Source organism: Ktedonobacter robiniae, assembly GCF_016587375.1.
Taxonomy (GTDB): domain Bacteria; phylum Chloroflexota; class Ktedonobacteria; order Ktedonobacterales; family Ktedonobacteraceae; genus Ktedonobacter; species Ktedonobacter robiniae.
Genome location: NZ_BNJG01000005.1, coordinates 57,672 through 115,342, shown reverse-complemented (window position 1 = coordinate 115,342; position 57,671 = coordinate 57,672). Strand labels below are relative to the sequence as shown.

The window sequence follows — 57,671 nt, the reverse complement described above, 5'->3', positions numbered from 1 at the left end:
GTTGGCGTGTTGCTTTCCTACGTATGCTCCATACCGCTCTGCCTCGTGTCCTGCAGGCCGGATATTCCCCGGGTTATTACTGATCCATGCCAGTGAGCCTCCAGTCTTGACCTCGTTGTCATACAAAATGTGGGTTTTGCCCTGGACGCTAAAAACATCGCCAGGTTGGAGAACGAAATCGGGATGTAACATATTAAAACTCCTTTTCCCTCAATTGGGATCGCTATATCATTTGGCTCAAACAGACTTATTCAATATATGAATACCCATCATCACAGCACGCTTCGCCACAGCACATTCTCATTTTTGGATGTATATGCTTGATAGCCATCATGCCTGGGAACCATTGGGCGGCAAATCGGGCATCTTCTGGAGCATCCAGCCAATGATCTGCAACCCTTCATGAGAAAGCGTGTTGTTCACAATGCCCGTTGTTACCTTGAATGGTCCAAAACTGGTCGCCTGAGATGCATTTGTTCTATCTTCTTCTGTCCAGTTAGCCACAATGCTAAGATTCCTGATTGCCACAAAACCGATTGGTATGAAAGGAAAATTTCCAGCTGCGCCACTCGACGTCACCTGACCCTTTGGCACCGTGGGAATATACCAGGATCTGGCATTGATAAACTCGTCCATATACCAGGGACGACGAATATGTATCAGGCAATAGTCGAAAGAAATTGAGATGCTGGAGGTCTGAACGGAGTTTGTGGGAGCATACGCGCCCAGGTATTGGTTAACAAGTAGCTTATTAGTCACAGCTAGCGTGTGACTCTGCTTCAGATAGCTATCGTGCAGTGTAGAGTTCTCAGACTTGATTACGCCAGGACGGGAGATCAGATTGCCAGAGGCAAAGTCGATATTCTCTTCCTTTGCGAAGGTGGGCTGAAGGATTGGTGCATCTCGTATCGATAGAGTGGAGATCTCTGGCTCTATTGGAGTGGCGGCGAGACGCTCCGTCTCTAAGCTTGAAGGCTGGAGGAGAGCTGAGTCTCTAAGCAATCTATTGTGGAGCGCATTCTCCTGGGTAGGGATAGTAAGGCGCTTACTCCCTGCTTCTGTGATCCGTGAGGGAAGAGACCTCCCACTGTTTTCTATCACGTCTGGCTGTGGTTGGTCGGGGTGTTTGTGTAGCTCCAAGATACGATCAGCGATTCTGATAGGCGGCAGTTCCGTTGGGTCGGGCTGATCAGGCTTCACCTCTTTCTTCAGTTCTGGCATCTCCAGAATGTTTGCCATGGTGTCATCGTGGATTTTCAAGGTCCATAGCTTATCAATCGGCTCGGTGCCTGGATTTGTCTTTGCCTGCGTCTCTGTTACTTGAAACGCATGGTGCGTCCAGAGTTCTTTTTTTGTCCTGTCATACCAGTTCTGCGGAGTTGCCAGAGAAGGCTTGTACTGCAACATCAGACCGGTGATCGATTCGGCCTTCACATTGTCCCAGAGCTTTACAGCATTTGCTTTTACCAGGTTGAAGGCATCAATCATCGCCTGTTTTGTCGCATCATCAGTACCGGGAGAAAGGTATGGCAGCGCTGGCGTTAGGAGGCGAAAGAAGTATGCGCTGTCGACCGTATCTGCGGAGAGCAGGATGTCTACATTATCGTGGGTATCAACAGGAATGTGATTCACCAGGTCGGAAAACTTCTCCATTGCCAGAGCGGGCAGGTAACCGAGCTCAGGGTGATTGGGATCGATGAAGTCTTCATCAGACACGACGGAGCCAAATTTATCGAAACGAAAGAGCAGAGGACTTGTAGCATTCGTTTCGAATAACTGCAAGAAAAACTCGGCAATAGGTTGATAGATGGCGTCGAGTGAGAGTGCCATGCGCAGTTTCCTCCTGATTGATGTGGTCAATCATCAATCGTCAACCGTCTTGCGCTGTTTGTTTCCTGCTCTTCTGTGAGAGGAACAGGAAACAAACAGCGCAAGATGATTTATATCGACCTCGGCTACTTCGGTTTTGTTAAAAATTGGGATGAATCTACCGCAGGAGATAGAGGATTGATCGTTGACACATAACCGATCAGCTGGATACCAGGAACCCTCAGAGACTCACCATCTGTATCGGCTGAGAAGTTGCTCTGCTGGCCATGATGAGAATAGGTGCCATTGATAGAGAATGGTCCATATCCAACCGACACGGATGCAGATGTTGTTTCAGAATGAGCATCCCAGTGCTCCTTCCAGTTGCTCCACCGGATGGACAGGTCCTTGATAAGGATCAGGCTTGTCACAATTGAGGGCAGAAAAGTAGGCTCAGTGGCGTGTGCAGGAAGGTGCTGGCCCATCGTCCCATCCGAAATGCAGCCCTTCTTGTAATCACCCATGAGAAACCAGTTTTTCAAATTCAGCAGGGAGGTATCCAACCAGGGACGCTTGATATCGACCGTGCAGTACTTGAAAGATATTTCAAGGTCGTTCGCTTGCATATCAAGCGAACTCTGCTGGTCGGCATGGTTGAAAGATGCGCCAGCTGACCAGAAGCCAATACTGAATCCACCACCACCTCCATAGGAGGTTGAAGAGGACTGGTAGTGACTCTCAGAATGGGCGTCATCGCTGGTGTACTCGTTCCAGCCATCGTCATTGTCAGGATCGTACCACGTGCGTGGTAACATGACGGTATAGGGGATCTCCCCCACGCTCTGAAATTCGTTGAGGCTATTGATATAGTGCTTTTTAGCTCGGGAGATCAGCGCGATCGCTGGATCGGTCCCTTGAGCCGCCAAGGTGGCGAGAGCATGTTCAATCTCCTCTTTGTGCCCCAGGCTCACCCATCTATCAAGTGCTTCATCGGCATCATCATGATAGAGAGTACCGTCGATAGGCCAGTTCTGAAGCTTCATCGGATTGGTAAATGCATCTGAATAGGCTCTATGCCAGGCTTTGACCTTGTCTTTGTATTCTTGCTCGTATTGCATGTATGCCTGGTAATGAGGAGTTGGATTGTCGTCTTTATCCATCAATACAGCCTTTGCCTTTTCGTAGGCCGCTTTCATCTCATCGTTCAGCTCTGATTCAGTGGGGACGCCGTTAGCCCCGGTAATCAGGGCCCACCACGCGTCGCTAACTTTGCTTGAGCCTGGCATGACAGCGTACTGATTGTTCATCACTAACTTGTCATCGGTGAGCTGAAAGGTGTCGAGGTAGCTTTGCTGCGATTTCGCAATGGCGGCGCTAAGCTGCCTGTTCTCATCGAGCTGAGCGCTACCGGTCTTTGGCGCGTTCGCCGGATCAGCAGGCTCAGTCTTTGGAATGTCTTTTTCGAGATTGACGCCTAGAGGAGACCACGGATTTTGAAAATCCTCTTTGTGGATCGGCAATCCAGCGCTGCGGAAAGAGACAAAAAAACCCTCCTGCATTTTATTTGTCTCTGGATCGAGTCCAACACTTTTGAGTTCCAAATCTTTCAAAATTTTGAAAACATCAGGCATAAATTTCTCCTTGTCGAATACAATTAAAATCTATTCTTTGCCTTAAAGGTTGAGTGGAAGTGCACTAGGCGTTCACATCAGGCTTGGAGGCCAGATGCCAGCACAGGTAATCAGCGTTTCTTCGTAGCAAACGATCAACAATGTTACGCTATCAGCCGACAGACCTCTGTGACACCACCAAACTCTCCAGAACAAAAACGCATGATTTCACGGGGCTTAAGATGGCAATGAAAGAGCAAGTAAGCCAGACGTTGTTCACGTCGATCAGGAATGATGCTGCATATGGCTTCCCACAAACTTCCGAGTCATCATCCTGTTCTTCAACGTACGGCTCTTCGCAGGCCGAAAATGGCTGCGTAAGGCAGTGGCGCATCGTTTCCTTGTGAAGGAAAAATGTTGGGTACATCAAAGATAATGGAGACCGGACCTCCAATAAGCAGCGCTATTCCACTTAAACGCAAAAGATTTTGACTTGACATACCTTCTTCTCCTTTACAGGCTTTTCCTGCTTCTTCTCACAGCGGATAGACTGGTGCCTATGGCTGAGCTCAGATTGCTCTTACGAGAACAGAGAGGTCTAAGAAGAGTGTAGGTGATCACGGATCTGAAGACCATGAGGGAACCCCACATCTTTCTCACAGCTTTCTCTCCTGTGGCCTGGCAACCAGAGACAAAAACTTGAACTATGCATCGTTTATCGCTATAGAAATAGTGATCTCTTCGTTGGGAGGCCTATGAAAACACCTTCCTTTGGTACGCTTCTCAAACAGTACCGTATTGCCGCAGGGCTTTCTCAAGAAGCACTGGCTGAGCGTGCCAATATCAGTACCCGCGCTATTAGCGATCTGGAACGCGGTATCAATCGGGCACCCCGCTCCGATACGCTTGATGCTCTCTTACAAGTTCTTGTCCTTTCAGAAGAGCGACGACAGGCATTGATTGCATCTGCCCGATCCGTTATGGTGACAGGCGCTCCTTCTATTGGCCCGCTGTATGTGCTACCTGTTCCTCCGACGCAACTGGTTGGTCGAGAGCAAGAAATGGTCCGTGTTACAACGGTGTTGCGGGGGGATAGAGCGCGATTGCTGACCCTGGTGGGACCTGCTGGTGTCGGCAAAACCCATCTTGCGCTGGAGATTGCTCATCGGCTTCGCTGCGACTATAAAGATGGTGTTCTCTTTGTTTCGCTGGCTACTACTTCCGACGCTTCCCTGGTACCCTCACTGCTGGTTCAGGCGTTGAAGTTGCGTGAGTCTACTGGCTCCTCGCCTTCACAACAGATCATAGACCTGCTGGCGGAGAAGCATCTTCTGCTTGTTCTTGACAATTTTGAGCAGGTTGTTGATGCTGCACCTGATGTTGCTCATTTCTTACAAAGCTGTCCGCACTTGCGTCTACTTGTTACCAGCCGCACCCCGTTGCGTCTGCGGGGCGAACAGGAATTGCTGATTTCACCGTTACCCGTTGAAGCAGCTGTGACGCTTTTTCTCCAGCGAGCACAGGCCATACGATCTGATGTGGCCAGCGATGATCCAATCATTAGCGCTATATGCGAGCGGGTGGACTGCTTGCCGCTGGCGATTGAACTGGCGGCGGCTCAGATCAAAGTTCTTTCTTTGCAACAACTTCTGCAACGCCTGGAGCGCCGTTTGTCTCTTCTCCAAAGTGGAGCCAGGGATTTACCGAAGCGCCAGCAAACGATGCAAGCAGCGATTGCATGGAGTGATGATCTGCTGTCACCTCCTGCTCAGCAGATCTTGCGCATCGCCAGTGTTTGTGAAGGGGCTGTAGCGCAGAGGCGTTGGATTTTCTCAGTGCTGAAGGCGAACCAGTTGCCACTGATCTGTTGACTCATCTCAGAGAGCTGGTTGATGTGAGCTTGATACAGAGTGAGGTGGTGGAAGATGGAACGATGCGTTTTTACATGCTCAAACTCGTTCAGGAGTATGCGCAGGAACAATTGCGCAGAACAGGAAAGGAAGCGACCTATCGCTGGCGGCATGTCGAATATGTTACGCGCCTGGTGGAGAGGGCCATTACACCCGGTAGTCGCCATGAGTGGATAGAACCTGAGCAGCCTAATCTGCGAGCAGCATTACACTGGGCCTATGAGCAGCGGAAGGCAAGAGCAGGACTACGATTGGTCGCGGCTTGTGGAGCCTACTGGATCAGAAGAGGGCAGATGCGCGAGGGGGACTTGTGGCTTTCAAAGATACTAGAGCTGGATAGTCAGGTGGCTAAAGAGGACAAGGCACCGACTTCGGTGCGGCTCGCTGCGCTCTACTGCGCTGGAAGGATAGCCAGGCATCTGGGACAACCTGAGCGTTCGGCTGCCATCGCTCGGGAAGCACTCTTGCTGGGTAAACGAACGGATGAGCAGGTGGGGATGAGCAATGCACTGGCTTTATTGGGGCATCTGGCGCAGGCTCGTGACAATCTCGAAGAGGCAGCATCCTATTTCGAGCAGAGCTATCAGTGTGCTCGCCTCGGAGGGACAGGAGACGATGGGGTTGTGTTGCAAGAATGAGTGGGCGATGATAAACTCTTCCTTATTTGCGAGGAGTTCTCTTCATGAGTCATCATCCCCCGTTCAAGTGGCGTCATTTCCAGCCCGACATCATTCTGCTGTGTGTGCGGTGGTATCTACGATACACGCTCAGCTACCGAGATCTTGAAGAGATCATGCTGGAGCGAGGGTTGCATGTTGACCATACGACGATCTATCGCTGGGTTCAGTGGTATGCCCCAGAACTGGAAAAACGCTGTCGGCCTCACCTGAAAGCGTTCAATGACTCCTGGAAAGTGGATGAGACCTACATCAAGATCAAAAAAGTGTGGATGTATCTTTATCGAGCTGTCGATTCTGAGGGAAACACGCTCGAGTTTTTCTTGAGTCCGACGCTCATCGCCGAGGCCGCCTCGCGCTTCTTTCTCAAAGCCTTGTCATCACCTCCTGGTACTACTGCTCAAGCCATCAAAGTGGTACCACGTGTCATCAATGTGGATAAGAATGCTGCGTATCCCAAAGCAATTGCGGAGCTCAAAGCCGCTGGAGTCTTGCCTATACAAGTCGAACTGAGGCAGGTCAAGTATCTCAATAATCTGATCGAACAGGATCATCGGTTCATCAAGCGGTTCTGTCAGAACTGAGAGCGTAGAGACTCATCAGAGTTCCTGAGAACTTACTACACGTCTCTCGCTACTAAGCTGCTTGTATCAAAACTTTCAAGGCAGCAAGTCGTTGAAGGAAAGCTCGTCGCTGCTCTGAGAGTGTGGCTGACTCTCCTACAGCGGAGCGCGGACGAAGATAATTTCGTAATTCATCGAAAGCAGAACAGAAACGGGCAGCTGAGTTGAAGCTTCCAAAACCATGCATGGGATAATACCGTTGCTTGACTCCCCGATGGTCTTGCTCCAGGCGATTATTGAGGTATTTGTTGGTTCGATGTTGCACCTGGTTGCCCAGTATTTCACGCACTGCTCGTGGATAGGAGGTATGTCTGTCCGTTGTCACTCGTTCCGGAGCATGGCCAACAACGGCAAGAGCGTGCTTAAAGAACCGCTTGGCAGCATCCATATCACGCTTCTCACTCAGTAGCGAATCAACCAGATAGCCATCAGCATCAATGGCTCGGTAAAGGTAGCACCACTTCCCGTGGACCTTGATATACGTTTCGTCCACATACCAGGACCGCCCTGCTTGCCCATGCCGTTTGACTCGTAATTGCTCTGCGATGAGTGGAGCAAAGCGCGCTTCCCATGCTCGAACCATCTCATAAGAGAACACGAGGCCCCGCTCCAGAAACATTTCAGCCAGATCTCGCAGGCTCAACTTATACCGAAGCCTCCACAGGACTACCAGCAGGACTACATCGGTGGGATATTCCAGAAAATTGAACGGCGTCCCTGTACGCTCGTTGAAGAGGTGCTTACAAGCTGAGCAACGGAACGTCCGATAGCCGAGCGTGGTCTTCTGGGCTTGTTCTTTGGTCGTGGTTGAGGCGCAGTGTGGGCAATGCATGAATCACTCCTTCTCCAATAGGTAATGGTTCCCATCATACCTCGCAAACGATCTCCAGGACAAGCCTCTCTCCGAGTTCTGACAGAACCAACCTGAATAGTTACTCCTCCTCTTGTACAAGTTGAGCATAGAGCACGTGTGTAGCAATTGTTGTGGGATGATCAGTTCCCAGAACCTGTGAGCAAATCTTCAGAGCGCGCTCGGCAAGGCGACCTGCGCGAGGCAGGTCGCCTTGCTTTTGAGAAAAGATGGCAATATCATACAGCGTTTGGGCCAATGCAGGATGCTCCTGACCCAGATGCTGCTCTCGAATGAAGAGGGCGCGCTGATAGAGAGACTCTGCCTCAAAGTATTGGCCCCGGTCACGGAAGAGATTTGCCAGCCCATGAAGTGGTTCTGCCACCAAATGATGGGCACGACCTAATGTGTGCTCCCGAAGAGAAAGCGCGCGTTGATAGAGTAGTTCTGCCTCCGCATCCCTACGCTGCATTCGATAGAGTTCAGCCAGATTGTTGAGCACATTAGCAACCTCGGCATGCTCCGAACCCAGATGCTGCTCCCGAACGCACAAAGCTCGCCTGTACAGCGGTTCCGCCTCCTCGTACCTTCTCTGAGTTCGATACAATTCCGCCAGATTATTGAGTGAATAGGTGACAAGAAGATGCTCAGGCCCCATTGTCTGCTCCCAGATACGTAGAGCTCGCTTATACAGCGGTTCCGCCTCTGTGTATTTCCCTTGGCTCCAATACAGCAGCGCCAAATGATTGAAAAGAGCGCCAATATCGGGATGATCCACCCCTAGCACCTGCTCTCCAATGCGCAAAGCTCGCTTATACAGCGGTTCCGCCTCCTCATATCTTCCCAGCCTCCAGTAGAGAAGAGCCAGATCGTTGAGCGTCATGACGACAAGAGGGGTATTCTCCCCCAGAATCTGCTCATGGATGTGTAAAGCACGTTTGCTCAATGGCTCTGCTTCCGAGTACCTGCCCTGCTTCCAGTAGAGGTTTGCCAGATCGTTGAGAGTATTCGCTACCTGCGGCGTATTCTCTCCCAAAGCCCGTTTCTGGATCCGCAAAGCGCGCTGATAGAGCGGCTCCGCTTCCACATATCGTCCACGATCACGACACAGGTTCGCCAGTCCATTAAGCGAGGCGGCAACGGGAGGAGCCTCTGGGCCGAGAATCTTTTCCTGAATGTGCAAAGCCCGCCGATAGAGCACCTCCGCCTCTCCATATTGCCCGCGTTCCAGTACATATTGAGCGACCTTGTACGCGACTGACGCCAAGGGAAGGGAACGTACAGTAGCTTGGGCGCGTTGCACACAAATCAATACATGAGTCACGAATCGCTCACACTGCTTCTGCCAGGATATATACTCCTTCGTGAGACGTTTTTCGGGAAAGACAGCATCAAGTGCGCCAAGGATTCGTTGCATCTACTCGTATCGTTCGTCCTCGTCCATGGCATCCAGGAGCACTGCCTGCATCAGCCGATGGATCGAGAAGGTTTGTGTTTCTGCCTGGCGTGAGAGTAAGGAATAGGAACATGCGATGGCAATCATCTGGTTCCACTCCAGCAAATCACGACACACAGGCCCCAGCGCCGCTCCAAGATGCGCACTCCCCTGGCGAAAGAGCTCTTCAGGAATGGCGTCCGGCTGAAGTAGGGCACAAACACGCAACAGGTCACGCACTGCCAGGTGGCGGTCGGCTGCAGCGGTGATAGCGAGCGCGAATGTGGTAGACACGGGCGACGGATGATCCTGTGCCCCCTCGCCTCGGTGTTGAAGCAGGGCGGCACGCTGTGTACGGAAAAGCTCCACATAGGCAGACAGACCACACTGCGTCGCTTCCAGATAGGCACCTGCCTGGTCAAGCGCCAGAGGGAGCCCTCCCATCACTGTGACAAGCTCCGCTGCTGCGGCATACTGAGAAAGCTCTCGCACAGCAAACAGATGCACATGTTCACTGGTTGCTTCCGCTTCCAGCACTCTCGCACGGCGCAACAAGAAGAGCTCCCCTTCCTCCTGCTCCATGGGCAAGAGGGGAATGCTTCGCGCACGTGTCCCCAACGCCTGCAGGCGCGTTGTAAGCAGAACTGACCCATGTCGAATAGACGGGAGAAAACGATCCAAGATGTCCAGGTCTTCCACGTTATCACAAATGAGTAACCACTGATCATGCGTCATGAGCCAGTTATGAACAGCTGTGATGACGCGTTGCTGATCCTTGTCATCCCGTTCAGGCAATTGGAGCGTCTCGGCAAGACGCAACAGACTCAAGACGAGATGCTCTGCGTCCTCTGCCCCGATCCACAAGACCGCCCTATATTCCTGGGCAAATCGATAGGCATACTCCAGAGCAATCTGCGTCTTGCCAACACCACCAAGTCCCTGGAGCGCATACACACGGGTCAAAGCGGTCTCCTGATGCGTTACGAGGAATGTATGGAGGACCGTGAGGGTCTCCTCTCGTCCAGTGAAGAAGGGATTACGGGGCGAGGGAATACACCAGAGAGGGAGACTCTTGGCTTGGATTTCCTGCTCTTCAAACAGCTCTTCGAGGCGCAATCCCAAAAAGCGGCATAGATGGGGCCGAACAGAGGCTTGCGGGAACGCTTGTCCCTGCTCCCAACGACGAATAGTCCTGGCGGAGAGAGAAAGTACTTCGGCGAGCGCTTCTTGTGACAAATGACGACGTACTCGTTCCTCGCGCAAACGGGTGCCAAAACGCATGGAAATAGGTCTGCCCTCCTTCATTGCTCGTATGTACCATTCACATTGATTATCAAATACAGTGTAAACGAACAAAATTAGCAAGTAAAGTGGTTCAGGCATTTGGACCGGAAAGCGACTGTTTATCGAGCGCTCTTTCGCGGGTTGTGTTGCAAGAAAGATGAGACAAACAATTGGGCGTGGGATGAATTTCTCGCTCCTTCTTAGGCGGCCACTCCAAACGGTTGTGTTGCAAAAAAGGAAGCTGATCTGCTAGCGTAGAGGGAAAAAGCGAAAGAGGTCTCCTTTATGCGTATCCAAAGTCAAAATCCCTTTAAATGGCACCACTTCCAGTCTGAGATCATTTTGCTCTGTGTTCGCTGGTATGTGCGCTATGCGCTGAGCTATCGAGACCTCGAAGAGATGATGATGGAGCGAGGCTTACACGTTGATCACACGACCATCTACCGCTGGGTTCAGCATTATGCGCCAGAATTGGAGCGGCGATGTCGTCCCTATTTGAAAACCACGTCGGATTCCTGGCGGGTTGATGAGACAGTGGTGGACTGCTGTGATTACCTGCTGCTGGTCCTTATCGTCTCGCCCAGGCACCTGAAGGGACTCGGCAATACATAGCAGACCGAAGACGATGCTCTCGGTGGTCTCTGCCCCGATCCAGAAGACCGCCCGGTACTCCTGTGCGTAGCGATAGGCATATTCCAGTGCAATTTGTGTTTTGCCAACTCCGCCAAGCCCTTGGAGGGCATACACCTGAGTGGATGCAACCAACGCATCGACGGAGAGGAACGTATGGAGCGTCGTGAGGATCTCTTCTCGACCCGTGAAGAAGGGATTGCGCGGATAAGGAACGTTCCAGAGAGGCTCCCTGGGTCTCCTCATCCTCAAAAAGTGCTTCGGGGCGCAGGCCGAAAAAGCGACTGAGTTGAATCCGGACCGACGCTTGAGGAAGCGCCTGTCCTTGTTCCCAGCGACGAACACTTCTGGCGGAGATAGCCAGAGCCTCCGCCAGAGCTTCTTGTGATAAGTGAAGGCGCAAGCGCTCCTGACGTAACCGTTTCCCAAAGTGCATGAATACGTGTCCATCCTTCTATATAAGCAGCATGGGCTGACAACATTCAAGATTACTACTACAGTATAAGCAAAGGAAATCGGCACGTAAAACTCTTGGGGCAAAATGTCCAAAAGTGTCCTCCTCTTGTCCTGGTCAAAACCGCCCTTTCCCCGTATACTTGAGGTGTTACGTGTTCTTCAGTTTCTCCACAAAAGGGAGGAAGTGAGTATGACGTTGAAGAACAAGAATCTCCGTGATGACTGTGATGTGTTGGACGTGGATCTCGATCAAAGTGATGATGGCTTTGAGCTAGACCTGCGGGTCTACCATCTTCGTCCGAAAACAGCGCAATTGGTTGGTATACATGTGTCCAATCTGCTGGGTTTTTCTTATCCATTTCAATGGATTCATCCATGTGCGACGCTCCTAGAATGAAGACGATCAAGGCCTCCTCTGCCTTCAGGGAGATTCCTTACCACATCACGTCTCATAGATAAGCGCGAGAAAGTGGTGCTGCAGGTTGGGCCACGATCAGATTACAAACAGTATCGCCCATCTTCTCAACTTATCGAATACCTGCAAGACATTTTTCATTTTGAGGAGGAGATTTCTGCGGTTCCTTGGTGGTCGCTGACAAGCAGGACGGGCAATTCATGGGCATGCCTCCTGAAATTATTTGTGAGATGATCAGTCTATCACACCTTAGAGTATTGATTGAAGGCGGCGTGCCAGGGCGGCATGAATCGCTCAAAAGCGATTTATGTGAGGAATGTAGTATTTTTGACGTAATAAATACTATATAGAAGATGCATTTTATGTTAGTTTGATGAGAGGAACGTCAGAATATGGATGCGTTGGATCCTCAACATTCAAAGACGCCACAAGACAAACATGAAAAACAAGAAGCGAGCGTAAAAGGAAACAATAGCGTAGCGCTGAAGGCAGGCACTGTAACCATTGCTCAAGCAACCTCGACCAACGACAGAAAGCCTCTTAGCCCATCGCGTGAAGCTCTCCAGCGTTTTGTTCGAGACAAACGCGCTCTGATGTGTCTGTTGGTGCTCCTCTTTTTTATTCTTCTGCCAATCGTTGGTCCCCTGTTCTATCAGCATATCGGAGTCCCCTATCACAGTACAACTTATGGAGTCATTAGCCCCGATCAATACCATAATCCCTTTCACCAGGAGCTTGATCGTCAGGAGGAGGGACCTTCTCCTCAATACTGGCTCGGCACGGATAGCCTTGGGCGTGATCTGCTCGCGCGTTTGATGCAAGGGCTTCTCATTTCTCTCTGTGTCGCTGTGCTTGTAGAGATTGTTGACATTGTGATGGGCGTTTCTGTGGGCATCATTGCGGGCTTTTATGGAAAATGGGTTGATCAATTGCTGGCTCGCTTCACCGATATCATTTTCGCCTTTCCCGGCCTGCTCTTCGTCATTCTTCTCGCCGGTATCTTTGGTTCATCGGCTGATTCAGTCTTCAGCAACCTCCCGCTCATTGGCGCGAATGGGGAGGCGCGTCTCGTGCTCGTTTCCATGGCTCTCGCATTTGTGAACTGGCCATTTATGGCTCGCCAGGTGCGTGGTCTGACACTCCAGTTACGTGAACAACAGTTTGTCGAAGCCGCTACATCAACAGGAGCACCTGCTTCCAAAATTATTCTGCGTCATATTGTACCAAATGTAATAAGCATCGTTATTGTCCAGGCTACATTGAATATAGGAGGCACTATTGTGAGCGAGGCTGGTCTGAGCTTTCTCGGTTTGGGTGTGCAAGCGCCGGGTTCCAGTATTGGCCTGATGATTAATGATGCCGCCGACCTAATCGACTCCAAACCCTGGCAGGTATTAATGCCCTCGCTGGTTCTCACTGTTATCGTTCTCTGCTTCTCGTTCCTTGGCGATGGTGTACGTGACGCCTTCGATCCACGTTCTAGAGATTAAGTAGAGAGAGGCCCAGGATATGGAAAAATCGCTCATAATGATAGATTTTTACGTGTACCGATGAAGTACCCTTGTCAAGGAGGAGAGAGGAAACCGGTTGTGTTGCAAGAAATTTAAAGAAAAGAAGATGAGTAAGAAATATCCCTTTCTGCTTTGTTTAAGCGACCACCCCAAACAATTGAGTGACGAATGTTGCTTGGGCTTCTGCATCCCCTTTGTCTACCCCTTGCAACTGTCCTTTCCTGTTCATCGTTTCGTACCCTTGAAGGGTTCGCCTTGCCGTCTCGAACGAGAAAAAGCCCATCCCGGGCTTGGCTAGGCGTTTAATAAAACGATGGTCTTGTTCAACCGGATTGTTAAGATATTTGACTTGTCTCAACTCACAGCTTTCGGGGAGGTGTCCTCTTGCTTTGAGCTCGTTGAATGCTTTGGGATAGGCTGCGTTTTTGTCCACATTGATCACTCGTGGTTCAGCAGTATGAGGGGCGGCAAGGGTTTTCAGAAAGAAACGCCTGGCGGCTTCTCCGTCTCTGGTTGGGCTGAGTACGAAGTCGAGTGTCTTTCCCTGCGCATCAACCGCTCGATACAGATAGACCCATTCTTTTTTCACTTTGATGTAGGTCTCATCAACCCGCCAGGAATCCGACGTGGTTTTCAAATAGGGACGACATCGCCGCTCCAATTCTGGCGCATAATGCTGAACCCAGCGGTAGATGGTCGTGTGATCAACGTGTAAGCCTCGCTCCATCATCATCTCTTCGAGGTCTCGATAGCTCAGCGCATAGCGCACATACCAGCGAACACAGAGCAAAATGATCTCAGACTGGAAGTGGCGCCATTTAAAGGGATTTTGACTTTGGATACGCATAAAGGAGACCTCTTTCGCTTTTTCCCTCTACGCTAGCAGATCAGCTTCCTTTTTTGCAACACAACCCCCGCGCCAGGCTTAGGCATCGTAGGCACGCTCTGCGTCACTGTTTTCTTCATGCTGGCTACGCTCTTTAAGTTTTTATGCTGAGATCACTAAGCTGCTCGGCTCGAAACACCCATAGAGTAGGAGACAAACTCACTGTGCTCCTCTCTTCGCTGTTCACACGTGAGCTTAGCCATTATTCAGAGCGCAGAGAAAGAGGATACCCATCACAAGCCCACCGCCACCAATTCCCATAAGAGCCCCGGCCAGGCGCTTTTCCCACCGGACTGGCAGATTGGAAAGCTGTTCATCCCCTGGATGAGGGTTCGCTTCAAGACGTTGTAACACCCCTCGCTTAAGCCACGACCAGAAACAAAGAATGATGCATCCAAGAACACCACTCCCATAGGCTGCCGTATGGGCCCATCCGTCTGCTAAAAAGAGCACTTTTTGGGTTGGTGGTACCAACGAAGCCAATGGCTCCCTCAAAGTGACTCCGCCTCCTCGAGCCATGAGATATCCTGCCACTCCTGCCACAAGGGTCATGCCTGCCATACCTATGAGAATCACAAGCAGTGGCCGAAGCAGATGAGAAGCCAAAAGCCTGGGGCGTTGTGGGAAAAGACGCGCGCTTAGGGCCACTGGAATGCTCGCACATAATCCCGCCCACCACGTAGCGATCACTCCCCATTCCAAGGCAAGTAGCGTAGGATCTTGTAGATTCCAGTAATCAATGTGACCAAGCGTAAAATACTCCACGCAGAGATGGGCTGTCACTTGATCCATAAAAAGTCCATACGCAACCACCCCTCCAATAGTAAGCAAGACAATCTGTATGCTTGCACCAATGCCCTCGAGAAGCTGACGAGCACCACCAGATCGCTGCCACTCCATGTTCTTCGAGCTACTTTTCTGTTTGTCTCGATCCTCATCCCCAACCGTTGGAGGTTTCTTATGGCGCTCCATCACCCATCCAATCATGAGCAGAACTCCTCCAAGGAGAACGAGAAGACTCCCCAAAGGCACAACAATCACAAGTAAGAAGAGAGCAATATCTCCTTGAAGCGTATGGAAACCATACGGAATATTTTCAGCACCGATGAATGCTGCCAGAGCAATCATCGATCCGACGAAAAGGGTCATCAGTCCCGTACGAAAAACACCATTTCTTCCCTTTGGAAAGCAGGGTAGACGCATTCCTCTTTTTCTCCTTCAGCAGTTTTTAAGAACAGTTTACATGCCTTTCTTTCCAGAGAAACCTGTCATTTGTCCTATATTTAGGCTGTGTTACAAAAAAGGAAATGATCAGCAAAGGCCTGTTTGTCCTCTTGCTATGGCACTTAGGCACCCACCCCGAACATGCCGGTGATGAAGGCTGCCTGACTGAGAATATCTCCTTTGCCCACGCCTCGTATCTGCCCTTTGCGTACCATGTTCATCACCTCGTATCCTTGCAAGGTTCGCTCTGCAGTCGCAAAAGAAAAGAAACCCATCCCGGGTTTGGTCAGCTGCTTGATACACCGATGATCTTGTTCGATCAGATTGTTGAGGTATTTGACCTACCTCAATTCAACACTCTCGGAGAGCATTCCGGCTGCTTTCAGATCAGCAATGGCTTTGGGATAGGCCGCGTTTTTATCGACGTTGATAACACGAGGAGCTAACTGGAGAGTCGGGGGAACTGTGAGAAGAGAAGACGTGGTCTCTCCCTCACGCCTCGAACAGGCGTGAGAGGCTGAGCGAGCTAAGGACTGCAAGGCTTTGAGGAAGAAGCGTTTGGCGGCCTCTGCATCCCGCGTTGGGCTCAAGAGAAACTCCAGCGTGTTCCCATGCGAATCAACCACTCGGTAGAGAGAGGTCCACGTTTTTTTGATCTTGATGTACGTCTCGTCCACACGCCAGGAATCGTTGGTACCCTTGAGATGAGGCTTGCATCGTTTATTCAGCTCTGGGACATAGCGTTGGACCCAGCGAGAGATCGTCGTGTGGTCAACGGCGAGTCCGCGCTCCATCATCATTTCCTCCAGATCCCGATAACTCAATGCATAACGCAAGTACCAACGTACGCACAGAAGTATGATGTCAGCTTCAAAATGTCGCCATTTAAATGCACTTGGAGGTTGGAAACGCATTGCAAAAATACCTCATGTTCTCTCAATACACCAGAGTTTAGTACTTTGTCAATCATGTTTTGCAACATATTCGTTGCCTCTATGACTCAATTTATTGTTGCAGAACAACTTTGACAGAGCATTAGAGAACTTCTCTTATTTTTGCAACACAATCGGTTCAAGAGACCTGCTGTGTAAGTGGCTCTTGTAAGTGGCTCTAAGGAACTCAGAGTCAAAGGAATCGCAGACGCGCTGTTTGATCTCGCTGCCCTGAATCAGACCGTTGGCTCAATATGGTTAAACCGCGAACTCTCTGCTGGCAGCCAGCATAAGATAATGCACACTCACGATTGATCCGTACGAGCTTGTGGCTGGACCAACAGTTTGTGTTCATGTCACCCACGGGATGCGCAACGAGATGTACCTTTGGATGAAGTGGCTCCGCAGGACCATTCAATGCTCTCACTTTTTCTGGCAAGGACTCAGAAATATCTCTACTTATAGAAACAGGTGAGCAATGGGGGCGCTTTCAAGCCAGTTTACTGATGAGATAAAACTGGTTGCGCATCCCGTGGGTGTTACGATGAAATGGTATCCCACTCCCCAAAAACACAGCCACATCGGAGACGCTGCTCCAGTTTGGCTCTGCCATATCAAAACGTTCAGATCTCTCTCAGGAAAAGGTGGTAATCTGGGTAAGAAAGCCTTGCTTTGACCAAAGAAAGAAGGAGAAATCGATGGGTTTCCGACGTCCATATCCTCATCTCGCTGGACTCTCACCCCTCTTTTCAACATGTTGGGCTTGCTTGCTGATCGCACTGCTGTTCATAAGTTGCTCTTCCCCCAACACGGGCATTCCAAACGCCACTTCAACAGAGGCATCGGGAAGTCCACACATCACTGCCACCGCCACCGCGAGCATTCCACAGCTAACCTCAACAGTAATCACGAGCCTCGCGCCGGTGACGACATCTCTGGCTCCGCCTCCCCAGGATTGCACCACCAAGCCCCCACCGCAGCAGAAGCACCTTGACAGCCTGGGCTCCAATACCAATGTGCGTTTAGTCGGGGGTGGAGCGTTCTGGATCTATGACGGCTTCTATCAGGATGTTCTCCACTTGAGCCAATTGGGCTCTGATCAGAGATGGCCAATGACGAAATGGGTCGTTGAAGTCGGTCCAAACACTTCTCTGCCAGTCACGTTGCGCCTGCGAGATAGACAGACGAAAAGACTGGCCTGGTGGACCGATGGCCAGACTCCCCCAGAGCTGCCACTCAGACGCTGATCCTGAACCCGCTCACAGATACAGGAGATGTCGGCTCCGTACCCGGCATACCAGACATTCCACATGGCTCACCAGATCCCGGCTGGTCGGAATGGGGGCTCTTCCCCGTTTTCTCCACTGCTGGTTGTTACTCCCTGGAGGTGAGTTGGTCTAGCGGTTCCTGGCAGAGCATCATAGCTGTCGGGAGCTAGAACTGGGTCAAGAGACCTGCTGTAGAAGCGACTCAAGCAACTCGTACGCAAAGGAATCGCAGACGCGCTGCTTGAGCTCGCTTGCCATCAGCAGCCGAGCCGGTTCAACAATGGCGCGTTTGCCATGAACCCATTTGGGCTCAATGCGGTTGAGCCAGGGACTCTTGGTAGGCAGCCAGCACGGGATAATGCGCATTTCAGCTTGGCCCGTACAAGCTTGTTCCTGGTTAGCCGTTCTTTTCCCCTTTGCACAAGAGCTTTTTTGAACCTGCACTAAGTGGTGCATTCGCTAAATACACATAACTTTGACCTGGAAAGAGAATGTGTGAGACTGACGAAGTGGCTGGTGACGACGACGACGTCCCCAGCCAAAGGGATGCTTGTGCGCATTCCAATAGGCTGTGGCGGCTTCAACGGCCCTCATCACCTCCTCCCACGTTTCAAAACGTCTTCCTTTTAAGGCAAGGGAGCGTAGGGTCTTCCACCAAGGTTCAATCAAATTGAGATAGGCGGCGCGACTGGGTTGATAGACAAATTCCCAACGAGAATGGTGGATCTGGAAGAGCAGCAAATCGTGGCAATGGTGCATATCCAGATTGTCCAGGACAGCGTAGATGCGCTCAATCGAGGCATCAAGCCAGTCATCTACCTCACAGAGAAAGTCGATAAAATGAAGCAAGCAACGACGTGGATAGCACTGGGTGAAACATTCTCCTGTCGCTTCTCGTAAGGCTCCATAGACATACCCCTTGGCACGACGGCCATAATCAATCTCTTGTTTGGCTCGCTGCGCGGGACGCACGTTGATATTGACTGCCTCTTGTCCTGGATAACTCTTTGCCGCAACTGGTCCCATTTCATCGATGTCTACAATCACACTGCCTGCTGGGGTATCCTTTCTCAAGGCTTCAATAGCCCCCTTTTTTGGGCGAACTCGGGGTCGAGTCGCTCACCAAACCAGCTCTCTTGCTGCCGCCAACGCAAGCCTTCTTCGTGCAAAATTTCAAAGATGCGTGTCTTTTTCATTGCAATCCCGAACTGCTGTTGAATAGAGGTCGTGAGTCGGTCAAATATCCAACAGTTGAATGCGAGCCCCAAGTTGGCGGGTCGGGTGAGAGCCACCTCAATGATCTTTGCACGATCCAGGTCGCTGTAGTGTCTTGGGGTCCCAGGGCGCCCGACATCCTCTAAACCAGGGAGTCCCATCAGCTCAAAGCGCTTCCACCATTTGCGAACGGTTGGCTCTGAGAGGTGCAATTGCTGCATAATCTGCGGGATCGTCTGTCCCTTCTGGGCCAGTTCAATGATCTTTGCCCGCTCCACCAAGCGAGCCGAAGCCGTACGTGAGTGGGCGAGTTTGCCAATCACCCGTTCTTCTTCAGCTGTTAAGGCACGCATTCGCAATGGTCCACGCATCTGATTTCTCCTTTCTGTGCTCGCTTCTCCTTTCTCTATTCTACAACTCTTTTAGCGAATGAGCCACTTAAGTACAATCAAGCAACTTTTTTGGCATTGGAGCCGATCACAGACAGAATCTTTTCCGGACGCTGGTTAAAACGTTCGAAGCAGTCTTGGGCCGCTACGAGTAGCGCTTGTTTCGTTTCAAACAGTTCACAATGAGTGACTTCGCGCCGAAAGTGCCGCCAAAGCATTTCAATCGGATTGAGCCATGGACTGTAGGTCGGCAAATAGAGTAAGACCAGACGCCCGGCTGCTGCTCGCACAACAGCTTCCACCTCATCATCCTCATGCGTGCTGGCATTATCCCAGGCCACATAGATCGTTCCGGTTGAATGCATCTCGAGCAGTGCTTCCAGCAACTGGGCAATCTCTTGTCGGCGCTTCCGACGATGGAACTGCACTATCGTTTCTCCGGTGTGATAGTTCACGGCTCTAATCCCATAAGTATTTGTCAGGTTGCCCTGGGGTCGGGATCATCACTTGCTGACCCTTGGGGCTCCACATGGCACGCAAGGTGGGAAACCAGCTCAGATTGAACTCATCTGCATAATAAAACACGTCTCCCTCTTTTAGCCCGTCGCGCGCTTCTTCGACCGTCTTTTTTTTACCAGGTAATCTGGATCAGGGCTACTCACCTTGTGTTGAGGCCGAGAGAGCACGATTTCTCCTGCTTTGAGCACCAGACGCACGGTTTCAATAGAGGCTCGAATGCCTGTCTGCTCCGCCATGGAATCGGCAAGCCGTTGCAATGTCCACAGAGAATAGGGTTGCTCCAAGCTGCGAGGTCGACGCCGGACCACCAACAGCAAGTGCTCTCGATACTCTTCCGTGATTTTCGGCGGCGCTGCGGGCATGGGTCGATCTTTCAGCCCTTCGACCGGTTCTGTCAGAACTGAGATCACAGAAAAGCTTCTCAGACGAATAGAATGCTCGCCTCTCGCTCGTTGACTTATGAGGTTGCTTGTATCATTCTCTGGAGAGCAGATAGACGTTGGAGAAAAGCCTGCCGTTGTTCCAGGAGTGAGACCACTTCGCCCATGGTGCGGCGAGGACAGAGATAGTTGCGCAATTCGTCGAAGGCACAACAGAATCGCGCTGCTAATGTGAAGCTTCCGAAACCACGCATGGGAGAGTATCGTTGTTTAATCCCACGATGGTCTTGCTCTAGCCGATTATTGAGGTATGTATTCGTCCGATGTACGACCTCACATCCCATCGTCTCGCGTATGGCACGGGGATAGGAAGCATGGCCATCCGTCGTGACCTGATCGGGAACAGAGCCGATCACAGTAACCGCCTGTTTGAAAAACGCCTGAGCTGATTCCATATGTCGCTTCTCGCTCAACATGGAATCAACGAGATGGCCCTCGTGGCCGATCGCTCGATACAAATAGCACCACTTCCCATGCACTTTGACGTACGTCTCATCCACGTACCAGGATTTTCCGGCCTTCCCTTGCCGCTTGACGCGTAACTGATCTGTTATCAAAGATGCAAACCGCGCTTCCCAGCCTCGGATGGCTTCGTGGGTGAACGAAAATCCACGCGCTAAAAACATCTCAGCAACGTCACGCAGGCTCAATTTGTAGCGTAGTCGCCACAAGACAGCCAGCAGGACGATATCAGTGGGGAATTCGAGATGGTTAAAAGGAGTGCCAGTTCGCTCATTGAACGGAGATTGACAGTGAGGGCAGAAGAACGTGGCATAGCCACATTTGGTTTTCTTTGATCTTTCCCTGGTCTCAGCTGTGGCGCATTTGGGGCAGTTCATCGGTCAACGTTCCTCATTCCGTCAAAATAATAGCACCAGCATACCAGAAGTGTCACCCTCATGCCCAGATGGAGTTTGAGTTCTGACAGAACCGTTGAGGATGTGAAGCGTCTGTCCTGAGACAGTATCCCAGATCTGTGCAGTTCCATCATCGCTGCAAGTAGCCAGCCATTGTCCATTGGGAGACCAGGCGATGGTATTGATAGCAGTTTGATGACCTCGGAAGAGATAGAGGGACTCACCAGTGGTAGCATCGGCTACGAGAGCGGTTTTGTCCTGACTTGCGATAGCCAGCCATTGACTATTGGGAGACCAAGCCATCTGAGTAATATAGGCAGCGTGCTCCCTGAAGGTAGAGCCCGATAGGCCAGTAATGATATTCCATAGGTGAGCGGAGTTGTCACGAGAGTCCGACGTAGCCAGCCATTGGCTATCAGGAGACCAGGCTACCCTGGTGACAGAACGCGTCTTGCTGCTGGGAATCTGCAAGATCGTATCAGCGATAGCATTCCAGACATATGCAATGTCGTCACTCGCGACAGCCAGCCACTGGCTATTGGGAGACCAAGCCATTCTGCCCATAGGAATGTTATCGGTAGAGCCACTCAGTTCACGAAGAAGGAGACCGGCGGCATTCCAAATACGTAGAATGCCGTCATCGCTAGAAGTCGTCAACCATTGACCATCAGGAGACCAGATGATACCACTGACAGATCGCATATGCTTGAGAATATGGAGCAACTTGCCAGTGGAGCCTTCCCAGATCCGTGCTGTGTAATCATAACTGGAGGTAGCGAGCCATTGTCCATTGGGAGACCAGACCACACTGCTGACGGCATTACCATGACCACTGAGAATATGGAGCAGATTGCCAGTGGAGGCACTCCATATCCGGGCGGTGGAGTCAAAACTCGCGGTAGCCAGCCACTGGTTATTGGGAGACCAAACTGCGCTGAGGACAAATTGGGTATGACCACTGAGAATATGGAGCAGCTTGCCAGTGGAGGCACCCCATATTCGGGCGGTATTATCCTCACTGGAGGTAGCCAGCCATTGTCCATTGGGAGACCAGGCTACGCTAGTGACGACATCTGTATGACCGCTGAGAATGAAAGGGGGAGAAGAGTGTGATTGGGGAAGTGAAGGCATTGGGGGAAGCAGCAAACGATTGAGCGCAAAACTTCCTCCTGTCACCCCAAGTATGACTAGGCCTATAAATGCTCGTCTATTTAGAATGTTCTTTTGTTGCTGCTCCTGCCGCTTCTGGCTGGCCTGGATGAACTCGTGCTCGCTTTGACTCAACTCTTGACCCCGCATCTTCATCCAATCAAGGGCCTCGGTTAAATCGGAACCAGCAAACAGTTTATATACATCGCGTTTAGTAGGATCATCAGTACTGGTATCGACCCATGCCCGCGCACGTTGCTCTAACCCTTGATGCCAGAGCAGAAAGCGTCGATCTTCCTCCACCCACTGCTTGAGCAATCCTCATTCCCACAAGAGAGCATCATGGATCATCTCGATCGTCTCCTGCTTGCTCTCAATATCCTGACTCATCACGAGGAGGCGGGCAGCTACCAATCGCTGCACCACCTTGAACACCTCTGCTCGTTCCTCCTCATTGCGCACGAGCGAGGTGAGAACTCGACGACGGCGTGTATCGGGAATATGCTGCGCTCTATCGCCTAAGTGAACCAATGCCGTGAAGAGATAGCGTACCAGGGGCCGCTGCTGCTCTTCGAAGCGGTAGTATGCCTGATTGGCCCACTGGGTGAGACACCCGGTCACCCCTTCGATCTGCTCGTAGGCTTGACGGGTGAGCATGCCATTCCGATGTCGCTCCCATAGCTGCGTCAAGGCGAATTCAAGCAGAGGGAGTACAGTACTGCTCCCTATGTCTCTGCTCTCCATGAAGGGTGTGGTCAGGGTATCTGTGACCATTGCCTCTGCCAGTCCCCCTTCAAAGCCCATTCCGACCAGTGCTACAGGTTCCTTAGCCATTGTAATCAAGTCGTAACGGCTCACATTGGGGGAAATGTTGACCAAACCTCGTGAGAGCCAGGGCACCAGGGACTCGTGCTGTACGAAGCGGTTGTAGAAGTCGTTGCGCATGACGATGACGAGCGTGATGGATGAGGTGTTTTCCAGGAGGCGGGTGAGTTCTGTGACAGCCTCCGTGCGTGCTGCATCAGAGACCGTCGTGAAGAGTTCCTCAAACGGGTCGATGATGACAGCCGTCGGAGGGGAGTGCTGGTTCAGACCTGTGAGTATATCCTGGAAAGTAGGATCCGTCGGACGGGTGACCAGAATTGCCCAGCGATCGCTTCTGGGAATGGCACCTGCCCGCAGGCGCGGAATCAGCGAAGACTTTCCGCAGCCTGAAGGGCCAAAGACTGCCAGAAACCGTTGTTCCTCCTTTAAGCTTGCGACGAGTTCGTCGATGATCCACCCACGACCGAAGAAGAAGGCCGAATCCACCTCGGTGAAGGCTTCCAGGCTGCGATAGGGGCAGAGGTCGGATACCTGCAAGGCGGGGCAGATAGCATGTAACGTTTCGGTGGGAATTGCGAACGCGGTCTCGCCAAGCTTGCCCAGTTCATCCCTTTCAGCCGCGATGACCACCATGCCGATAACGCACTGGCGCACCTCGTCCCAGACCGGCGCCCCACTGAACCCTGCAGTGACTTCGCTCGAGCGCAATTGAAGCAGGGGTTGCCCCGCTCTGGTCTTTGCCCCATGCCCAAGGATGGTCCCTGCTCCCCGTACCCCTTCTACCTCTCCGACGCCGGGATAGACGAAGGTGACAAAAGTTTGCCCGCCTGTGCCCCAAGAAGAACCTAACGGGAGCGCCTGGACTCCTCCTGGCAGCACTCCGCTCACGCTCAACCATGCAACATCCCCGGTGTCGACTCCCCGCCAGCCTTCCGCAAGCACCTTTGCTTCTCGTTGTTCCCCGCTCTCCTGAAACACCACGAAGGCTGTTTCTAGCCTGAATGTTCCAAGGACATGAGCACAGGTAGCGATCAGACCATCGTCTGAGACCACGAAGCCCGTTCCGACGCGCTTGTTGCTTACAATACGCACAATGCCTTTGAGGAAGTTCATCCTATCTCTCTCCGACCTGTATGTTCTCGGTGATTGAATCCTCAGGAGCAGACAGCGCTAGGCTCAACCAATCACTTGCTGCTCTCAGGCTCCTCTCCCTTCCACCGCAGCGTTACCTTGTAGTTGGCTTCAGCTTAAGCGCAGAGGCAGGAGTAATTATCGCCTCTGCGCTTAAGCTGAAGCCGAACTCCATTTCGATCTCATCAGGCTTCTGGATAAGACCTCGCAACGTTGTGATCACCTTCTCGGTCGCTGGGCGAATCTTGCTCAATGCTTGTTCAAAGGTTTGCGGGGCCTTTTCCGGTTCCTCTTCCGTACCACGAGCAGCACGTCGCGTGCCTCGCTCCCTCTCTGGTTCGTTCACTTCCACCACCACGGTACTGCCATCCTCCAGTGAAAATTCGATAAAACGTTTCAATGCTGTCCTCCCTGTATGATACCATCGTGGCCTCTTATGTGTTTAAGTCAACTGGACGATGGCAACGACACAAAAACAGGCGGCAATTTCTATTTTCTCTAAAATAGCTATCAAACGATAATACCTTTTAATCTCTTTTCCTTTTTCCAACATGAGACAGGCTCCTGATAGGTCCGATAGGTCCCCTATCCTTTTCTCGCTCTAGGAGTCAAATGACAACAATAACCGTTGCTACTATCACTGTCTCCTACCTCTATTTACGAGGCAATGGGAGCTTTTTACAGGTCCTCTTCTTGCCTGATAGCATCGTCATTGCTGCTTGCCTCCCTTCCTCACCCTCTGTAGAGGCATGCATCAAGAGAACATTACCAGAGCACATACAGAGGAGACAATAATGCACAGGTATTGGAAGACAACGATGGAACCTAACTTCTCTGAAGCGTAGATAATAACTTGTCGGCTTCAAAACTGGACAGGGTTCCCCAGGCTCTTTTACCTCCTGGTGAGGCAGAGGAAGCTGCTCCTGGCATGGTTTCCAAAGGGGGCAGTTCTTGACAATACGAGAAAAAAGGGGGAAACTGAGAGAGTGTGAAAACGAAGAACATGGATGTATCGAACATATGTCAGGCAGGATTCCCCTTTTTGGGACAAGATGATAAACCAGAAAAGGGAGAAGCTGTCTGTTCTTCACCCGTTTCCCTCTTGTCTTTCCCTATATTCTTTTTAAGGAGAAAAATACGCATGTTTTTTTGGAAGCGAGCGGCGCGTCGTAGGCCCCCGGCAGACCTCTCTTCCTGGCAGGGATCAGGACCGCAGAAGAGGACTGCAATCCTGGATGATCGAGAACGCCTGTCTGATGCCCCGTATTTGTTGCCCAAAGACGCTCAAGAGCAGAATCGTTTAAACTTCCAACATCGCTGTCTCTACAGCGCCATTGGCAATCACTATCTGGTTCCGCTTCCGCCCGATGTCACCACGATCCTGGATGTGGGAACCGGCACGGGGATCTGGCCGGTGGAAATGGCCAACCTCTTTCCCCAGGCGCACATCGTCGGCGTGGATCTCTCTGCTGCTTCCCTGGAATACACGTCCTCATCTTCCTATACCTTTTGTCTGGCGGATGTGCTCAAGGGTTTGCCGTTTCCTCATCAGCAATTCGACTATGTTCATCAGCGCTTGCTGGTCGCTGCGCTGCCTGCCACCCACTGGCCATCGGTGATTCAGGAATTGGTTCGCGTCACCCGTCCTGGCGGCTGGATAGAATTGCTGGAAATTGGGGTTACCATTCAGCGTGCCGGGCCGGAAACCGCCCACTTGCTCACCTGGATGGGGGAGAGAAGCAGAGAGCGCGGTTTCGATATGGGTCTTATGCCCCGCTTAGGGGAGATGCTTGCCCAGCAAGGGCTGGAAGCCATCGAGAGTCACGATATCCCCGTTCCCCTGGGAGAATGGGCTGGCCATATCGGAGCCATGCTCAAAGCCAATGTGCTCAGCGCCTTTGATGCCCTCAAAGGCACCTACTGTACGCAGGCAAACATGCCGCTGGAACACTTCGAGGCCATGGTCACCCGCGTCGCCCAGGAATGGGAGGCCAATCACGCATCCTATGTCTTCCATGCAGCGTATGGGAGGCGAGGGAAACCGTGACGAGTTCCACTCCTCCTCCTTTCCTGCTGGGCCGCGAGCAGGCTGAGCGTTTGCTCCGATACATGCAGGACTTTCGCCGATCTGTGCTCACAAGCATGCCTCCCACGCACGAGCGAAATACCATGCTTCGCTTGGTGCAGGCTCTGCAGGGGAGACTTCTGGCACAGATTGATCTCGGGCAGGCACAGATCCGGCTGGTCCTGGACACAGAAGAGGTGTCCGCCTTGATCGCTATGACCAAAAGCTTGCTCGTGCTCTCTGAGGAGAAGCCGGATACTGTGGATCGAGCGAAGACAATCACGGATCTTGGGACGCTGTACGCCTACCTGAAGCGGATTTATGGATGAGCAATGGATCGAGGGGAACCAGACGATCCTAACGCCTCCTCGAAAAGAAAGGCTAAATACCTCTTCATCCGTTTCCCTGGCTGAAGGGCAACTGCTATGTTGCGGAAGATTCTTGCAACATAGCAGTTTTGCCATGTCGCCATTGGGGCCACCAGCGATAGCGTTGAGGTAGAAAGACGACTCGACTAGGCTAATCCCCATGATCAACAAGACCGCGCACGCGGTAATGATGCCAATGAAACGCTTGAGCGTGTCTGTGATAGATAACACCCCCAGGATCAACATGAGTTGCAGAAACGAACCGAACACCTGGAGCCAGGCACCAGCCTCAATCAAGACTTGATTCTGCTTGCCCCACGCCATGATCTGGGGAAGCGTCGCCCCAGCAGGTGGACCAGGGTTCATCGCAAATGAGGCGGAGAGCGCGACAATACCGATAAAGCCAAGAGTAGCCAGCAAGATCCGTGCATTTCGTGTACCCATTTTTCTGCCTCGTTCTTTCAACCAGAATGTTTCATTCCAAGTTTTGCATAGAGGGTTGCTTCTTTCATAAGGTCCCTTTACAGTTCCTAGCATACCAAGAAATGCTTTTTTTCCGTAGTGGAAGATATCAGCAAAAGAGTATGACAAATGTCATGTCCCAGGGCCGCAGGTGCAAGAGCATTCAAGAACACAAGAAGAGCGGGAAAAACGTGTCAACCAAGCAAGAATAGCCCTTCAAGAGCAAGAGCAGGCATCTAGTGGCAGTAGGCGGCATTTCGGCAGGCATCACAAGGCATTACCAGGCATTTGGCGCCATTTCAGTAGGCATCACAAGGCATCACAAGGCATCACAAGGCGTTTGAGAGCATTTCAGCAGGCGTTACAAGGCGTTACCAGGCATGAAGTGGCGTTCAGGCAGGCTGGAGCGAGCAGGAGGGACGTGTTGAGGATGTGTCGCGGACGGGTTAGGGATGGGTGTCAGGCAGAACCCCCTGACGCCGCGCGCTCGGCCCTGTCCTCTCGTAGCTCAGGCGCAATACACTATCAGGTCCACCCATCGCACGCTCTCCCCCTGAAGCAAGCGGTTTCATCGCTCATTCCCGAACACATCTATGTTAGAGCCTTGCCTCACGCTCCATTGGATGCTCTTCCCCTACGTACACGTTGTGTAAACTATCTGTGAAGGATGGAAACGTTGGAAAGCTTTTACGAAGAGGAGAAGAAAATAGTCCATCGTCATCCCACGCTCTACAAGATACTAGGCCTGATCTTTCTTGGGATCACCATGGTCCTCATCAGCATCGATGTGGTTCTGGACTGGCCCGCATCAACACGCGCGGCCGTGCTCATCCTCAGCTTGTTCCCGTTTCTGCTCGCGCTCGTCTATTTTCTTCTGGCCACGCAGGAGGAACGCGGCTTCTAACGACGATCACTTCCCTCATCAGCGTGCGCGTGTAAGCGCTCAGGTCACAACGATACTCCCCCTCGTGCCTCCTTCCTCCTTGTCGTACTCGACCGGGACACACCACTGCTCGGTGAACTACTCCACCAGGGACAGGCTGGCTTCTCGGGGACATCTCCCACTCCCCTCAATCACCTTCTCCGCCTGCCCCCGGCAGATCGACAACCCATGACGACCGCAGTGGCCAACCCCAACACGCCCAGACGCTCCAAACTATTTATGACTATATGATACACAACCACACAAAAAAAAGAGCCTCCCCCCCCCACTGACAAGTGTACACAAATTACGGGGGCAGTATTCTGAGTGGTGTGTAAAAAAAAGGTCTGGTATCCTGAACTGGAAAATGTAGTGAAACTGAACCAGGAGGATAGCCATGACCCTTTACGATCACTCTAGCGAAGACATCATCACCCGTCAAGAGGCCTTTGAGCAGCTGGTGAAAGAGCGACTCCAGTACGCCGTTCGCATCGCATTCATCAATGTGCTGGAAGAAGAAGTGACGGCCTTTATTGGAGCCAAGCCGTATGAGCGCAGCCACACCGTCGAGATCAACGCAATGGACACTACAGCCGTCATCTGGACACCACCGTGGGAGAAATCGCTGATGTGCCCGTTCCTCGCACGCGAGGAGGGTATCACACGCAGTTGTTTGAGCGTTATCATCGCCGCCGCGACGAGCTGGATGGCGCCATGCAAGACATGTTCATCAAAGGAGTGAGCATGGCTCAAGTCGGAGAGATCATCGAGACATTAACCGGTTTGCATCCGAGTGCCTCAACCGTCTCGCGGGTGTTTCATACGCTGCAAGAGGAGTATGAGCAGTGGAAAGCCCGTCCCCTAGCTCAGCGCTATGCCTACGCCTTTGCCGATGGGACCTACTTCACCGTGATCTACCAGAGCGAAGGCTGCAAGATGCCCATCTTGGCGGTGGTGGGCATTGCCATCACCGGAGAGCGAGAAGTGCTGGCTTTTCGCGTGGGGGATCGGGAGAATCAGCAGGCGTGGGAGGATCTCATGGAGGACCTCAAAGCACGAGGAGTCAAGGAAATCGGGCTCTGGATCAGTGATGGCAACCGGGCCATGCTCAATGCCATCACCAAGCACTTCCCGACCGCACAGAGACAACGCTGTGTTCTGCACAAGATGGAGAACGTGCTCAGTTACGTTCCGAGCAAGCAGCGAGAACAGCTTGAACTTGAGCTCAAAGCCCTCTTTTACCAAGAAAGCCGACAGCAGGCCGATCAAGCCGTGGCTGCTTTCCTTGAGAAGTACCAGAAGGTCTATCCCACCGCGGTAGAGTGCTTGCAGCGGGATCTGGAGGCTTGTCTCACCTTTTACACCTTTCCGAAGACGCACTGGAAGACCATTCGCACCAACAATGTCAGTGAGCGGCTCTTTGGAGAAGTCAAACGTCGTTCGCACAAGATGGCTGCCGCGTTTCGCAATGAGGGGAGCTGTCTGCTGCTCTTCTATGCCGTCATTCGCGGCTTGACCTTCCACAAGCTCACGATGCCACCAGCATCGCAAGCTCAGCCAGATCTTGTCCTTTTACACAGTACTTGACATACTGCCATTACGGGTCTTCGGAATCTGTTGTGGGTTCACACGCGGTCAGGCGGATTCGCGGCTCGAATCCACAACAAAATCCGAAGGGCCAATTTCTGTAATTTATCAGTTTCGTTCTTGTAAGTCTGCGCTGGTAGCATCCTGATTGAAGTTCTCTGTTCTAGACGGCTTAAATGTGAGCAGATCAAATATTCCTCGCCCGATTACGTAAGCGAGTACAGCGAGGAATACAATTTGATAAAGTTGTAGTTGGTAAAAGTCCGGCCCATGCAGTATCAGTCCTGCAATGGTTATTCCGATGAGGGCTGCGAGTCCATTAACAAAACGAAATGTTCTGGGTCTCTTTCTTTGCTGATATGATTTTGTAGGCATTAGTTTCGTACTTGTCTCCTTTTTGTTAGCTTTTAAAAACGTTTTTGTATCGACCAACGCTCTAGATATTTTTAGATGAATAAGTTGGTGATGAGTTGTAGAAGGGCAAAAGATCATTTAGATCATGTTTCCCATTATAGAAGAGAAAATTGTTTCCTGACAGGACAGAAACCGGACACTTGCAGGCAATTTGCGTCAAAAGCTTTATTTATCTATTTTCTTCGTTAATGTTTATAGTATGCTGTTATGGCCGGCTGCAATTAACGGCAGATAATATCAGGTCAGTATGCGCTAAAAGCATTGGACGCATAAAAAGTCAATAGCTCGTAAAAAAACTGTTTGACGGTTTTCCCGTCAAACAGTCACGACATTCCTATCTCTCGGCCAGGTCATGCCGCTTCCAGCAGAGCGTTCCTGACTCCCACCTCAGAGGCTCTTGCGACGCCGGTCTAGCCAGGGCGCGCCATCACGCCCTTCCCCATCGCTGGCAGTGCCTGCTTCAACAGTCATAAGAACCTGGTCTCTGATCCCTGCTCAGTCTCCCCATAGCGGAAAGAGTAGTACATGGGTAGAAGAAGCAGACCGTCACGCCATAAATCCAATGCCAAGCGCAACAATCGTACCGACTAAGGATCATCTGGTCTCCCTGCAGCCGCCGGAGTTTAAACTCAAAACATGTATCTTCAGGATTCGCATAAAATCCAGTGTGTAAAAGCAAACAAAAAATAAGCGTCACATGTCACGATAGATCTGAGTTAAGGAGCCAGAGCTGTAATAGCACCCGTACCCCTTTGCTCTCTCTAGCTAAACTTACCAATAATATGGCGCAGCGGTAAAAGTTTTTTTACCGCTAGCTTGCCCAGGCTTCTCATATGTTAGGCAGATTGTTCTTGTTCGAACACTCTGTATACTCCATCCAAAAAACATTTGAGGTGAGTTCACAATATGTGAACTCACCTTTTCTCCCTTCTCACATGGAGAAGGCTTATGCCATGCTCTACAACAATACGCCAGGAGTTCATCTTGACCGACGCCCTACCACTGGCATCTTGGAGTTCATTAGCACGCCCACTCTATGTTTACATACGTTCACTGCTCGAAGGTCAATAGTGAAAGGCATCCCATTCAAGACGCTAACTCTTAGAGAACCATCATTAAAAACACCGCTGCTCATTACCAATGCCCAAAAGAAATCCACCACAGGTTTTCACCTGTCAAGCGGTATCCTAGAGCACCAACATCAGGCTGGGTTAACAAACAAACTTGGCTTCACATTCTTGGATAATAAGAGACCAACAGTAAGATGACGACGTTTCAGAGAAGTTCCTCCTTTTCTAGAAGTGGGGTTGTAGTCCTTTGCTTGCGTCGATTGATTTGCTCAATATGCTCAGCCAAATTTTTAAGAAAGCGACAAGTACTATTAGCCAAGGTATCGTCCACACACGTAGGATCTTTCCGGAAAGAAGCAGTTTCCAATGCCTGCCAGCGAGACCAGGCTTTAGGCGTCACTGTTTTATCCAGATCTATCGCTGTTCCCTCCAAAGCTAGCTCCGTTTTCTCACAACGATAGTACGCGTCACGAGCACCCATACATGCCAATTTGATCATTTCAAGGTCCATTTGCTCGGTTTGGCGCAGCGTAGAAATCCATTGCTCAAGCGCAGCTAGATAAAGCTCATTAGCGACCTCTGACCTAGCTGAGAAACACTCTTCTCTATGAGAGAGGGTAAAAGTTTCGCACATACATCGCTTATCAGGCCATCCACAGGTGGTACAAAACTCTCCTATGGCTGGAGGCAAGGCTTCTGGAATTTGTGTAACGTGCAGGTAAGTGGCTTCAAAAACCATCAGCCACCACTGAGATTTCTTGAAAACGATTATGCTTCCACTTGATTTAATATCCAAGTGATCCTCACTCACTGGCACATTAAATCCTAGAAGCCCGCTAAGCTGATCCGCCTCCTCCTGAGTTGGTAGTGTTGCAAAAAAATTAAATCTCAGCAAATTGAAGTGCACACGAACACATTTCACGAGGAAAAAGGTGCAGAATGTTTACCTTTTCTCTACGGAAATGATTCTTGTACCGTAATTACTTACTCTATTTTCTCAGCTCTAAATTTTTTGCAACACTACCGGTGTATCTCCACTACTACCAGGCCATGCTCCAGGCTGTACTTGATCTCCAGCTTTGCCCGCAGGACGCGGGCAAAGATCTCACACTGCTCAAAGCACGTGTGAACAGGCTAATGAGGCAAGCCAAAAACTACATCCGCACTGTCGATGCTTTGCCTTATGAACGTGTTCAAGCACTCTTTAAAGAAACACGTACCTTGTTCGGCGATATGAAAGATCTTTGCGCCGATTGCTTGGCAGCACTTACCCGGTCTATCCTCGTTAACTTCAGAAAGCATCGTGCATCGTAGCCATAACTCGTTAACGAGGCGGCCGACTCCTACCGTCGTCCGCCGCAGGTGGGGTGGGGGGCGGGGAGTGTGGCTAGCGAGCCATGTGACCCGCTAGCCACACAGCAACAATGTGGAGGTGTGGTGGGACACATCTCCACTAGCAACTACGCTCGCTTAAAGTGCTTGCGAAGCTTCTTCACAGCTCTATCATGACGCGTGTATAACGAGGAGTGTGGGACCCCAAGGCACTTCCCCATATTCCGAAAGTCCTCAGGCTCACTACCGTCGGTTGTGTTGCAAGAAGTAAGCTGATCTGCTAAAGTGAAGCGAAAAAGCAAAAGAGGATCAGACATGATCGAGCAAACTCCGTTCAAATGGCGTCATTTCCAATCCGACATCATTCTGTTGCATGCGATGGTATCTTCGCTACCCTCTAAGCTACCGGGATTTGGAAGAGATGATGCAAGAACGAGGTCTCTACGTCGATCATACGACAATCTATCGCTCTCGTCCAACGCAACGCACCTGAATTGGAGAAGCGATCTCGGTCTTATCTCAAAGCCTGCAATGCCTCGTAGCGTGTCGATGAAACCTCTATCAAGATCAAGAAAACATGGATGTACCTCTACCGAGCCGTTGATTCAGATGGTCAGACCCTGGAGTTTCTCTTGAGCCCAATACGTGACGCTGAGGCTGCCAAACTCTTTTTCTGCAAAGTGTTGCACGTTACTGCTGATTGCGTGCCTCAAGGACATCCTGTCGAGGAGCCGATGATCCAGTCCCCCACGTTGACTGACTCTCCCACCACACCAACTCCCCGCGTCATCAATGCCGATAACAATGCTGCCTACCCGAAAGCCATTGCTGACCTTAAAGCGGCTGGAATGCTTGCTGGAGCGGTGGTATTGCAGCAAGTCAAGTATCTCAACAACCTGATCGAACAAGACCATCGGTTCATCAAACGGCAGACGAAGCCAGGGATGGGTTTCTTCTCGTTCGAGACAGCATGGCGCACCTTCCAAGGATACGAGATCATGAATATATTACGCAAAGGACAAGGGATAGAAAGAGGTGCTGTGGCTGGTCTGGTGGCACTGGTTGCCAATCTATTTGGGATGGCTACCTAAACTGATCAAAGTGAACCACTCTTTCTACCCAGTTTTTCCCTTTCTCATTCTTGCAACACAACCCACGAGGGCGCTGCCCCAACCCCTACGGGCCAACCTGAATGATCATCTTGTGCTCGTCGAGGGGCAGCACATTGCCGGGGCTATTGGTGACTGTAATGCGGACCTGGGTAATCCCGGGCTGGTGCAACAGCAGATCCTGCGCCGAGGCCGCATTGAGGCCCGCGATCAAACGCGCCATCTCCTGCCGGCTCGCTGCATCAAACTGTGCCACCCACTGCCCCTGCGCCTCGATGTGCAGCGAGATCATGCCCTCTGGATTCTGAATCACAGCATTGATCAATGTCGTTTTCAGCGGGCTGGTCAGGGCATAGTGGTTGTGAAAGGTCTGCGTGGCATCACTTTTGAGCAGGTTGGTCGCCATGGCATAGGCATCATCGCGATTGAATACTTCAGCTATGCAGGTCATCGTCGTGGAGACGGTCACGCTATTGGAGCGCTCGCCCGCGCTATGGCTGGCGCTCGAACTGGCACTGCATTTCGCCTTTCCGGCCTGCTGTTCCCCGCTCTGAATCTTCCCTTGTATCGCCTGCTGTCCCTCGCTGGTCATTTCAGCTGTCAGGGTGCTGGCGGCCATATCAATATCACTCTGCTGCACATACGAGTAGGGCCGGGCATCCTGTCCGTCACTAAAGGCATCATGATTGGTCAGCGTAATGCCGGCGTGGCAGCAGGTTGTCTCTTGAAAATCCAGGGCCGGGATATTGCCTTGGGCGCCGGGAATGAGCGCGTGGGCGATACTGCTCATCGTCAGTGGCGACCTGGATGCCTTTCTTATCGACAAAGATCGTTCCGGCGGGAATGTTCTGTGAAGAGGGTAGGGCATTATAAAAGGTCAGCAAGCCCAGAGCATTGATGGCCTGAGTCATACCACGTCCGGACGTTTGCACCGTTTTTGTGTGGGGTGACGTGGTCACGCTGATAAAGTGCGCGGCTACCTGGTGCAGCGCCGGGTCAGGTACCCAGGTCGTCGCCGAAATAGCATAGACATTTTTAACTGTTTTCTTCTCAGGCGTGATGGTTACACTGGCGGAACTGCCGGGGAAGAGCCGGGCCAGCGGGCCGAATCCGACAAAAACACTCAACATTGAGCCGCCGATCAGCAGGAAGAGCGCCAGCAGCATAGCAACCAGGAGCGCACGTGTGCGTCTGTGCTTGCGTCGTAACGGTGAGGCTGGGACCAGGCTGACCACCACATCTATTGGAGCGAGCATCTGGCTGGGAACGCTGCGCGGCGTGACGGCCTCATCCACCACTATCGGTCTGGCCTCCATTGGCTGTAGTGGTACTGGTAGATCCTCTTTCTCCTTCTTCTTCTGTGCGACCTTGTCTCGTGGCGCTGGCTTCTTAGGCGGAGCGGCAGGATGTTCAAGTGGCTGAGCCGGCGACTGGTCGGCGGAGGCTGGCGCTGGGGTAGAGGTGCGTGCTGGCTTCTTAGATAGTGTTTTAAAACGGTCGCGATGGGAAAGCTGGCACGAGCGTGGTGAGCATACGGTAGCTGGCAGAGAGCTTGATAAAGGCCTCACTGCTCTGTGGGAGCCCCTCGTGATCGCGGCAAAGCCTCCTCCAGCGCACGATCCAGGAGAAACTGCGCTCAATGATCCATCGCTTGGGCTGAGGCCGCAAGCCTGTGGGAAACAATGCGTCCCAGTCCACCTCCTCCCCTTCGGGCACGAGCAGGCCTCGTTTGGGGAGCGTGACTGCATGGATGGTCTCAATCGTCCAGCCCAGCGTTTCTTTCACCCAGGTCAGAAAGGTTCCGCCGTAATGACTATCGCCCCAAATGAGCTGCAGACGGGGAAGCGCATTCTTGAGTGGCTCGAGCAGGGCAGTGCCGCCCTGGTGATCAGAGGCCTGGGCTCCTGTCACCTTCACAGCCAACAGATTGCCCTGCGTATCGACGAATGCATGACGCTTGCGGCCCCACGTTTTTTTTCCGACGTCGTAGCCCTTTTCAGGACCCCGAACCGCACTCGTTTTGATGGATTGACTGTCGATGATCGCCGCACTTGGCTCTTCCTCTCGGCCTTGCCTGGTGCGCATCCGCATGCGTAGGGTTTGCAGAATACGATCCCAAACGCCTTCGCGCTCCCAGCGGTGAAAATTGTAATAGACGCTTTGCCACGCGGGAAATTCATGGGGCAGCATGCGCCAGGGACATCCACTGCGCAAAACGTACAAAATTGCATTGACGACCTCGCGTCGCGAGACAAACGGCTTGCGGCCCTGCAGGGATGGTTGAGGGATCAGGGGTTCCAACAGTTCCCACTGCTCATCCGTCAGATCGGAGGGATAGGCTTTCCTCCCCAGTGTCACCTTCATACGCCTTCTGCACTTTCTTTCTGCTTCTTCGACTCGTTACATCAACCCCTTTCTTCTTCCTCTCGGCGAGATGACCACTTTCAAACACTATCTTAGTACTACAGCCCCACTTAAAACGTGGGGTGGCTCCACAAGCTCACTGCCACGTTACCAGTTTTCTACAAAGAAGAAGCCTACGAAGCCACTTCGTAACATACATACCTCGCTAAGTGGGGCTGTAGTATTAGACCGTGTTTGGGAAATGCATAGAGACGCCAAAAATTGATACACTCTTCCATCGGAGATGGTGTCTCAAATCGTATTCTTTGACCAAAGAGAGCCGAGCGCAAATAGTGAGAGTGAAAAATTTATGATTTGGGGGCTTTCCATATGTTCATGATTGTGTTGTCGGAGCCGGAGGCAATATATGAACCATCAGGAGACCAGGCGACGACGTTCACAGCTGAGCCCACCTGATAGAGACTGGTCGTAGATCCCTTCATTGGGTCCTCAGTGCCCCAGATATGCACTGTTCCATCTGTGGAACCCGAAGCAATGTGAGTTTCATCAGGAGACCAGGTAACGGAATGTACAGCGTCTCGGTGTCCAGTGTATGTAAGAATATTTTTCTTGTCAGCATGCTTGTCGTATGCATCCCAGACCTGTACTGTGCCATCGGCAGAGGCAGAGGCGATATAGGGTGAGCTGCCAGAGGACCAGGCAAGGTCAAAGATTGTCCCGGTGTGTTTCTGGTACGTGTTGATGGTGTGTCCATCTGTCGTATCCCAAATGTGTACTGCTTTGTGAGTGCCACCCGAGGCGATGTGCTCCCCTCGCGGAAATGGTGCCCAGGCAACGGCAAGGATCTCCCCCTCCTGGTTTTTCGTGAGAAGCGTCTTTCCAGTCTGCGCATTCCAAATGTGAATGGTGCCATCGCTTGAAGCCGAAACAATGCGTGTCCCATCAGGGGACCAGGCAACCGCATGCACAGCAGCGTTATGGCCTCCATAGGTGAGAATACTGTTCCTATTATATGTCGGGACCCCATCATATACAGATATAACCACTACTATCTTATCGTGACCAGCCCAAGCGACGCGTGTTCCATCAGGAGACCAGGTAACATCATAGACTGGCCCCGAATGGTCTAAATAGGTATCAGAGGGGCCAAAGTAAGTTTTGTTGGGAGCATCAGGATCATGAAACGTGTCAACGAGTGTCACAGTACTGTTGTTCTCTGCTGAAATGATGTGTTTTCCGTCAGGGGACCAGGCAATGCCATACACTGGACTCTTCAATCCTACGATATCATAGAGGGGACTTTGAGAAGGATTTTCAAGATCATGCCCCCATGAATTTACCGCAGGTACCACTTGAGAGCAAAAGGCTCCGAAGGTAAGCAGACTCATCCCTGCTCCGAATGTAGTGGCACCAGCCAGCCAAAGCATTTTGCGACGATCTACCGCGACATCAGCGTGAAGAGAAATCTCATCACGCCGCCTGATTCGTTGAGGAGAAAGTAGGGAACTGTCTCTGCCCTTTGTTCTAGAATTGTTCAACGTCACTCTGTCATAAGCGAACCGCTTCCGCTCAATTGCCAAAGGAGTTCCACATGCGGAACAGTGAGTACACGTGGCTTCATTCCTCTTGCCACACTTTGGACAGAAAAGGGGGGAGTGCTTCATATGTCCAGCATACCTCGAAAGCGTTTCTCAATAGTTGATCTTTTGCTCAGATTATAGGAGCAAGAGGGCGTTTGAGACAAGGACAAGAGGGGATAAACAACATTCAGCAAAAAATCCAAATGCATCTGAAAACGGGTTTTCGCTTGAGAGAGGAAATGTAAGAGTGTGTTTGGGACAGGGTTAGGCTCTTCTGCTCAGACGTGCAACCAGCAGCCGAACCATCGCCACCTGGATCAGTGTCTCGCTGGTCTGCACCTTTCGTTCGTAATCCTTACTGAGTCTCCTATTGCGGGAGATCCAACTCAATGTTCGTTCGACTACCCACCGTCTGGGTAAGACACTGAAGCCACGCGTGCCTGGTTGTCGCTCGACGACCTCCAGGTCCCAGTTGCCTTGGGTCAGACACCACTCGGCCAGTTCTTGGCCTCGATAAGCTGCGTCGGCCCAGATCTTTTTGAGGCGTGGGAGCAGTGGGGCGAGCCCAGCAAGCAGGTACCGGGCACCTTTTCCATCGTGCAGATCAGCGGGGGGATATAAACCGCCAGGAGGAGGCCAAGCGTATCCACGAGAATGTGGCGTTTGCGTCCTTTCACCCATTTGTGCGCATCAAACCCGCAGATGCCAGCAGATTCCTCGACGGTTTTCACACTTTGCGCATCGATGATCGCCGTACTCGGTTGGGCGTTCCTCCCAACTCGTTGGCATTCGGCTTCTCGCAAGATCGTGAGGAGGCGAAACCACGTGCCTTTGAGGCGTAAGCGACGAAAATGATAGAACACCGTTTGTCACGGCGGAAAGTTAGTTGGCAGGTAACGCCACGGGCAACCGGTACGCAGGACGTAGAAGATGGCATCAAAAATGGAACGCAATGAGTGAATTGGAGGCCTGCCTCGTCTGGACTGGGGAGGGAGATAACGTTGGAGACACTCCCACTCCACATCAGAAAGATCGCTTGGGTAACTTGGATAACTCGTACTCATCCTTCCAGGATATCACAGAGCCTCTCTTCTGCCATTTCCCAAACACGGTCTAAAGTTAGCGCGGACGTTTTCAATCCATTCTAAGAATTTTAGAAAAAATTCTTCCGGATTTTACGGTTTTTCTAAAGATATTGCGGACGGCACACCTTTTGAATAACATTTCCTAACCGGAAATGTGATCAGCCAGAGCCATCAGAATTGAGGCTTTTCCGCTTCATTTCTGAACGGATGTGTCAAGTACCCAGTACAGGATGCCAGAGATCTCCGTGTGTACCTTGTGTCACCGGTTGGCGTCAATCGCCGCTGGAGTTATCAGAGGTCAATTGCCACTTACTCCAATCGTATGTCTGTTGCGACCCTGTGGGAAGTTGCGCCACGATATATATATTCTTGTTGAGGGAGCATAGGCAAGGTGAATATGAAGCAGGTGCCCTGTCCCACACAACTTTCCACGGTAATACGCCCGCCATGTGCATGTACCAGTTGCTCAACGATCGCCAGTCCGAGGCCGCTACCCCCTGTTTCACGGGTACGGGAGGTATCGGCACGGTAAAAGTGTTTAAAGATATAAGGCAAGTGCTCGGCGGCGATGCCCATCCCATTGTCCCGTACAGACACCTGTACCTCTTTTTGCACAGCCTGTGCGCTCACCCGAACCACCCTTGCTCAGGCGTGTATTTGATCGCATTACTCAACAGATTGCGCAGAATTTGTCCTATCCGTTGTACATCTGCCTCGACCAATGGCAGATCGGAGGCGATATTGGCGGAAAAGGAGATCTTCTTGTTCTCTGCCTGAAGGGAGAGAGCGTTGATTGCCTTGGTGATGACATCCTCCAGCGCGATGTGAACTCGTTGCAGACGCAATTGTCCTGCTTCAGCCAGAGCCAGATCCTGGAGATCTGCGACCAGACGACTCAGGAGCATGGCTTCTTCATAGAGTGATGCAATGACTGCGGCATCTGGTGTGATCACCTGATCCTGAAGCGCTTCGAGATAACCGCGAATATTGGTGAGTGGTGTTCGTAGCTCATGAGCAACATTGCTCAATAATTGGCGGCGCAGATGCTCTGAACGCTCCAGGCTATCTGCCATTGTATCAAAGGCGTGTGCCAGATCACCGATTTCGTCTCGCCTCCGAATCTGCACTCTCTGCGTGAGATTCCCCTGCTCCAATTGTCTGGCCGCACGGGTTAAGGCGCGAACTGGTTTGAGAATGGTACCCGATAACATAATTGCCAGGATAAAGGCCACGAACCCGGCTACGAGAACGGCGAGTTCCAGCGCACGATTCACAGAATCAATAAAGTTTGTATTCGTCAGTGGCGCTGGCGGACCAGAAGCTACGATTTTCCCATCGGTTGATATAATGCGTACCGCTCTGCCGGATGGAAATGGGGCTCCGGGTAAGGGAGATTTTCCTGCGTTTGTGCTTTCAAGCGTGAGGAACAAGGGAAGCGTCAGTGTCCGACCGACAAGCTTGCGTGCCGAATCAGCGACAATGAGCTGGTTAGGGTTAATCACAAGCGTCCTGACCTTATTTTGGGTCGCGCTTTGCTCAATCAGGACTTGCAACCGCTGCGTATCCTGGGGCTGGTGATACATGGCCTGAATTTGAGAGATCACCCCTTGCTCATTCGTCTGTTCATTATCCAGGTAATGTTGAAATCTGTCTCGCGTGATCTGGCTGGCAAAGACAGCATATGCTCCTAACGCAATCATTACGACAAGCATGAACATCAGTATCAAACGTACTCGTAGGCTACGAATCCTCATCCTCATTCTCTTTTCGTAATTTATAGCCAACTCCATAGACTGTATGCAGATAGACGGGCTGATCAGGGAAAGGCTCAATCTTCTTGCGCAAGTTCATAAGATGCACATCAATGGTACGATCAAAACCCTCATAGTCAATGCCAAAAACCCTCGTGACCAGTTCCGCACGGCTAAAGGCACGGCCCGGTTCCCTTGCCAGCGTCTCCAGGAGCTTGAACTCTTTGGGGGTGAGACGAACGACAGTATGATGTAACCTGGCTTCATGCGCTTCAAAATCGACAACGAGATCGCCCAGGCGCAGCGCTGGCAGGCGATCATCCTCTTTCTGTTGATTTGCGCGTCGCAACACCACTCGCACGCGAGCGACGAGTTCGCGTGGACTGAAAGGCTTCGTCAGGTAATCATCAGCTCCCAGATTCAGACCGAGCAATGTATCGTCCTCGGTCGATCTGGCAGTCAACATAATAATGGGAATGTCACATTCAGCGCGGAGAATACGACAGACATCGAGCCCATCAATGTCTGGTAACATCCAATCCAGGATGATCAGGCTCAGTTGTTTCTGTCGGGCCAGTTTCAGGGCCTGGGACCCATCGGAGGCAATGATGACCTGATACCGCTCTTTCTCAAGGTAGATGCGGATCAGGTCTACTATCTTTCTATCGTCATCAACGACCAAAATTGTGTGCTGCATATTTCCTTCTAGAGTTCATTGAACTTGTTAGGGTAGATGCGGATCAGGTCTACTATCTTTCTATCGTCACCAACGACCAAAACTGTGTACTGCCTGGAGCTTATCGAACTCGTTCTCGCACGTTCGTAGAGAGCCAAGATGCGGCCCTCTCGCTGCGCTTAGTATAGAAGAAAAATATAAAGTTTGTATGAAGACAGCGGAAATGAAAAGAAAGACAGAGCATTGTGGCATGCTCGACGTGGGCACTTGCTGCTCCTTGCAATAAGCAAACAAACAGTATCTTGATGACTTCTTTATAAGATCTTCATAATGCTCCTGCTATAGTTGGATGTGTCGAGAAGGGAACTTGAAAAAAGCAATGCCAATCGGCATGAAGAAAAACCATCGCAATTCTCTAACTCATATCAAAGATCGGAAAACTTTTTTGCCGGTTGTCAATGCGAGTGAAAGGAGTGGCTATTGATCGAGACAGAGGAAGTTCATAATAAACAGCAAGAGACAAAAGATGTCTACAAGCCCTCCTCACGTGCACGTTGGAAGACGCATTCTCTGCAGGTAGTGCGTTTTGGTCTGGTAGGTGGTATCAACACCGGGCTGGATTTACTCGCCTTAAATGCTCTCCTCTTGCTGTTGCCAACGAACCGGAACTGGTTGATTCTGGCCTATAACGTCGTAGCATATAGCTTTGGTGCATTCAATAGTTTCTTACTAAATAAGTACTGGACATTCCGCATTAAGCAGAGTATGAGCTGGCACGAATTAACACGTTTTGCTTTCACAACCTTTTTCGGGATGGTGGTGAATACGATACTCGTCTGGGCGATACGTACTTTTCCTCATCCTTTCGTTCAAAGCATGGTCCTCTGGACGAACATTTCTAAGGCCCTTGCAATCATTGTCTCTGCTTCCATTTCGTTTCTCGGCATGCGTCTCTGGTTTTTTGTGCAAAAGCCATGAAACGTCAATTTCTGCAAGCAGACAATCTAGGTGAAGTGAGGAATTTATGTCTCATCATTTTGAGCAAATCAATAAACAAGCATCAGCGTCGGCTGTAACCACTGCCGAGCCCATCGCAGAACCCGCTGATGCCAGATTGAAAACCATCCATAGTCTCTCTGTTGTGTTGCCAGCATATAACGAAGAACATGTTATCGCGATGACTGTACATAATGTGCTCACTTGGCTTGATCGCTGGGGCATCGACTATGAGATCATCGTCATAAATGACGGCAGCAAGGATCGGACCGCGGTTCTTGTTGCCGAGATTTCCGCTGTCCATCCTCAGGTTCGCCTGATCAACCATGTCACCAATCAAGGATATGGGGCAGCGCTCGTCAGTGGCTTTGCCGCAGCATCAAAGAGCCTTACGTTCTTTATGGATTCTGATGGACAGTTTGCGATTGAGGAATTGCGTAGTTTTTTCTCCTTTATTGATACCTATGATGCCGTGATCGGGTACCGCCTCAATCGCCAGGATACCTGGATGCGCAAATTGAATGCCTGGGGATGGAAATTTCTTGTTCGTCTTGTGCTGGGTGTTTCTGTCCGTGATATCGATTGTGCATTCAAGCTTCTGCACACGCAATTGCTTCGTGAATCCCCTCTGGAGACCCGAGGAGCCATGATCAATGCCGAATTACTCTACAAGTTGAAGCGTGCAGACCATTCATACAAAGAGATCGGCGTTCATCATTTCCCTCGGCGCGCCGGTCGTGCGACTGGCGCTAAGGTCAGCGTTATCTTACGTGCTTTTGGAGAACTCTTTTCTTACGCGGCCAAATGGAAGCGTGAAGGAAGGAAGCAGAGATAACGGCATGTCAGATGATACACGCATTTATCACCTGTTAGTTGCTTGACTATCATACGTGAGGATAACATACATGCAAACGAGAAACATGTCTTTTACAGCGCATAGCCAGAGCGGTACTTCTGCGCAGGATGTGGAGCGGCGTGAAGCGATCGCACCGACTCGCACCTGGCACCGCATCGCACTCGCATTGATTGTCGTCATCGCGGCGTTTTTGAACTTCTTTCAACAGCAACAAAATAGCTATGGGAACCAATTTTATGCGGCCGCCGTCAGAAGTATGCTTGATAGCTGGCATAATTTCTTCTTTGTCGCCTTTGACCCGGCTGGCTTCGTCACTGTTGATAAACCACCGCTTGGGTTATGGATTCAGACCGCCAGTGCAGCCATCTTTGGCTTTTCTGGGTTCAGCATTATCCTGCCACAATCCGCAGCCGGTATCCTCTCGGTGCTCGTGCTTTACTGGTTGGTGCGCCGCAAATTCGGTCCGGTCACGGGCCTGCTCGCCGCGCTTTTTCTGGCCCTGACCCCAATTAGTGTCGCGATGAACCGTGATAATAATCTTGATATGCTCCTGGTGCTCTTTGTTTTGTTAGCAACGTGGGCTGTCAGCCTGGCGGCTGAGACCGGTCGTTTGCGCTGGCTTCTGCTCGGAGCACTCCTGATTGCGTTTGGCTTCAATGTCAAAACATTAGAGGCCTATCTGGTCATTCCAGCCTTGGGGTTGCTCTACCTATTGACAGCACCATTGAGTTGGCGCAAGCGAATACTCCACCTGGTTCTGGCAACGCTGATCATGCTCATTGTGTCATTTTCCTGGATTGTGGCCGTCGATATGGTACCAGCGTCGCAACGCCCGTATGTTGATTCAACCTCGGACAATTCCGAACTCAGTTTGACTCTTGGCTACAACGGTATTCAACGGTTACTGGGAACGAGTCAGGCTGGAGGAGGATCCCAGCCAGGCACGACCGACTCAAGGAGCACTTCTGCTACACCACCGACGTCTACATCCCAACCACCCTTTCCTGGGAGATTGGGCAATGGCGGAGGTACGGCGAACGGACCTCGTGGAGGAGCGGGCAATGGCGGAGGTACGGCGAACATATTCAACGGAGGCGGGCCAGCAAGTCCATTGCGATTTTTTAACGTGGATTTAGGTGGACAGGTCAGCTGGCTCTTGCCGATGGCGATTTTGGGGCTCCTGGCCTTGCTCTGGCAACATCGTGTCAGCCTCCCTCTTGATAATCGTCTGCAGGCGAGTGTGTTGTGGGGAGTATGGCTGTTAACAATGGGAACCTTTTTCAGCATAGCCAGCTTCTTTCATACATATTACATGGTGATCATCGCTCCTGCGATCGCTGCACTTGCAGCGATTGGTCTGGTCACCTTATGGAATGATTATCGTATGCGTGCTGACTGGCGTGGTTGGATATTACCGCTAGCTCTGCTGCTCACAGCGGGAGAACAGCTCTATCTGCTCTCCTCCTCTAACAGTTGGAATACAGTATTATCTCCAATTGTATTGATCCTGACGATACTTTCGGCAGCAGTACTCGTTTTTGCACGGCTACGCCCCACATTGATCATCAATTCAAATTCCTGGTTGCGTTCTGCAATCGTTGCCGGTGTAGCTGTGTTGCTCATTACGCCAGCGATCTGGTCGTTTACAACGACCCTTCACCCGGAAAATACAACGTTGCCAACTGCTGGCCCTTCAACCATGGGGGGGACGATGGCCTTTCCAGGCGGTGGTGGTGGTAGTATGTCATCCAAAGATCGCACGGGTTCATTTAGCGCAACAGATTCCAAAGGTCGCACAGGTGGTACCCCCGGCGGTTTTGGTGGTATGGGAATGGGAGGAGGTGCGGCATCAGATCAAAAGCTGATCGATTACCTGACAGCAAATCAAGGAACGGCCCGTTACTTGTTGGCGACCATTCGCTCCACATCTGCCGAGTCGATTATTGTACAGACGAATAAGCCTGTAATGGCCCTAGGTGGATATCTCGGCAGTGACCCGATTCTCACCCAGAGTCAATTGACCTCGTTGATCAAGGATGGAACGGTGCGTTACTTCCTGCTCCAGTCTCCGGGTAATCCGAATACAACGACCGGTGCTTCTCCGACTCAGGCGAGCGGGCCCACAGGGACAGGGCAAACGAGAGGGAATGGTGGTGGAGGCTTATTAGGTGATGGCCAGAATCAACAATTGACGAGCTGGGTACAGTCGCATTGTTCGATCGTACAGACAAGCCTCTGGAGCACCAGTTCTACGCAATCGAATACGGCTGCCGGTGGTGACTCTGGTGTGGGCGGCCAACAACTATATGACTGTTCCTCGCTGCATTAAATAAATATCGTTCATGATCTTCCTTGATTCCTCCAGTGTTGAGGAAGGTCAGAGAGTGTTGTTGACCCGTTTTCTGTGTACTTTGCCAGAAAGGTTTGCCGCTTTGCATCAAAGATCGACAGCGGCAAAAAGATAAAACCAGTCACAGGCTAACGAACAAAACGAAGGAGTATTAGTTGCATGGGTATAGTCTTACGCGGCATGCGAAACGTGGTACGGAATCCACTACGGCTGCTGCTCATCGTCTTGCTGTTGGGAGCAAGCTTGATGTTTGTTGCGGCCATGGTCAGCCTCAACAGTAGCGCGCAGCAGCAGCTTACCAAAGTGCGCTCAGAGGTGGGAACGGGCGTTACCATCAGTTATGTGACCGACAACCAGAGTCAAACACAAAATAATGGGAATAACAGTAACGGAAATAATAGAGGTTTCCCTGGTGGCAGTGGTGACAGTGGTGGCAATGGCAATAATGGTGGCTTCGATCTGTTCCAATCACAAAACGCGAGCACGCCGATACCCTCTGACGCTATCGATAAAGTCAAAAAGGTTTCTGGCGTTACCAGTGTCGAGGAGAGCCTGAGACGCTATGACACCGATCAGCAATTGAAGACCGCCAGCGTCCAGATGCCTAATGGGCAAAGCAGGACTATCCCAACCTCGATTTATGGGATCTCAAGTGGCTCCACGCATTTCACTATCCAGGGTGGCACGCCTACAATCACCTCTGGACGCGGCCTCCAGACGAGCGATGCTACGGCAAATGTCGCGCTCATGAGCAAGACACTGGCCGACACGAATAATCTCAAAGTTGGTTCAACTTTTACGCTCAAAAGCACCAAGCTCACAGTCATTGGCCTCTACAGCTCGGACGCGGCCACAGCCGATAATACGCTCACCTTGCCCCTGGCAACCATGCAGAAGCTCTACGCCGTCAATGGCGTCGACAGTATTACGGCCTACGCCACGACCTATGACCAGGTAGACACTGTTGCAACCAATATCCGCACAGCGCTGGGCAGCAAATACAACGTCGTCACCGAGAACAAAATGTACTCAAGCGCGATTAGTGCGCTCAGTACCGCACAGAGCAGCATCAAGCTGGCGCTCATCGTTGCCATAGCCACCTCGGCCGCGATTATCATCTTCTCGGTCTTCGTTATCGTTCGCGAACGAACCGCGGAAATCGGCACGCTCAAGGCAATAGGCGCCTCACACTGGCAAGTCATAGCGCAATTCTGGACGGAAGTGTTGGCCCTCAGTGTCCTGGCATCGGCGGTCGCGACTGTACTCCTCGTGACGCTTGGCCCCATCATTTCACAAAAGTTTGATGTCTCCACTGCGTCTAGCGATATTGGTTCTGTAGCTGGCAGAGGCCGCGGCTCATTTATGGGGGGAGGAACACCAACGGCCCAAGGCACACAGGGAGGTCCATCGTTCCAGGGCTTCCAGGGTTTCCAGGGCTTTCGCCAGGGATTAACGCAGCAACTCAGTGACATTCATCTATCAACGGTCACCCTTAATGCGCAAACACTGCTCATCATCATGGGGTTGGGAATTGGTTTGGCAATCTTGACGAGCATCATTCCCGCTCTCTATGTCGCGCGCATCCGACCCGCGGTCGTGCTGAGAAAAGGCAACAACTAGTCTGAGAAGCGAGGATAAACCATGGGAGAAGAGACCATCATTGACGCGGCCACGCCCGCAGTTCTAGAGAAAGATTCAACTGTTCAGAAAGAGCCAGTTGTTACGATTGTCGCCGAGAAGCTCAGCAAGCACTTTAAGATGCATGGTGAGGTCATCAAGGCCGTAGACGACGCAAGCTTTGTCTTTACAGAAGGACAATTCGTCACCATCATGGGTCCCAGCGGCAGCGGCAAATCGACCCTTCTCTATATCCTTGGGAGCCTGGATAAACCAACCGGGGGTGAACTGGTCGTCGATGGTGTCAATGTAATGAGCCTGACCGGGCCAAAGGAGCATAAGTTCAGGCGTCAAAACGTGGGCTTCGTTTTCCAATCATTTCACCTGATTCCCAATCTGACGGCGCTAGAGAATGTCATGCTTCCAATGGAACTGGCAGGAGGAAAGTCACGAGCCGACATGCCCGAGCGAGCGCGGACACTCCTGCTCCAGGTTGGTATCGACGAGAATCGCCACCGGCATCACCCCGGCAGGCTCTCTGGTGGACAAAAGCAGCGCGTCGCCATCGCCCGTGCGCTCGCCAACGATCCCAAAGTCATCCTGGCAGATGAGCCAACCGGAAACCTGGACTCACAGAATGGCAAGCGTATTATAGACCTGCTAAAGCGCCTGGCAAATCAAGGGCGCACGGTCATCGTCGTCACGCATGATCGCAGCGTAGCGAAGGTGGCAGATGTGCGCATTGAGATTGAAGATGGCAAGATCGAGGATATCGGAGGCGTTGTCGTACCCGCGCCTCAGCCAACCGTCAAGAAGAAGCGTAGAAGATAGCAGCTTCCTTCTGGTCACATGCACGAGAGCCGTGCTGGAAAGAATGAACTCTTTCCAGCACGGCTCTCGTGCATGTCCACTAGAGAGTAGGGCTGTTAAAGCCTACAAATATTTTTAGCGGCACGTTCGCTTGCTCGCTTGCTTACATCCCAGACAACAAAACAAACAAAAGCTTGACTGCTTCTTCATAAGATCTTCATAGTAACCCTGCTACAATTGAACATATCGAGAAGGGGAACGCTGACAGAGGTTGCGAGCTCAACGATGAGTGTACATTCTCGCTCAGGTAGCACTCACTACAACTGCTTTGCAGAGGAAATACTCATAAACACGCTATGAAAGCAGCAACTGAGATCAAGCAAAATGATCACAGGTCCTTGATCGTTTCATTGTCAGGTATGTTCCCTCATTCATATACATAAAAGGATGGAAAGAAAATGTCTATACGAACGTCACTGTCACTAAAAATAAAAACATTCGTAAGTGTTACTTTTCTCTTACTTGCAGCAACCGCAATCCTGGTGGCCTGTGGTAGCAGCAGCAGTGGAACAGCAACCGCTTCCTCCTCGGCAACAGCAGGGCACCCCGGCTTCGCTGGCGGTCGCGGACCCGGCGGCGGGGGATCCAACGCTAAGTCTGGACCGGCCTCAGGGGGAGCAACCGGCACGGTCGGCAGCGTGTCCACGTCGAGCTTCACAATATCAACATCAGCGGGTGTGAAGGTGACCGTCAACGAGGCGTCCTCTACGACATACCAGAAGGGGACGAGCTCGACCTCGGCGAGTGCCATTACAACAGGCGAAAGCGTCCTCGTACTTGGGATGACCAACTCCACGACCATCACGGCCACGCAGGTCATCGTGCAACCGACTGGCAGCGGCGGATCTGCGACTTCCTCGACGGCAGCGGTGATCCCCTTCCAGCGCGGTGCACCGACCGCGTCAAAGCAGGTCGGTCAGATCCCGGCGAACTACAGTGAGGGGTCGGGGACGATCGTCAGCGGAACGACAGCGAATAAGGCGACGGAAGCTGCGCTGGCCGCCTACCCGGGGGGCGTCGTCGACCGTGTTGTGCAACTGAGCAACGGCGAGTACGAGGCCCACAACATCGGCGTCAACTGGCCGCACCACATCTTCGTCAACCAGGACTTCAAGGCCGTCGGCGCCAACTAGCCGCCACGGTAGAGCATACATGAGGAAAGCCCAAGATCGTGTAAAAACCACTCATAGTGATAGACAGGCGGAACCTTGATTTCGAACATATGCTTAGGTAGTATTGAAATGGATAGGCTGACTTGGGACTAGCTATCTCAAGGAAGAGGCTGAAGACTCCTTTAGTGATAGTGGGATTGAGATCCCTTAAAAATCTGTGGGGGAGGCGCTTCAGGACCCTTGATAAGTCAGTGGGCCAGTCGAGGAGACTCCTTGCCTGTCTATGGGAGTGACGCCTCCACAGCCTCTGGCCTATCCGCCCAAAGCTTCCGTCGTGTGGTGTGAGAATGAAAAGGACAAACCATGGCGAAACGGACCAAAAAGCTGCCTGATCTCCAAGCCATTCCTCTCCTCAAGCTCGAACCTCTCTATATCGGTATTGATATAGGCAAGGTGAGGCACCTGGCCGGTTTTGTCTCAACAACCCTCTTAGAGCGCTACCAGCGATTTGAAGCTTGCCCCGCACTGGCCTTTGAAAACTCACGCGAAGGCTTTCGGGCGCTAGCTGAGCGCATAAGGAGCTATGCCCCCTAGAGCATTGCACCATCCTGCTGGAAAAAACAGGGCACTATCATCTTCCTCTGCTCCAATATTTACAGGACCTGGAGCTGCCTGTGTACCTGGTCCATATCCAGGCCCGACCAGCAGGGATGATGAAGACGGATAAACGCGATGCGCTTGGGCTAGCAAACCATCTCTACAATCAGCTTGAACTTGGAATGCAGGTTGCCGACAAAGCACAACTGGTTCGACGAGCTGTGCCACCCACCCCGGCTGCGGCACAATTGAAAGGATTGATCCGCCATCGATATGAACTTGTCCGCGAAAGCACCCAGCGCAAAAACAAACTTATTGCTATTTGCGACGAGATCTTTCCTGAGATCACGCTCATTTTTAAAGATCCTAATCTGCCAACAGCATTAGCAATGCGTGAGCATTTCCCCACACCGCATGCTCTTGCTATTGCGAGTTTCGCTGACTTGCAAGAAATTCGTGGGAAAACCCGCCGTCTTTCAAATGCGAAGCTCCTCCAACTGCAACAACTCGCAGCAACCAGCATTGGCATTAAGGAGCTGGTTCGGCAGCGTAGCCTCGTCTTAGAGCAAAGCCAACTGATTCAGGAGCTTCAACTCCTCCGGGGACACATCAAGCAGCTAGAGAACGAGATTCAAACCATCGTCCAGCAAGCCCGTGAAGGACAAATTCTTTGCTCGATGGGAGTAGTGCTGATCCAGGCTGGCACCATTATTGCCTCGATTGGTTCAATCCTCAACTTCCCCAATGCAGGAACCCTCAAATCGTACTTTGGCTGGGCACCAGTCCGTGATCAGACTGGATCATCATACGATCGCTCCAAGTTGACGCCTGGAGGCACCCGGATGATGCGCCATATGATGTTCCTGGTTGTTTCTCGTGTCATTCAGCGAGAAACTGAATGGGCAAAACTCTATGACCGATTGGTCCAAAATAATTGCCCATACAATGAACGTACAGGCGAGCGAACTGGGAAGAAGTGGGTGATGGGTCGTGTCGCTGGGCAAATGATTGAAACCATGTATGCCTTACTCAAAACCGATGCTGAAGCTTTGAGCAAAGTTCGACCAGGCCAGGACCCTCCTCCTCCTGCTCTCTACGATCCCGAAATACATAGAAGACACCGAGAAGGCCATTACCGATCGTCGAAATCATCTCCGCGCCCTAACATCATTGTTCTTCAACCAAATCCACAGCAATAATTCCATAAGTCAGATTTTTCCACGTATCCTGGGCTTTCCTCCAGCACTTACGGCAGAAACCGTCTTTACGCCATTCCCCTTCTCGTCTTATACCCGTCTTATATCCGGGTATAAGAACAAAGACCCCCAGGCACGAAAGCTGGGGGCATCCTGGCACGGGTTTGGTGAAAATCCTGGCCTACACGGAAACTGATAGGAATAGTGGCCAAACTTTACTATTAGTGCTGCTATTGCAAACTGGCGTCGAGCGGGCATAGAAATGAATATACATTATCTCACTTTCAAGTAAACATAGTAACCATACAAAAAGCTTACATATTCGTGATTATCTATTTAGAAATTTGTCGTATAGTATGGATAAGTTCAATTTGATGTTGAACGTCACCGACGATTACCGCTTCTGCTAAAGTAAGTAGATCAAATTGCATATGATCTCTATGAACCAACGCAATAAGCCACTAGCATGTAAAACAAAGGAGAAAAAAACTCTATGAAAAAGCTATTCTTTATCGGATTAACCAGCCTGGTACTCACTATTGCTCTACTCTTCGGAACCTCATTCACGAGTTCGCTCTCTGCGCATGCGAGCAGCATTACACCTGCCCAAACAGTCAAATCTACCTCTACGAGTCAGCCAGCCAAACAAGATTCCAATACAAACAATCACAGCCAGAAAACGCTGAGCGCTCTTGATTATCTCAAGGCTCACCGTTCCGAGCTTGTCGCCGCTGTGGCAAAAGATCTCAAGCTCAGCAGCGATCAGCTGAATCGTCAGCTTCAAGGGGGCAAGAAAGTCACCGATATTGCCAGAGCGCAAAAGGTCTCCGAACAGCAGCTTCAGAAAGATCTCAAGCAGGATACCACCACTTTGCTGAACAAAGGCGTGAGCCAGGGCCAGGTCACTAAGGACGAGGCGAACAAGTTTGAAACAAACTTCAGCAAAAATGTCAATTCCATCTACACCCTCTTGCAGAGTAAATAAACGTACCCACACCGACAACAGACAATGCGGCGAGTCTCCCTCGCGAGAGGACTCGCCGCATCTTCCTTTTAGGGGTCCCGACATTTTTCCCCTGTGTTTTTCCCGCTAAGCAGGCAGCAATACCTGTATAAGAAGATGAAGAAGTATTTCAAGATGGGTGCTGAGTCGAGAAATACCAAGTAGCTGGCGTGGGCCCTCCATTTTGCGTAGCAAAACCTCTTTTTCCTATTTCTCTAGAGCCTAAAGAGATTTTCAAGGGCCTCATTTTCTTCTCAAATGCTTTTGGTGTTATCTATTTCCTCTCTTGCTTAGCGGGAAAAACACAGGGGAAAAGTGTCGGGACCCCAACCTATGCGTAGCAAGCAACATGAATCACCAAAAGCGAGCCAGATCCCAAAGGTTAGCACTTGCCCTGAAAAGTGTGCAACTCAACCATTGACGAGCTGAAAAAGCGCTCCAGATGCGGATGGTTGCGTGCAGAAATTGTAAATTTACAAGGCCGCCAAGAATTCTGGCAAATAACAGCTATAGAGAAATGTTGAGTCTATTTTTACACGTTCCTCTGAGGGCTAAACGTCTCCTTGATGTGCATTGGCCGATAGTCCTATGAAGAGGACGAGCGATTTCACCGATAGCTACATTGTATAGCTTGCTTGTTGCTCAAAGAGAGTCCATCATTTCAACAGAATTCTTGAGGTGAGGGCTGGTACGCAGCTTCGCCACCTGGGATGGAGACACATGAAAGGGACATTACCGCACTATGTCGAATACACCACAGATCAGGCGTCTCACTCCTGCGTTGAGTGAGACACTCTTCACGCTTCTTGAGACGCTTCCTGGTGCCTTATTTCTCATCGATGACGCTGCGACGATTGTGTATGCCAATGTGAGCGCGCAGACCATCACTGGAGCACCACGAGAGGACGTATTGGGCCAGCCCTTGTGGTGCTCTGCTCCCCACCTGGTGAGTACCTCGCTCTACCAGGCCGTCCAGAAGACCACACAGACCCGAGCACCAAGCGAAGTGGAGTATGTTTCTCCCGTGACCCAGACCTGGCTGCACGTGCAGCTCGCTCCGACCGTTGGCGGGCTCCTGTTGCATGTTCACGAGAAGAGAGAACCTTTGCCTCGCCGGGAGACGTTGTTGGAAAGTAATGAGGCACCGTTAGAAGATGCACAGATCCGACGCGAGGAGGTGATTGGCCAACCGTTTGCCGAACTCCCCTGGTGGTCCTTTGCTCCTGCGAGTCAACACCAATTACGCGCCGCCATCGCGCGAGCCAGCATGGGCGAAACGGTGCGTTTCGAGACCCTGTTTCACTCCAGGGAAGGGATGAACCTTCACTTTGAGGCAACGATCACTCCTCCCCACAGGGACGTGGACCACCACGTCAAGTACCTCGCCTATGTTGAGACCGACATCACCGAGCGCAAGCGCGCCGAAGCGCAAATCCATGCCCTGGTTGATACGATCCCCCAGTTTGTCTGGATCGCCAGACCCGATGGGTATGTCACCTACAACAATCAACGCTTGATCGACTATCTGGCGATGAGCCTCGAACAGGCCGAAGGTGATGGCTGGTTGGCAAGTGTGCATCCTGATGACTGGCAACGGGTATGGGTGGCGTGGCAGACCTCCATCCTCACAAGTGCACCTTATGAAGTGGAACTACGCTTACAAGATGGTACCAGCGGAGCGTATCGCTGGTTTCTGGTCCGATGCGTGCCGCAGAGAAATGCCCAGGGCGCGATCCTGCACTGGGTTGGTACCTGCACCGATATTGAGAACAAGAAACGAGCCGAACAGAAGCTCAAAGAAAGCGAGGAGAACTGGCGCGTGCTGGCCGAAACGGTGCCACAGTTGGTGTGGACGACGTCGCCAGATGGCCGTGTTGACTACTGTAATCAGCGCTTTCGTGAGGTGATGCAGGCCGATTTTGAGCAGGTACGGGACTATGGATGGCGTCAATATCTGCATCCTGAAGATGCTGAACGTGTGCTCACGCTTCGGCAACATTCGCTCACAACGGGTGAGCTCTTTGAGAGCGAACATCGTCTCAAGGACGGTCAAACTGGAGCCTATCGCTGGTTCTTAGCCCGCGGCATGCCGGTGCGCGACGAAGCAGGCCAGATCGTCAAGTGGTTTGGCACCTGTACCGACATCGACGAGCAGAAACAAACGGAACAAAGGCTGAAAGAGAGTGAAGAACAATTTCGGGTGTTGGCCGAAACAGTGCCACAGCTCGTGTGGGTGGCACGACCAGACGGTCAACACGAGTACATGAACCAGCACTGGTGTGACTACACCGGGTTCGCGTTAGAGAACGTACAAAGCGACCGATGGGCTCATCTCCAGTTCATCCATCCCGACGATCGTGAACGCAACAGAGCTCTCTGGCAGCATGCCCTGGAGACGGGAGACATGTTTGAGTATGAAGAGCGTCTCGGACATGCTCAGACCGGGGAATATCGCTGGTTCTTAGCCCGCGCGCTGCCGGTACGTGATGAAGCAGGCCAGATCGTCAAGTGGTTTGGCACCAGCACTGACATCGACGAGCAGAAGCGGATAGAAGAAGCCTTACGCCAGAGCAAGGAGCGCATCCGCGCCCTTATCGACTCCAATATTATAGTTTCGAGGGGGAGGAGGACGTGCTGGTGGAAGCCAATGATGCGTATCTTCAACGGAGGCAAATCGGCTCTTGTGCATCCTGCATATATGACGGGGCGCTTTATCCAAGAAGATCTGCAATACGATCAATCTGCTCGATTGCGGCGCTCCACGTAAAGAATACCAGCTCATCGGTGCCTATCTGCTCAAGGAGGTGCATGGTGTCCAGGAGCTGCTGCGTCGTCGTGAGCAGCGTCGCAGATTTGGCCGCGACGAAAGAAGGGAGCGTGGCATAGTAGTCAAGCAGATACTTCCGGCCCTCTTCCACCCCGTTCTTCTCAAGCGCAATATCGATCTGAGCAACGAGATGGGGCCTGCCAGCCCTGCCGGCTTCTTGCCACCTCTGCTCAACCGCGCGAAACGTTTGCTCAATCTGTTTGGTCTCGTTTGTCCCAGCAATGATGCCATCAGCAAAGCGCGCAACTCGTTGGATCGTACCCGCTGTGTACCCACCAAGCAGCAGCTTTGGTCCATGGGCCTGAGCAGGCTGAGGCCCAATTGGCCCCACGTTGGCGCAAACCGGTTGCCCGGCCCAGATGCGCTTCATCTGCTCCAGTTGCTCTTCCAGCCGTTTTCCGCGATGTTCATATGGCATTCCTGTCGCGAGGTAGTCATCTTCCCTTCCACCAAGCCCGATCCCAAGAGTAAGACGTCCCCTGGAAAGAAGATCCAGGGTCGCGCTCTCCTTGGCAAGAATGGTGGTATTGCGGACAAGAGAGATCAAGACTTCTGTCATCAGGCGAACGCGGGTTGTGAGCGCTGCGGCTGTCGCCAAGGTCACGAGTGGTTCAAAATTCGAGTAGACGATGCGATCCAGTACACCGAGGGTGGAAAAGGGGCCAGCGTCTACTCGTCTGACCCATTCCTCAAAATGGTCCGGTGACGTGATAGTTGGAGGAATGCTCAATCCGATCTTCATAAGCCTTCTGTTTCTCCTTCATTATGCAATCAGCGCCTCTGTCAGGCGAGAAACTCGGCGAGCGGGAAGGAGCGATGGCTACGAGGTGGAACCAGGTAGTTCTGCCGGTGGGTCGTGTTCAGGACCGAATTAATGCCTGCGCCGTGGGAGCGTGGGGAGAGTTTGAGTACTGTCCCATCGGGATAGTACCCATCCATCGCGAGCCGTGTGCGATTGAAGTTGCCAATCGTCGGCTGGAAGATGATAAAGTGCATGCCAGCAGCGGGTCTGGTGCTGAAGTGATCTCCGGTCGGGTCCGAGCTGTAGTGGAACGGATTGTCCACCGTATTGAAATCGCCGCGCGCGGAGACGGCTATCCCAGCCGGGTAGGTCTTCCCGTAGTTGGTGGTCGTCGGCGTGGTCTGGCGTACAATCGGTTGCATACTCCCACTATGACCGTAGGCCTGGTATTTCTGGACATCTTGAGCAATGCTGGAATCGCTCAACTCCGTTGGTGGATTCACCGTGAGCGTTCCCGAAGCGGTTGAGAGGCCAGGCCGGAACATCGCCCGGACGCGATCAGGAAACGTGGAGTAGTTCTGACTCCCACGCCCATACCAGGTTTCCAGATCTTCAAATAAGTGCGAGAGGTGCATAGTGGTTCCTTGTTTGAAATACCCGTTGGGCCATTGATCAGTCTGGCCCGGGATAGTCTCCAGACTTGGAATATTGTCGGGGGCCATATTCGCCTGTAACGTTGTGGTGAAGCCGAGGAAGACCTGCGCGTGAGGAGGAATAGACTCCGCGCCGGGAATTTTCGCCGCCAGAGCGACCTTGCGTGGCAGGCCCTGTTGTCCATAGAACCCTCCGCCGGTAGAGCCTCGGCGAATACTGGTCACCGTGAAGAGACTGCCCGCTTGGTTGCTGCCTGTCCCGAAGATGGTATTGGTGGCCGCCATGATATTGTCCAAGGAGTCGCTGCGGAGGATCACAACTACGTCATTCTGCTCCAGGCGCACCGGCCCAAAGCCAGCAGGTGGATGGTCGCTTGGGAACGTCATGGCCTCTTGGACCGCATACACCTTCTGTTTTTGTTTCTGAGACGTCGCCAAGTCAACCGGCAGATACTCCGGGTAGCGCGTTCCCGCCTTGAAAAAACTCGAAGATTTCCCCAAACTGGGGATGTAATGCTGGAAATAGGGGAGTCCCCAGGCGACCTGGATGGTCACTCCGTTGGAAGTAGCAGGCGAAAATTGCTGTTCCAGACCCCGAAGGACGGACTCCAAATGGTGCTGTGCCCCCTGCAAGGCTTTCGCATTTGCTGGGACTTTTATTTTCGCGGTAATGATATGATTGTGCAGGGGATGGAGCACCACCGGAGTCGTGTCAGGGCCACTACCGCTTAACCCTGCACTAGTAACGCTGGCGATGCGAGTACTCGGGACGATATACTGTTCTGGCGGCAAAGGCTGGGCGGCAGCGAAAGCAACCTGCTCGGGTTTTTGCGCAAGATTATCGATGAGCTCATAGAAGACACCGGCAGATGCCAGGGCCATGCTGAGGGTACGTCCCGCCTCCGCAAGGAACTCCCGTCGACTCATTCCCTGGCGGTGTCGCCCTACAAATGCATCATTATCGTTATTTGACACAAGCTATTTCCTTCTACTTGACTGTTAAACTCCCCCACCACTTTTTGTCTATCTACAGGAAGTATACAGTCATATACAAAGGCAACCGGTCAGGATCAGGAGAGTATATAAACTGCCCCTGCATCCCTGGCAAAGTTCTCTGGCTATGTTACAAAAACACTGGGAGAAAAAAATGAAAATGTCCTGCTCTACTTGTTGGGTGATATAGCCACTCCAAACAGTTCAGCACTATCCACCATCCTTTCTGAGGAATAGGACCAGAAACTGGCTTTGTAAGCAAATAATCTGTATTATTCATCAGGGCAATCGCATCTAATTAACCCCATCCAGAACGCGCAAAAGATACTGGTCGTTCCAGCCGGCTTTGAGACGCTTGGCATGGATGCCAACACGGGAAGAGCGTTCCTGACGCAACAAATTCAAGCTGATATGGCGGAGCACCGCGAGATTTTCGTCAGCATGACCAAGCCTGATGCGCGATTCATCTTCCCGAAAGGCGACCCAATGCAGGCTGTTTTCAATGCCCCAGTGGCTTCTGACCGCGGTGGCAAAGGTTTTGACTGACGAAAAACTGAGCAAGAAGTAGCGCGTTTCTTTGGTGGTCTTCTGCTCCATGCGTCGTTGTGCCCGTACGACCCCAATGCCTCGCAAGCCTTTCCACTGGTGTTCTGGGTCGAGATACGCCAGAATTTCCGGATCACTCAGCGTCCACTGTTCACGGATTTCCAATCGGCCGTGACCTTTCTCGACCTGTCGATCTGACTCCCAATATGGGCCAGCAAAGCCGTCTTTTTCCGCAAGAGCAAACGTTGCTTTCACCTCGTCAAACAGGTCCCCATGATTGTCTTTGAGAGCCAGAGCATAGTCGCCACCTTGCTCGATAATCTGCTCGGCAATCTTCGTTTGCGTTCCCATCGCATCAATAGTCACAATACAGCCCTTGAGCGTCAGTTGCTCTAAGAGCAGCGGGATGGCGGTCATCTCGTTGGACTTCTCTTCCGTTGCGAGTTGAGCCAATACCAGACGATTTTCGACCGCCCAGGCACT

General features: G+C 51.7%; 50 protein-coding genes and 7 pseudogenes (2 of these 57 cut by a window edge). 23 read left to right on the top strand and 34 right to left on the bottom strand.

Annotated elements, in window-relative coordinates:
- From JMJ04_RS42995 to JMJ04_RS42980, 4 genes are all read right to left on the bottom strand, one after another.
- Positions 1-192 carry the start of a peptidoglycan-binding protein gene (locus JMJ04_RS42995; RefSeq protein ID WP_201376535.1) on the bottom strand. 540 nt of this gene lie to the left of the window's left edge, so only the first 192 of its 732 coding nucleotides appear in the window; the start codon lies at positions 190-192; its stop codon lies off the left edge, out of view.
- Between the two features lie 138 nt (positions 193-330).
- Positions 331-1,830, bottom strand: coding sequence for a hypothetical protein (locus JMJ04_RS42990; protein WP_201376534.1), 1,500 nt, complete (start codon positions 1,828-1,830; stop codon positions 331-333).
- Between the two features lie 125 nt (positions 1,831-1,955).
- The gene (locus JMJ04_RS42985) at positions 1,956-3,440 is read right to left on the bottom strand and encodes a hypothetical protein (protein ID WP_201376533.1); all 1,485 of its coding nucleotides are present in this window, start codon (positions 3,438-3,440) and stop codon (positions 1,956-1,958) included.
- Positions 3,441-3,760: 320 nt separating this feature from the next.
- A complete protein-coding gene (locus JMJ04_RS42980) occupies positions 3,761-3,919 on the bottom strand; it encodes a hypothetical protein (protein WP_201376532.1) in 159 nt (52 codons plus the stop codon).
- A gap of 255 nt (positions 3,920-4,174) precedes the next feature.
- Between JMJ04_RS42980 and JMJ04_RS42975 the strand changes: the two genes are divergently transcribed.
- From JMJ04_RS42975 to JMJ04_RS42965, 3 genes and pseudogenes are all read left to right on the top strand, one after another.
- Positions 4,175-5,290 (top strand): ATP-binding protein, encoded by a 1,116-nt coding sequence (locus JMJ04_RS42975; RefSeq protein ID WP_201376531.1) that lies wholly within the window; start codon positions 4,175-4,177, stop codon positions 5,288-5,290.
- Between the two features lie 23 nt (positions 5,291-5,313).
- The gene (locus tag JMJ04_RS42970; protein ID WP_201376530.1) at positions 5,314-5,967 is read left to right on the top strand and encodes a hypothetical protein; all 654 of its coding nucleotides are present in this window, start codon (positions 5,314-5,316) and stop codon (positions 5,965-5,967) included.
- A gap of 44 nt (positions 5,968-6,011) precedes the next feature.
- Positions 6,012-6,575: pseudogene (locus JMJ04_RS42965) on the top strand (IS6 family transposase); the annotation flags it as partial.
- Positions 6,576-6,642: 67 nt separating this feature from the next.
- On the opposite strand, the gene JMJ04_RS42960 reads toward JMJ04_RS42965, so the two are convergent.
- The 3 genes from JMJ04_RS42960 to JMJ04_RS47645 form a co-directional block, all read right to left on the bottom strand.
- Positions 6,643-7,461: an IS6 family transposase gene (locus JMJ04_RS42960; protein ID WP_201376529.1), complete on the bottom strand. Its 819-nt coding sequence runs from the start codon at positions 7,459-7,461 to the stop codon at positions 6,643-6,645.
- A 100-nt stretch (positions 7,462-7,561) separates the two neighbouring features.
- Positions 7,562-8,896, bottom strand: a complete 1,335-nt coding sequence (locus JMJ04_RS47650; protein WP_236039122.1) for a tetratricopeptide repeat protein — start codon at positions 8,894-8,896, stop codon at positions 7,562-7,564.
- On the bottom strand, positions 8,897-10,195 hold the full coding sequence (locus tag JMJ04_RS47645) for a DUF7779 domain-containing protein (protein WP_236039121.1): 1,299 nt from the start codon (positions 10,193-10,195) through the stop codon (positions 8,897-8,899). It abuts the gene before it with no gap.
- 288 nt (positions 10,196-10,483) lie between these two features.
- Here JMJ04_RS47645 and JMJ04_RS42950 point away from each other — a divergent pair.
- Positions 10,484-10,738 (top strand): annotated as a pseudogene (locus JMJ04_RS42950) (IS6 family transposase); the annotation flags it as partial.
- A gap of 28 nt (positions 10,739-10,766) precedes the next feature.
- On the opposite strand, the gene JMJ04_RS42945 reads toward JMJ04_RS42950, so the two are convergent.
- Positions 10,767-11,264 (bottom strand): helix-turn-helix transcriptional regulator, encoded by a 498-nt coding sequence (locus JMJ04_RS42945; protein WP_236039120.1) that lies wholly within the window; start codon positions 11,262-11,264, stop codon positions 10,767-10,769.
- A gap of 210 nt (positions 11,265-11,474) precedes the next feature.
- On the opposite strand from JMJ04_RS42945, the gene JMJ04_RS42940 reads away from it, so the two are divergent.
- Both JMJ04_RS42940 and JMJ04_RS42935 read left to right on the top strand, forming a co-directional pair.
- Positions 11,475-11,681, top strand: coding sequence for a hypothetical protein (locus JMJ04_RS42940; protein ID WP_201376528.1), 207 nt, complete (start codon positions 11,475-11,477; stop codon positions 11,679-11,681).
- A gap of 410 nt (positions 11,682-12,091) precedes the next feature.
- Positions 12,092-13,189 (top strand): ABC transporter permease, encoded by a 1,098-nt coding sequence (locus JMJ04_RS42935; protein ID WP_201376527.1) that lies wholly within the window; start codon positions 12,092-12,094, stop codon positions 13,187-13,189.
- A 157-nt stretch (positions 13,190-13,346) separates the two neighbouring features.
- Here JMJ04_RS42935 and JMJ04_RS42930 read toward each other — a convergent pair whose 3' ends face one another.
- From JMJ04_RS42930 to JMJ04_RS42920, 3 genes and pseudogenes are all read right to left on the bottom strand, one after another.
- Entirely contained in the window at positions 13,347-14,051 is a 705-nt protein-coding gene (locus JMJ04_RS42930; protein WP_201376672.1) for an IS6 family transposase, read from the bottom strand.
- A 240-nt stretch (positions 14,052-14,291) separates the two neighbouring features.
- Complete coding sequence (locus JMJ04_RS42925) at positions 14,292-15,299, bottom strand: hypothetical protein (protein ID WP_201376526.1); 1,008 nt, start codon at positions 15,297-15,299, stop codon at positions 14,292-14,294.
- A 143-nt stretch (positions 15,300-15,442) separates the two neighbouring features.
- Positions 15,443-16,234 (bottom strand): annotated as a pseudogene (locus JMJ04_RS42920) (IS6 family transposase).
- 716 nt (positions 16,235-16,950) lie between these two features.
- Between JMJ04_RS42920 and JMJ04_RS42915 the strand changes: the two are divergent.
- Positions 16,951-17,499: a hypothetical protein gene (locus tag JMJ04_RS42915; protein WP_201376525.1), complete on the top strand. Its 549-nt coding sequence runs from the start codon at positions 16,951-16,953 to the stop codon at positions 17,497-17,499.
- Between the two features lie 198 nt (positions 17,500-17,697).
- On the opposite strand, the gene JMJ04_RS42910 is transcribed toward JMJ04_RS42915, so the two are convergent.
- The 9 genes from JMJ04_RS42910 to JMJ04_RS42870 all read right to left on the bottom strand — a co-directional run bounded on the left by JMJ04_RS42910 (position 17,698) and on the right by JMJ04_RS42870 (position 24,445).
- The gene (locus JMJ04_RS42910) at positions 17,698-17,886 is read right to left on the bottom strand and encodes a hypothetical protein (RefSeq protein WP_236039119.1); all 189 of its coding nucleotides are present in this window, start codon (positions 17,884-17,886) and stop codon (positions 17,698-17,700) included.
- Between the two features lie 93 nt (positions 17,887-17,979).
- The gene (locus tag JMJ04_RS42905; protein WP_201376524.1) at positions 17,980-18,594 is read right to left on the bottom strand and encodes a transposase; all 615 of its coding nucleotides are present in this window, start codon (positions 18,592-18,594) and stop codon (positions 17,980-17,982) included.
- The gene (locus JMJ04_RS42900; RefSeq protein ID WP_201376523.1) at positions 18,591-19,106 is read right to left on the bottom strand and encodes a helix-turn-helix domain-containing protein; all 516 of its coding nucleotides are present in this window, start codon (positions 19,104-19,106) and stop codon (positions 18,591-18,593) included. Before JMJ04_RS42900 ends, JMJ04_RS42905 begins: the two co-directional genes overlap by 4 nt.
- 77 nt (positions 19,107-19,183) lie before the next feature.
- Positions 19,184-19,579: a transposase gene (locus JMJ04_RS42895; RefSeq protein ID WP_201376522.1), complete on the bottom strand. Its 396-nt coding sequence runs from the start codon at positions 19,577-19,579 to the stop codon at positions 19,184-19,186.
- 141 nt (positions 19,580-19,720) lie between these two features.
- Entirely contained in the window at positions 19,721-20,053 is a 333-nt protein-coding gene (locus JMJ04_RS42890; RefSeq protein ID WP_201376521.1) for a helix-turn-helix domain-containing protein, read from the bottom strand.
- 47 nt (positions 20,054-20,100) lie between these two features.
- Positions 20,101-20,922, bottom strand: a complete 822-nt coding sequence (locus JMJ04_RS42885) for an IS6 family transposase (protein WP_201376520.1) — start codon at positions 20,920-20,922, stop codon at positions 20,101-20,103.
- 21 nt (positions 20,923-20,943) lie between these two features.
- On the bottom strand, positions 20,944-22,407 hold the full coding sequence (locus JMJ04_RS42880; RefSeq protein ID WP_236039118.1) for a WD40 repeat domain-containing protein: 1,464 nt from the start codon (positions 22,405-22,407) through the stop codon (positions 20,944-20,946).
- 3 nt (positions 22,408-22,410) lie between these two features.
- Positions 22,411-24,027, bottom strand: a complete 1,617-nt coding sequence (locus JMJ04_RS42875; RefSeq protein WP_201376518.1) for a serine protease — start codon at positions 24,025-24,027, stop codon at positions 22,411-22,413.
- Positions 24,028-24,139: 112 nt separating this feature from the next.
- A complete protein-coding gene (locus JMJ04_RS42870) occupies positions 24,140-24,445 on the bottom strand; it encodes a CU044_2847 family protein (RefSeq protein WP_201376517.1) in 306 nt (101 codons plus the stop codon).
- Between the two features lie 741 nt (positions 24,446-25,186).
- On the opposite strand from JMJ04_RS42870, the gene JMJ04_RS42865 reads away from it, so the two are divergent.
- Positions 25,187-26,092 carry a class I SAM-dependent methyltransferase gene (locus tag JMJ04_RS42865; protein ID WP_201376516.1) on the top strand — a complete coding sequence of 302 codons (906 nt, stop codon included), beginning with the start codon at positions 25,187-25,189 and terminating at the stop codon, positions 26,090-26,092.
- On the opposite strand, the gene JMJ04_RS42860 is transcribed toward JMJ04_RS42865, so the two are convergent.
- The gene (locus JMJ04_RS42860; RefSeq protein WP_201376515.1) at positions 26,050-26,922 is read right to left on the bottom strand and encodes a hypothetical protein; all 873 of its coding nucleotides are present in this window, start codon (positions 26,920-26,922) and stop codon (positions 26,050-26,052) included. The two genes, JMJ04_RS42865 and JMJ04_RS42860, sit on opposite strands and share 43 nt — an antisense overlap.
- A 694-nt stretch (positions 26,923-27,616) precedes the next feature.
- Here JMJ04_RS42860 and JMJ04_RS42855 point away from each other — a divergent pair.
- Both JMJ04_RS42855 and JMJ04_RS42850 read left to right on the top strand, forming a co-directional pair.
- Positions 27,617-27,844 (top strand): hypothetical protein, encoded by a 228-nt coding sequence (locus JMJ04_RS42855; RefSeq protein WP_201376514.1) that lies wholly within the window; start codon positions 27,617-27,619, stop codon positions 27,842-27,844.
- Between the two features lie 415 nt (positions 27,845-28,259).
- Positions 28,260-29,449, top strand: a pseudogene (locus tag JMJ04_RS42850) (IS256 family transposase).
- 1,689 nt (positions 29,450-31,138) lie between these two features.
- On the opposite strand, the gene JMJ04_RS42845 reads toward JMJ04_RS42850, so the two are convergent.
- Positions 31,139-31,840: a hypothetical protein gene (locus JMJ04_RS42845; RefSeq protein ID WP_201376513.1), complete on the bottom strand. Its 702-nt coding sequence runs from the start codon at positions 31,838-31,840 to the stop codon at positions 31,139-31,141.
- Between the two features lie 62 nt (positions 31,841-31,902).
- Here JMJ04_RS42845 and JMJ04_RS42840 point away from each other — a divergent pair, with 62 nt between their 5' ends.
- Together JMJ04_RS42840 and JMJ04_RS42835 are read left to right on the top strand one after the other, a co-directional pair.
- Positions 31,903-32,247, top strand: coding sequence for a hypothetical protein (locus JMJ04_RS42840; RefSeq protein ID WP_201376512.1), 345 nt, complete (start codon positions 31,903-31,905; stop codon positions 32,245-32,247).
- Between the two features lie 333 nt (positions 32,248-32,580).
- Positions 32,581-33,356: pseudogene (locus tag JMJ04_RS42835) on the top strand (IS6 family transposase).
- Positions 33,357-33,441: 85 nt separating this feature from the next.
- Here the strand turns inward: JMJ04_RS42835 and JMJ04_RS47640 are convergent.
- The 9 genes and pseudogenes from JMJ04_RS47640 to JMJ04_RS42800 form a co-directional block, all read right to left on the bottom strand.
- The gene (locus tag JMJ04_RS47640; protein WP_236039116.1) at positions 33,442-34,164 is read right to left on the bottom strand and encodes a hypothetical protein; all 723 of its coding nucleotides are present in this window, start codon (positions 34,162-34,164) and stop codon (positions 33,442-33,444) included.
- Complete coding sequence (locus JMJ04_RS47635) at positions 34,055-34,942, bottom strand: hypothetical protein (RefSeq protein ID WP_236039115.1); 888 nt, start codon at positions 34,940-34,942, stop codon at positions 34,055-34,057. The genes JMJ04_RS47640 and JMJ04_RS47635 overlap by 110 nt, the downstream gene beginning before the upstream one ends.
- Complete coding sequence (locus JMJ04_RS42825; RefSeq protein ID WP_201374428.1) at positions 34,863-35,738, bottom strand: IS5 family transposase; 876 nt, start codon at positions 35,736-35,738, stop codon at positions 34,863-34,865. Before JMJ04_RS42825 ends, JMJ04_RS47635 begins: the two co-directional genes overlap by 80 nt.
- Before the next feature lie 347 nt (positions 35,739-36,085).
- Complete coding sequence (locus JMJ04_RS42820; RefSeq protein WP_201376511.1) at positions 36,086-36,940, bottom strand: WD40 repeat domain-containing protein; 855 nt, start codon at positions 36,938-36,940, stop codon at positions 36,086-36,088.
- A gap of 3 nt (positions 36,941-36,943) precedes the next feature.
- A pseudogene (locus JMJ04_RS49300) lies at positions 36,944-37,126 on the bottom strand (hypothetical protein); the annotation flags it as partial.
- Between the two features lie 456 nt (positions 37,127-37,582).
- Positions 37,583-38,382: pseudogene (locus tag JMJ04_RS42815) on the bottom strand (IS5 family transposase).
- Positions 38,383-38,712: 330 nt separating this feature from the next.
- The gene (locus tag JMJ04_RS42810; RefSeq protein ID WP_201376510.1) at positions 38,713-39,000 is read right to left on the bottom strand and encodes a sensor histidine kinase; all 288 of its coding nucleotides are present in this window, start codon (positions 38,998-39,000) and stop codon (positions 38,713-38,715) included.
- A gap of 29 nt (positions 39,001-39,029) precedes the next feature.
- The gene (locus JMJ04_RS42805; RefSeq protein ID WP_201376509.1) at positions 39,030-40,157 is read right to left on the bottom strand and encodes a sensor histidine kinase; all 1,128 of its coding nucleotides are present in this window, start codon (positions 40,155-40,157) and stop codon (positions 39,030-39,032) included.
- The gene (locus tag JMJ04_RS42800) at positions 40,144-40,851 is read right to left on the bottom strand and encodes a response regulator transcription factor (protein WP_201376508.1); all 708 of its coding nucleotides are present in this window, start codon (positions 40,849-40,851) and stop codon (positions 40,144-40,146) included. Before JMJ04_RS42800 ends, JMJ04_RS42805 begins: the two co-directional genes overlap by 14 nt.
- Before the next feature lie 459 nt (positions 40,852-41,310).
- On the opposite strand from JMJ04_RS42800, the gene JMJ04_RS42795 reads away from it, so the two are divergent.
- The 11 genes from JMJ04_RS42795 (at position 41,311) to JMJ04_RS42745 (ending at position 54,194) form a co-directional block, all read left to right on the top strand.
- Complete coding sequence (locus tag JMJ04_RS42795) at positions 41,311-41,808, top strand: GtrA family protein (protein ID WP_201376507.1); 498 nt, start codon at positions 41,311-41,313, stop codon at positions 41,806-41,808.
- Between the two features lie 46 nt (positions 41,809-41,854).
- On the top strand, positions 41,855-42,661 hold the full coding sequence (locus JMJ04_RS42790) for a glycosyltransferase family 2 protein (protein ID WP_201376506.1): 807 nt from the start codon (positions 41,855-41,857) through the stop codon (positions 42,659-42,661).
- Positions 42,662-42,731: 70 nt separating this feature from the next.
- Entirely contained in the window at positions 42,732-45,011 is a 2,280-nt protein-coding gene (locus tag JMJ04_RS42785; RefSeq protein WP_201376505.1) for an ArnT family glycosyltransferase, read from the top strand.
- Positions 45,012-45,191: 180 nt separating this feature from the next.
- Positions 45,192-46,652, top strand: a complete 1,461-nt coding sequence (locus JMJ04_RS42780) for an ABC transporter permease (RefSeq protein WP_201376504.1) — start codon at positions 45,192-45,194, stop codon at positions 46,650-46,652.
- 21 nt (positions 46,653-46,673) lie between these two features.
- Positions 46,674-47,480: an ABC transporter ATP-binding protein gene (locus JMJ04_RS42775; RefSeq protein WP_201376503.1), complete on the top strand. Its 807-nt coding sequence runs from the start codon at positions 46,674-46,676 to the stop codon at positions 47,478-47,480.
- Positions 47,481-48,023: 543 nt separating this feature from the next.
- On the top strand, positions 48,024-48,200 hold the full coding sequence (locus JMJ04_RS42770) for a hypothetical protein (protein WP_201376502.1): 177 nt from the start codon (positions 48,024-48,026) through the stop codon (positions 48,198-48,200).
- Between the two features lie 101 nt (positions 48,201-48,301).
- Entirely contained in the window at positions 48,302-48,652 is a 351-nt protein-coding gene (locus tag JMJ04_RS42765; protein ID WP_201376501.1) for a hypothetical protein, read from the top strand.
- A 342-nt stretch (positions 48,653-48,994) separates the two neighbouring features.
- Positions 48,995-49,225: a hypothetical protein gene (locus JMJ04_RS42760; RefSeq protein WP_201376500.1), complete on the top strand. Its 231-nt coding sequence runs from the start codon at positions 48,995-48,997 to the stop codon at positions 49,223-49,225.
- Positions 49,226-49,236: 11 nt separating this feature from the next.
- On the top strand, positions 49,237-50,427 hold the full coding sequence (locus tag JMJ04_RS42755; RefSeq protein ID WP_268887441.1) for an IS110 family transposase: 1,191 nt from the start codon (positions 49,237-49,239) through the stop codon (positions 50,425-50,427).
- A gap of 490 nt (positions 50,428-50,917) precedes the next feature.
- On the top strand, positions 50,918-51,409 hold the full coding sequence (locus JMJ04_RS42750; RefSeq protein ID WP_201376498.1) for a hypothetical protein: 492 nt from the start codon (positions 50,918-50,920) through the stop codon (positions 51,407-51,409).
- A gap of 760 nt (positions 51,410-52,169) precedes the next feature.
- The gene (locus JMJ04_RS42745; protein ID WP_307811818.1) at positions 52,170-54,194 is read left to right on the top strand and encodes a PAS domain-containing protein; all 2,025 of its coding nucleotides are present in this window, start codon (positions 52,170-52,172) and stop codon (positions 54,192-54,194) included.
- Here the strand turns inward: JMJ04_RS42745 and JMJ04_RS47630 are convergent.
- The 3 genes from JMJ04_RS47630 to JMJ04_RS42735 all read right to left on the bottom strand — a co-directional run.
- Positions 54,139-54,996, bottom strand: a complete 858-nt coding sequence (locus tag JMJ04_RS47630; protein WP_236039114.1) for an LLM class flavin-dependent oxidoreductase — start codon at positions 54,994-54,996, stop codon at positions 54,139-54,141. The genes JMJ04_RS42745 and JMJ04_RS47630 overlap by 56 nt on opposite strands.
- Before the next feature lie 41 nt (positions 54,997-55,037).
- The gene (locus JMJ04_RS42740) at positions 55,038-56,624 is read right to left on the bottom strand and encodes a DUF7405 family protein (protein WP_201376497.1); all 1,587 of its coding nucleotides are present in this window, start codon (positions 56,622-56,624) and stop codon (positions 55,038-55,040) included.
- Positions 56,625-56,936: 312 nt separating this feature from the next.
- A protein-coding gene (locus JMJ04_RS42735; RefSeq protein ID WP_201376496.1) for an ISAs1 family transposase crosses the window boundary here: on the bottom strand, positions 56,937-57,671 show its 3' portion. 393 nt of this gene lie beyond the right edge of the window; 735 of the gene's 1,128 nt are visible here — the last part of the coding sequence; the start codon falls outside the window, past its right edge; its stop codon occupies positions 56,937-56,939.

Bases quoted from the DNA above. Each gene is read 5' to 3' on its own strand.
- JMJ04_RS42910 (WP_236039119.1), bottom strand. From the start codon at position 17,886: ATGCGCATTATCCCGTGCTGGCTGCCTACCAAGAGTCCCTGGCTCAAC.
- JMJ04_RS47645 (WP_236039121.1), bottom strand. From the start codon at position 10,195: ATGCGTTTTGGCACCCGTTTGCGCGAGGAACGAGTACGTCGTCATTTG.
- JMJ04_RS42750 (WP_201376498.1), top strand. From the start codon at position 50,918: ATGAAAAAGCTATTCTTTATCGGATTAACCAGCCTGGTACTCACTATT.
- JMJ04_RS42790 (WP_201376506.1), top strand. From the start codon at position 41,855: ATGTCTCATCATTTTGAGCAAATCAATAAACAAGCATCAGCGTCGGCT.
- JMJ04_RS42935 (WP_201376527.1), top strand. From the start codon at position 12,092: ATGGATGCGTTGGATCCTCAACATTCAAAGACGCCACAAGACAAACAT.
- JMJ04_RS42915 (WP_201376525.1), top strand. From the start codon at position 16,951: ATGGGTTTCCGACGTCCATATCCTCATCTCGCTGGACTCTCACCCCTC.
- JMJ04_RS42885 (WP_201376520.1), bottom strand. From the start codon at position 20,922: ATGAACTGCCCCAAATGCGCCACAGCTGAGACCAGGGAAAGATCAAAG.
- JMJ04_RS42985 (WP_201376533.1), bottom strand. From the start codon at position 3,440: ATGCCTGATGTTTTCAAAATTTTGAAAGATTTGGAACTCAAAAGTGTT.
- JMJ04_RS42865 (WP_201376516.1), top strand. From the start codon at position 25,187: ATGTTTTTTTGGAAGCGAGCGGCGCGTCGTAGGCCCCCGGCAGACCTC.
- JMJ04_RS42775 (WP_201376503.1), top strand. From the start codon at position 46,674: ATGGGAGAAGAGACCATCATTGACGCGGCCACGCCCGCAGTTCTAGAG.
- JMJ04_RS42825 (WP_201374428.1), bottom strand. From the start codon at position 35,738: ATGAAGGTGACACTGGGGAGGAAAGCCTATCCCTCCGATCTGACGGAT.
- JMJ04_RS42980 (WP_201376532.1), bottom strand. From the start codon at position 3,919: ATGTCAAGTCAAAATCTTTTGCGTTTAAGTGGAATAGCGCTGCTTATT.
- JMJ04_RS47640 (WP_236039116.1), bottom strand. From the start codon at position 34,164: ATGAGCAGTATCGCCCACGCGCTCATTCCCGGCGCCCAAGGCAATATC.
- JMJ04_RS42745 (WP_307811818.1), top strand. From the start codon at position 52,170: ATGTCGAATACACCACAGATCAGGCGTCTCACTCCTGCGTTGAGTGAG.
- JMJ04_RS42960 (WP_201376529.1), bottom strand. From the start codon at position 7,461: ATGCATTGCCCACACTGCGCCTCAACCACGACCAAAGAACAAGCCCAG.
- JMJ04_RS42925 (WP_201376526.1), bottom strand. From the start codon at position 15,299: ATGCGTCTACCCTGCTTTCCAAAGGGAAGAAATGGTGTTTTTCGTACG.
- JMJ04_RS47650 (WP_236039122.1), bottom strand. From the start codon at position 8,896: ATGCAACGAATCCTTGGCGCACTTGATGCTGTCTTTCCCGAAAAACGT.
- JMJ04_RS42940 (WP_201376528.1), top strand. From the start codon at position 11,475: ATGACGTTGAAGAACAAGAATCTCCGTGATGACTGTGATGTGTTGGAC.
- JMJ04_RS42800 (WP_201376508.1), bottom strand. From the start codon at position 40,851: ATGCAGCACACAATTTTGGTCGTTGATGACGATAGAAAGATAGTAGAC.
- JMJ04_RS42990 (WP_201376534.1), bottom strand. From the start codon at position 1,830: ATGGCACTCTCACTCGACGCCATCTATCAACCTATTGCCGAGTTTTTC.
- JMJ04_RS42860 (WP_201376515.1), bottom strand. From the start codon at position 26,922: ATGGGTACACGAAATGCACGGATCTTGCTGGCTACTCTTGGCTTTATC.
- JMJ04_RS42780 (WP_201376504.1), top strand. From the start codon at position 45,192: ATGGGTATAGTCTTACGCGGCATGCGAAACGTGGTACGGAATCCACTA.
- JMJ04_RS42765 (WP_201376501.1), top strand. From the start codon at position 48,302: ATGACCAACTCCACGACCATCACGGCCACGCAGGTCATCGTGCAACCG.
- JMJ04_RS42785 (WP_201376505.1), top strand. From the start codon at position 42,732: ATGCAAACGAGAAACATGTCTTTTACAGCGCATAGCCAGAGCGGTACT.
- JMJ04_RS42945 (WP_236039120.1), bottom strand. From the start codon at position 11,264: ATGCACTTTGGGAAACGGTTACGTCAGGAGCGCTTGCGCCTTCACTTA.
- JMJ04_RS42760 (WP_201376500.1), top strand. From the start codon at position 48,995: ATGGCGAAACGGACCAAAAAGCTGCCTGATCTCCAAGCCATTCCTCTC.
- JMJ04_RS42875 (WP_201376518.1), bottom strand. From the start codon at position 24,027: ATGAACTTCCTCAAAGGCATTGTGCGTATTGTAAGCAACAAGCGCGTC.
- JMJ04_RS42975 (WP_201376531.1), top strand. From the start codon at position 4,175: ATGAAAACACCTTCCTTTGGTACGCTTCTCAAACAGTACCGTATTGCC.
- JMJ04_RS42900 (WP_201376523.1), bottom strand. From the start codon at position 19,106: ATGCGTGGACCATTGCGAATGCGTGCCTTAACAGCTGAAGAAGAACGG.
- JMJ04_RS42805 (WP_201376509.1), bottom strand. From the start codon at position 40,157: ATGAGGATTCGTAGCCTACGAGTACGTTTGATACTGATGTTCATGCTT.
- JMJ04_RS47630 (WP_236039114.1), bottom strand. From the start codon at position 54,996: ATGAAGATCGGATTGAGCATTCCTCCAACTATCACGTCACCGGACCAT.